Origin of the sequence: Streptomyces sp. NPDC052773, from assembly GCF_044547145.1 — a bacterium.
Lineage (GTDB): Bacteria > Actinomycetota > Actinomycetes > Streptomycetales > Streptomycetaceae > Streptomyces.
Genome location: NZ_JBITZX010000001.1, coordinates 449366 through 506525 on the forward strand (window position 1 = coordinate 449366; position 57160 = coordinate 506525).

Consider the following 57160-nt stretch of genomic DNA (forward strand, 5'->3'; position numbering starts at 1 on the left):
CAGAGCGACTTGACGACCCGGGTCGCGGGGAACGTCCGCTGGATCTCCTCGCCCAAGCTCTCACCGAGGTGCGACAGGTCGCCGTCCTCGGTGAAGCCGACGGCGACGTCCAGCAGCACCTTTCCGGCCAGCGCGTCCGCTCCCACGGAGGTGAGCAGTTCCACCGACGCCGTGCCCGGCGTCGCGTTGACCACGACCGGTGCGTCGGCGACGGCCGAGGCGAGGTCCGTCACCGGCAGGCCCTCGGCGCGCGGCCGGGCCTCCTCCGGCTTGCGTGAACCGAGGACGACGTCGTGACCGGCGCGCAGCCAGCCCTGGGCGAGGTGGCGGCCCACCGTGCCCGTTCCGAGAATGGCGATCTTCATGTCCTCGACGGTAGGCCGCCGGGGCCCGTGCGCGCGTCCCTCCGCGGAGGGGTTCGCCGTACCCCATCAGCCGTAGCCCATGAGTCCTAGACCCCAAGAGGGGGCGCCCGGCACGGCACCGGGCGCCCCCCACAAAGGGCTACTCCCAGGAGAGGGTTACTGCGCGGCGCCCGCCGCCGCGTCCGCCGCCTGGGCCTTCAGCGCGCGCTCGACGCCCGCCCGCGACTCCGAGACCAGCCGGCGCAGCGCCGCGCCCGGCTCCGCGGAGGCGAGCCACGCGTCCGTCTTGTCCAGCGTCTCCTGCGAGACCTGGACCGACGGGTACAGGCCGACGGCGATCTGCTGGGCCATCTCGTGCGAGCGGGACTCCCACACGTCCTTGACCACCTCGAAGAACTTGTCGGCGTACGGCGCCAGCAGGTCCCGCTGGTCGGTCTGGACGAAGCCGGAGATCACCGCCTCCTGCACGGCGTTCGGCAGCTTGTCCGACTCCACGACCGACGCCCAGGCCTCCGCCTTCGCCTCGGCCGTCGGGCGGGCGGCGCGGGCCGTGGCGGCGTGCCGCTCGCCCGCCGCCGTCTTGTCCCGCTCGTACTCGGCGGCGATCTCCGCCTCGTCGAAGCGGCCCACCGCGGCCAGCCGCTGCACGAACGCCCAGCGCAGCTCGGTGTCCACGACCAGGCCCTCGATCGACTGCGAGCCGTCCAGCAGGCCCTCCAGCAGGTCGAGCTGCTCCGGCGTGCGGGCCGTCGCCGCGAACGCCCGCGCCCACGCCAGCTGGTGGTCGCTGCCCGCCGCGGCGGACCGCAGGTGGGCCAGCGTGGCGTCGGTCCAGCGGGTCAGCAGCGTCTCGCGGGCGGCCGGGTCGGCGTACAGGTCGATCGCCAGCTTCACCTGGCGGTGCAGCGACTGCACCACGCCGATGTCGGACTCCTTGCCGATGCCGGACAGCACCAGGGACAGGTAGTCGCGGGTCGCCAGCTCCCCGTCGCGCGTCATGTCCCACGCGGACGCCCAGCACAGGGCGCGCGGCAGGGACTCCGCGAAGTCGCCCAGGTGCTCGGTGACGGTCCTCAGCGACGCCTCGTCGAGCCGCACCTTGGCGTACGACAGGTCGTCGTCGTTGAGCAGCACGACCGCCGGGCGGCGCTTGCCCACGAGCTGCGGTACGTCCGTCAGTTCGCCGTCGACGTCCAGCTCGACGCGCTCGGTGCGCACCAGCTTGCCGGACGCGTCGTCGAGGTCGTACAGGCCGACCGCGACGCGGTGCGGGCGCAGCGTCGGCTCGCCCTTGGCGCCGGCGGGCAGCGCGGGGGCCTCCTGGCGGATGCCGAAGGAGGTGACGACCCCGTCGGCGTCCGTGACGATCTCCGGGCGCAGGACGTTGATGCCCGCGGTCTCCAGCCACTTCTTCGACCAGGTCTTCAGGTCACGGCCGGAGGTCTCCTCCAGCGCGCCCAGCAGGTCGGACAGGCGCGTGTTGCCGAACGCGTGGCGCTTGAAGTACGCCTGCACACCGCGGAAGAACTCGTCCTCGCCGACGTACGCGACGAGCTGCTTCAGCACGCTCGCGCCCTTGGCGTACGTGATGCCGTCGAAGTTGACGAGCACGTCGTCCAGGTCGCGGATGTCCGCCATGATCGGGTGCGTGGACGGCAGCTGGTCCTGCCGGTACGCCCACGTCTTCATCGAGTTGGCGAACGTGGTCCACGAGTGCGGCCAGCGCGAGCCGGGCGCGGCGGCCTGGCAGGCGATCGACGTGTAGGTGGCGAACGACTCGTTCAGCCACAGGTCGTTCCACCACTCCATGGTGACGAGGTCGCCGAACCACATGTGGGCCAGCTCGTGCAGGATGGTCTCCGCGCGCACCTCGTACGCCGCGTCCGTCACCTTCGACCGGAACACGTACTGGTCGCGGATCGTCACCGCGCCCGCGTTCTCCATCGCGCCCGCGTTGAACTCCGGTACGAACAGCTGGTCGTACTTCTTGAACGGGTACGCGTAGTCGAACTTCTCCTGGAACCAGTCGAAGCCCTGCCGGGTCACCTCGAAGATGGCGTCCGCGTCCAGGAACTCGGCGAGCGACGGACGGCAGTAGATGCCGAGCGGCACGCTCTGCCCGTCCTTCTCGTAGACGCTGTGGACGCTGTGGTACGGGCCGACGATGAGCGCGGTGATGTACGACGAGATGCGCGGCGTCGGCTCGAACTCCCAGACGTTGTCCTTGGGCTCCGGGGTCGGCGAGTTGGAGATGACGGTCCAGCCCTCCGGCGCCTTCACGGTGAACTGGAAGGTCGCCTTCAGGTCCGGCTGCTCGAAACTCGCGAACACCCGGCGGGCGTCCGGCACCTCGAACTGGGTGTAGAGGTAGGCCTGGTCGTCGACCGGGTCGACGAAACGGTGCAGGCCCTCGCCCGTGTTGGTGTACGCGCAGTCGGCGGTCACCCGCAGGACGTTGCGGCCCTGGAGCAGGCCGGGCAGGGCGATGCGGGAGTCCTTGAAGACCTCGGCGGGGTCGAGGGCGTCCCCGTTGAGGACGACCTCGTGGACGGCCGGGGCCACCAGGTCGATGAACGACTCGGCACCGTTCTCCGCGGCGACGTCGAAGCGGACCGTGGTCACGGACCGGAAGGTGCCGCCCTCCTGCGCGCCGGAGAGGTCGAGATCGACCTCGTACGAGTCAACGGTGAGCAGCTTCGCCCGCTGCTGCGCCTCTTCGCGAGTCAGGTTTGTGCCAGGCACGCGGTCATCTCCTCGATATGTGTGGGTTGCGCCATCCTTCCACGGGACCCGCACCGAACGCGATGTCCGTTTCCCGCCGGTGAACGGGTCGCGCGCGCGTGAACCTGGGCCCATGACGACGTACACCGCACACCCCGTCCCGCCGGAGGTCCTGAAGGAGCTGCGCTCCGTCGACGACGCGGGCCGCGCGACGGTTCCCGTGACCGACGAGGAGGGCGGCGCCCCGCTGCGCTGCTGCCTGCGCCGCAGCACCCCCGGCGAGACGATCGCCCTGGTCTCCTACGCCCCGCTGCGCCGCTGGGCGGCCCGCACCGGCGCCGACCCCGGTGCCTACGACGAGCAGGGCCCCGTCTTCATCCACGCGGTCGACTGCCCCGGCCCCGACTCCGGTCCCGGCCGCGAGGGCGCCGGCCTGCCCTTCACGAACTCCCACCGCGTGCTGCGCCGCTACTCGGCCGACGGCCGCATCCTCGGCGGACACCTGGTGACCGAGCCGGAGTCCTTCGAGACCGCCGTCGCGCAGGCCTACGCCGACCCCGAGGTGGCGCTGGTGCATGTGCGGGCGGTCGAGTACGGGTGCTTCCTGTACGAGGTACGGCGGCCGTAGGCCGGCCACACCCCGGCCCGGCGCCGAGCCGGACCGGCGCATGCGAGAGGGGGCGGTCACCGGCATCCGGTGACCGCCCCCTGCCGCTCTGCCGCGGCTCTGCCTACTGCTCGCGCTTGGTGGTCAGCTCCGCCGCCACCAGCTCCGCGATCTGCACCGCGTTCAGGGCCGCGCCCTTGCGCAGGTTGTCGTTGGAGACGAAGAAGGCGAGACCGTTCTCCACCGTCTCGTCGCGGCGGATACGGCCGACGAACGACGGGTCCTGCCCGGCCGCCTGGAGCGGGGTCGGCACCTCGGTGAGGGCGACGCCGGGGGCGCCGGCCAGCAGTTCCTTGGCGCGCTCGACGCTGATCGGGCGGGCGAAGCGGGCGTTGACCTGGAGGGAGTGGCCGGTGAAGACCGGGACGCGCACACAGGTGCCGGAGACCTTCAGCTCGGGGATCTCCAGGATCTTGCGGGACTCGTTGCGGAGCTTCTGCTCCTCGTCCGTCTCGTTCAGACCGTCGTCGACGATGGAGCCGGCCAGCGGGAGGACGTTGTACGCGATCGGCGCGACGTACTTGTTCGGCGCCGGGTACTCGGCGGCCGAGCCGTCGTGGGTGAGCTGGGGGGCGTCCGCGCCGACCTTCTGGACCTGCTCGAACAGCTCGTCGACACCCGCGAGGCCGGAACCGGACACGGCCTGGTAGGTGGCCACCACCAGGGCCTCCAGGCCCGCCTCCGCGTGCAGCGGCTTCAGCACGGGCATCGCGGCCATCGTGGTGCAGTTCGGGTTGGCGATGATGCCCTTCGGGCGGTTGGCGACCGCGTGCGGGTTCACCTCGGACACCACCAGCGGGACCTCGGGGTCGCGCCGCCAGGCGGAGGAGTTGTCGATCACGACCGCGCCCTGGGCGGCGACCTTCTCGGCCAGCGCCTTGGAGGTGGCGCCGCCCGCCGAGAACAGCACGATGTCCAGACCGGTGTAGTCGGCCGTGGACGCGTCCTCCACCGTGATCCCGTCGAGGACCGTCCCCGCCGAGCGGGCCGAGGCGAACAGACGCAGCTCGTCGACCGGGAAGTCCCGCTCGGCGAGGATCCTGCGCATGACCGTGCCGACCTGGCCGGTGGCTCCGACGATTCCTACCTTCACGGGGACTCCTCTGCGTGGCGTGTCTGTGCGTGCCCGGGCGGCCGGGACCCTTCCATCATGCGGGGGACCGGGGCCGGTGTGTCCAATCCTTTGCCCGATGCGTGGACGATCAGTCCTGGTCAGCGGCACCCTGGGGGCGTATCGCGGCCCCGGTCGCGGGCCCGGAGAATTCCGCCCGGGACCGGGCGCGGGCCGCAAGCTCTGCCGACTCGGCCCGGTGGGAACAGGTTTTCGTCCGCCCCGGCGCGCCGCTGCGGGCGCCGCGCGGACGCCCCGGTCGCGTGAGCGGCGTCTCGGTTTCGGCTCCCGTGTGACGTACGACACCGCGTCTTCCTTCCCGGATCCGCCGAACGTTTCCGCCGCCCGCCGCGTCATAGGGGAAACGCGGCGAGGAGAGGGGTGGCTGTGCTGCGCAGAATGGCCCGCCGCGGCCAGGGGGCGGACCGGGGGGACCGGCCGGACCGGGGGGTCCGCAGGGACCCTGAGGTCCGCGGGGACCGGGGTGACCACGGCGCCGACGATCCGCTGGACGCGGCGCAGGAACGACGGGTGCGGGCGGTGCTCGCGCTCGGCGGGGTGCCGCAGGCGGACCTGCCGGACGGGGTGCAGCAGGTCCGCCTGCGGTTGCTGGAGCGCGCCGCGAGCGGACGCGAGGCGCCGCGGGACGTCTCCGCGTGGGCGGCCGTCGTCGCCTCCAACCTCGCGGTGGACTGGCACCGCGCCAAACGCCGCCAGGAGCGCGTCGGCGAACGTCTCGCCTCGCTGCGGCAGCTCGAGCATCCGTCCGGCGAGGACACCAGCGTGCTCTCCGTCGCCGTCGCCCAGGGCCTGGACGAGCTGCCCGACGCCCAGCGGCAGGTGGTCGTCCTGCGGTTCTACGCCGACCTGCCGGTGCGCTCCATCGCCGAGGAACTCGGCATCCCGGAAGGCACGGTCAAGAGCAGGCTGCACACGGCGGTCCGGGCCCTGCGCGCCCGGCTGCACGAGGACGAGGTGGTGTGACGTGACCGTCGAACACGACGGGCGGGGCGGCTACGACCGCGACGACCCCCTGATGGCCGTCCTCACCGGGGAGCCCCTGCCGGACACCGCCCGCACGGACCCCGCCCTCCTGGCCGAGTACCGCTCCGCCGAGGCCGACGTGGCCCTGCTGCGGGAACAGCTGGGCATCATCGCGCACGCCCTCACCGAGCCGGAGCCGGAGCCGGAGCCCGCCTCCCGTCCGGCGGCCCGCCCCGAGCCCGAGCCCGTACCCGTGCCCTCGCCGCAGCCCCGGCGGCGGGCCCTGCGGAGGGTGCGGAACGGTCTCGGGCTCGCCGCCGCCCTGGCCGTCTTCCTGGGGATGGGATGGCTGGTCGTCCAGGCGGGGCAGGGGGTCGACGACGCGGCGAGCGGCGCGGCCGACAAGGGTGCCGAGAGCGCGCAGAAGTCGCAGGGGCCGCTCGGGTCACCCGCCTATCTCGCCTGCACCCGGCTGCTGGTGGAGGGGAAGGTGACCGGCGTGGTCCCGGTCCCGGGCAGCGGCGAGGAACGCGTCACCCTGGACGTCACCCGGTCCTACCGGCCCACCGGCGGCAGCGGGGACAGGGCCACCTTCGTCAAGGGCGACGAGCCCGCCTTCGGCGCCCCCCGCCACCTCCGCGAGGGCGATCACGTCCTGGTCGCCGTCCCGCGCGGGGGCGACGCGGCCGATCTGTGGTTCGTCGGCGAGGAGGACATCGCCCCGCAGCGGCGCGTCATCGTCGAGACGCTGCCGCAGGCGCGGGCCACCACCTGCCCATGAGAACCCGCGGGAACCCATGAGAAAGGGGCGGGCGCCCGCACCGGACGCCCGCCCCGCAGTCCCGCCGCTGTTACGGCGTGACCTTCTCGATCTTCACGCTGCCCACGCCCGCGACCGTGCCGCGCGCGTTGACCAGCTGCACCTGGCCGAAGAACTCACGCCCCTCGGGCGCGGCGGCTTCGGCGGTGACCTTGCCGGAGACCGTCGCCGACGCACCCGTGCCGAGCTTCACCGGCGCGGACTCGTCGACCGTGACGGAGCCGAGCGCGCTGGAGAAGAACACGTCCAGGTAGTCGTACGCGGTGGAACCGGCGGGCACCGAGTAGCCGATGACCTCGACGGTGTACGTGCCGGCCGCCGGCTTCGGCACGGAGACCGACTCCTCCGAGTCGCCGTCGGCGGAGCTGCCGACCTCGTCGCCGGCCGCGTTCTTCACGACCAGGTCGAGGTCCGCGGCGGCGTCGGAGACGTTGCCGATGGTGACGTCCAGCGACTGCGCGCCCTCGGGCACCTGGACCGTGGTGGTCTGGGTGGCACCGTTCGCGATGGTCGGGCGGGCCGTCTTGGAGGAGCCCAGCGGGCCGCCGACCAGCTTGCCCTCGAGGGCGGCGTACTTGTTGGTCACCTTCCAGGAGGCGGCGGCCGGGGTGCCGACCTCGGCCTCGGGCACGGTCACGGTCTCCGGGTCGAAGGCCGCGCCGAGCACGGTGACGTCCAGCTTGTACGGGTTGTCCAGCAGCGGCGACGTACGGCGCGACTCGACCTCGATCTCCCAGACACCCGGCTGCGGGTTCGGGTACGAACGCACGTCCGGGCGGCAGGTGTTGGCCGGGTTGGCGTAGTTCGGGTAGCAGCTGATGGTCGACGTGGGGTCGGCCGGGACGCCGTACGGGTGGATGGCGATGAACCGGGTCTGGCTCTTGTCCTTCAGCCCGCCCAGCGCGACCTCCAGCGACGTCGCGCCCTCGGGCACGGTCACGAAGTACGACTTGTGGCTGTTGCGCTGCACCGAACCGGACGCCGCGTACGTGTACTCGAGGGGTGCGGAGACCACGACCGTGTTGAGGACCTGCTTGTCGATGCCCTCGGTGCGCGGGTCGTCGACCTCGAGGATCGCGCTCTTGATCCCGGCGGACCGCGGCGCGGCCTGCACCTTGACGGTGACGGGCTGGTTCAGCGGCAGGTTCACCTCGTCGGAGCCGACGATGCGGAAGGTGCCGCCCGCGTTGTTCTCCAGGTGCAGCTCGTGCCGGATGGCGCGGTCGGCACCGGAGGTGCGGGTCAGGGTGATCTCGTACGTCTTCTTCTGGCCGGCCTTCAGACCGCCCTCGCGGTCGTAGAGGCCGGTGCCGAAGCCCGGGGTCTTCAGGAACTGGTCGATCGCGGTGTCGACCGGCGCCTTGACGGTGTACTCGTGGGCCTTGGCGCCGTCCCGGACGGCGTCCCAGGCGTCCACGATGTTGATCAGGCCCGCGCCCTCCTCGTAGGCCTGGGTGCCCGGGATGTGGTCGGCGGTCGAGGTGAGCGCCGTGCGCAGCGTCGCGGGCGGCAGCTCGATGCCCTTGCGCTTGGCGGCGGACAGCAGCAGCGCGGCGGCGCCGGTGGCCTGCGGGGAGGCCATCGAGGTGCCCTGGAGCATGGAGTAGCCGGGCGGCAGGCTGTAGCCGGCCTCGGCGACCGGGCCGCCGGGCGACCAGGTCTGCGTGGTGTTGATCGCCGCGCCGGGCGCGGCCAGGGTCGGCGTGAAGCCGCCGTCCTCACGCGGACCGCGCGAGGAGAACGGCATCATCGCGTAGTCCTTCTCCACCGCGGAGCCGTAGTTGGCGGCCCAGGTCTCCTTGGAGATGGTCGCGCCGACCGAGATCACCTTGTCGGAGAGGGCGGGGTCGCCGATGGTGTTGGTGCCGGGGCCGGAGTTGCCCGCGGAGATCACCAGCTGGACGCCGTACTCGTCGATCAGACGGGTGTAGAGCGCCGAGCGGGCGTTGTTGCCGTCGTTCAGCGCCGGCAGGCCGCCGATCGACATGTTGACGATGTCGACGCCGCGGTTGACGACGAGGTCGATCATGCCCTCGGTGAGCGCGACGTTGGTGCAGCCGCCGGTCCAGGTGCAGGCCCGCGAGGAGACCAGCTTCGCGCCGGGCGCCGCGCCGTTCATCTCGCCGCCGAACAGGCCGTTGGCGGCGGTGATGCCGGCCACGTGGGTGCCGTGCGAGCCCTCGATGACGCCGATGCTGACGTAGTCGGCCTTGGCACCGGAGGCGTTGTAGACGACGTCCTTGCGGATCTCGACGACGAACGGGATGCGTTCGGCGATCTCGGTGGCCGGGTTGTCGGTTCCGAAGTAACCGATCTGGAAGCCGTCCTTGTACGGCTTCATGGCCTCGTCGTTCGTGAAGTCGAGGTCGTCGTTCAGGTCGACGCGGACGGTGCCGGCGGCGGCGTCGTAGAGCACGCCCCAGACGTCCGTCTTGTCGCCGTCGCGGTTCAGGTCCCCGGCCATGTCGCCGCCGGTGGTGGCGGACTCGGAGAAGTAGTTGAACCGGTAGGCGCCCTCGGGGGCCTTGAAGGTCTCCGTGCCGAGGGCGGAGGTGGTGATGGAGAAGGTGGGGCCGGCCACCGAGGTGGTCATCCGGCGCCAGGTGCCGTCACCGTCGGAGACCGGGTCGGTCGCCGTCACCCAGTCGACGATCTTGCGCTCGCCGGTCGTCGTCTTCTGCAGCGCCGGGTGACCGAGGTCGACACCGGAGTCCAGGATGCCGATGGTGATGCCGCGCCCGTCCGCCTTCGGGTGGTCCTCGACGAACTCGACGGCGCCGGTCTCGAAGGACGGGTTGTACGGGTTCTCGGCGGGCGTGTCCTTGCCGGGGGCCGGGTAGCTCCCGGTGGCGCTCGCACCCTTCGCGCCGCCCGCGTTCGGCGACGGGTCCTCCAGCGGGATCTCCTCACGCAGGTCGATGGCCTGCACGGAGGACAGCTTCACCGCGGCGGCGATCGCCGCGTCGGCCTTGCCGGTGGGGACGGTCGCGCGGACGTAGCCGAGCTTGTCGTACGTACGGCCCACGAGACCGCCGTCGACGGAGTCCAGCTGCTTCGCGACCTGCTCGGTCTGCCCGGGCGCGGTGGCGACCATCATGGTCACGCTCTTGTCGCCGTTGGCCTTGGCCTCGGCGAGCAGGTCGGCGTCGTCGGAGCCGAGCTTGTCGTGGGCGGACTTGACGTCCGGGTCGGCCGCCGCGGCCGGGGCGGCCGGGTCCGCGGCGAAGGCCAGGGGTATCGGCCCGGCCGCGGAGAGCGCGGCCACCAGACCGGCGGCCACGGCGATACGGGCCACGCGTCTGGCGCCCGGTATCGGATCGCTCTGGGGGGTGTGGGTCATCGGCATCCCTTACAGGTGAGGGAACGAGCGTGTCGCTTGTCGTCCGGAATGCGACACCGGACGACCGCTCAGCTTTACCCAAGGGACCGATGTTTGGGGAAGGTTGACCGAAACGATATGGATGTATGGGGAAAACCCGCGATGGGTTATGGGCGATACGTCCCGGATGGCGGCAACTCGCCCACCCCTCAGGCGTCCTTCGACCGCGCGTAGTGCCGGGACGCCTTGGCGCGGTTTCCGCACACGGCCATCGAGCACCAGCGGCGCGTGCCGTTGCGTGACGTGTCGAAGAAGTGCAGCACGCAGGCCTCGTGGGCGCAGCGGCGGACGCGGTCCGGGGCGGTGGCGAGCAGCGTCAGATAGTTCCGGGCGGCGAGCCAGCCCGGCCCCCAGGAGGCGTCCTCGAACTCGGCCTCCTCGCCCGGTCCCGCCTCGGTGAGCGTGGCCCGGATCCGCCCGTGCGCGAGGACCGCGTCCACGGCCGCGGCGCCGGCCGCGAGCGAGCCGTCCACGGCCGCCAGCAGGGCGTCGCGCGCCCGGAGGGTGTGGCGCAGGGTGTCCGCGTCGGCGGCGAACCGCCCGTCCAGCCCGTTCGCCGCGAGCCAGACCGTCAGCCCTTCCGTGCCGTCGAGCAGGTCCCGCGGGGCGCCGTCCTCGACCCAGCGGGTGTTGAGCAGGTCGAGCGCGAGCGGCTCGCCCGTGAGGGGGCGGGGGTCACGCGGGCCGGGGGTGGCGGCGGGCATCCGGGGCTCCTTCCGTTCTAACCCCTCAAGGGTAAATCACCGGTTGACGGCCTCGACTCTAACCACTAACGTCATCCTCACCGGTTAGAACACTTCTGGAGGAGACCGCCATGACAACCGCGACAGCCGACGCGGCAACGACAGCCACGACCCTGCGCACCGGCCACGTCGGCCTGAACGTCACCGACCTCGGCCGCTCGCTCGCCTTCTACCGGGACCTCCTGGGCTTCGAACTGCTCGTCGAGGGCAAGGAGGAGGGCCGGCGGTTCGCGCTCCTGGGCGACGGGGAGCGCCTGGCCCTCGCCCTGTGGGAGCAGGCGGAGCAGCCGTTCGCCGCCGACCGCTCCGGCCTGCACCACCTGGCCCTGGAGGTCGGCTCGATCGAGCGGGTCAGGGAGTACGAGGAGGCCCTGCGGGCGTACGGCGCCGAGTTCGCGTACGACGGTGTGGTGGCCCACCGGGAAGGCGCCGCGTCGGGCGGCATCTTCTTCCACGACCCGGACGGCATCCGCCTGGAGATCTACGCACCGACCGGCGCGGAAGCCGCCCCCGCACCCAACGAGTCCGCTCCCACCTGCGGGTTCTTCTGATGTCCGGCGTCTACCACGCGGGCTCGCTCGCTGTGCAGGAACGGGTCGGCGTGCGGGACCTCGCCGACCACGTGGGCCGCTCCATCGGGCCCGGCATCAGACCGGTGGCGGCGGCCTTCCTGGAACTCCAGCCGCTGCTGGTGGTCGGCGCGGCGGACCCGCGGACCGGCGCGGTGTGGGCCTCACCGCTGGCCGGCGCCCCCGGCTTCGTCCGCGCCACCGGCCCGCACCGGATCTCCGTCGCGGCCGGGCCGTCCCCGGCCGACCCGCTCGCCACGGCCCTCGCGACCCCCGGCACCCCCGTCGGCACCATCGCCCTCGACCCGCGCACCCGCCGCCGGATGCGCCTGAACGGCGTGGCCGAGCCGACCGCGCGGGGGTTCGCGGTGGCGGCACGGCAGGTGTTCTCGAACTGCCCGAAGTACCTGCAGAAGCGGGCGTCGTACGAGGTGGTGGCGGACCGCGTGCCGCAGCCGCCGCGCCGCGGGGACGCGCTCACCGCCGACCAGGCGGCGTTCGTCGCGGCGGCCGACACCGCGTTCGTGGCTACCGTGCACCCGGACGGCGCCGACGCCAGCCACCGCGGCGGGCACCCCGGCTTCCTCCGGGTCGACTCGCCGCACGAGGTGAGCTGGCGCGACTACGCGGGCAACGCCATGTTCCTCACCCTCGGCAACCTGGCCGCCGACCCGCGCGCGGGCCTGCTGATCCTGGACTGGGCGACGGGCACGGTCCTCCATCTGACCGGCGAGGCGCGCACCGGGTTCGAGCCCGACGGCGCCCGCGTCGTCCGCTTCCGGATCGCGGCGGCCGTCGAGACCCCGGCCGCGCTCCCCTTGCGCTGGTCCGCACCCGAATACTCCCCGGCCAATCCGCTCCCCGCGCGCTAAGTTCCCCGGATGCGGAAGAAGTTGAGGGTGGCGGCCTACGCCCTGTGCGTCCGTGACGGCCGGGTCCTGCTGGCCCGCTCCCCGGCCGAGGACGGCACACCCGAGTGGGTGCTGCCGGGCGGCGGCATGGAACACGGCGAGGATCCGCACGACACGGTCCGCAGGGAACTGCTGGAGGAGACCGGCTACCGCATCGAGGTGACCGGTCTCCTCGGCGTGCACTCCTTCCGCCGCCCGTTCCCGCGCCGGGGCCTGCGCCGCCCCGTCGACCATCACTCCGTACGGCTGCTGTACGCGGGGCGGGTCACCGGCGGCGAGCTGACGTTCGAGGTCGGGGGGTCGACGGACATGGCCGCCTGGCACGACCTGGACGCGGTGGCCGGGCTGGTCAGGGTGCCGCTCGTGGACATCGGGCTGCGGATGTGGCGGGAGCGGGGACCCGGCGGAGGTGCATGATCATGCGCGGGCTTGCATGACAATGCGAGTTGTTGCATAGTTTTGCCATGTCCAAGGTCCTCACCTCCCTCCCTGTCGGCGAGCGCGTCGGCATCGCCTTCTCCGGCGGGCTCGACACCTCGGTCGCCGTCGCCTGGATGCGCGACAAGGGCGCCATCCCGTGCACGTACACCGCCGACATCGGCCAGTACGACGAGCCCGACATCGCCTCGGTGCCCGGCCGCGCCAAGACCTACGGCGCCGAGGTCGCGCGCCTGGTCGACTGCCGCGCGGCGCTGGTCGAGGAGGGCCTGGCCGCGTTGACCTGCGGCGCGTTCCACATCCGATCGGGCGGGCGCGCCTACTTCAACACCACGCCGCTCGGCCGCGCCGTCACCGGCACCCTGCTGGTCCGGGCGATGCTCGAGGACGACGTCCAGATCTGGGGCGACGGCTCGACCTTCAAGGGCAACGACATCGAGCGGTTCTACCGCTACGGACTGCTCGCCAACCCGAACCTGCGGATCTACAAGCCCTGGCTCGACGCGAACTTCGTCACCGAGCTGGGCGGCCGCAAGGAGATGTCGGAGTGGCTGGTCGCCCACAACCTGCCCTACCGGGACTCCGCGGAGAAGGCGTACTCCACCGACGCCAACATCTGGGGCGCCACCCACGAGGCCAAGACCCTGGAGCACCTGGACACCGGCATCGAGACCGTCGAGCCCATCATGGGCGTGCGGTTCTGGGACCCCGAGGTCGAGATCGCCACCGAGGACGTGACGATCGGCTTCGAGCAGGGCCGCCCGGTGACGATCAACGGCAAGGAGTTCGCCTCCGCCGTCGACCTGGTGATGGAGGCCAACGCCGTCGGCGGCCGTCACGGCCTGGGCATGTCCGACCAGATCGAGAACCGGATCATCGAGGCCAAGAGCCGCGGCATCTACGAGGCCCCGGGCATGGCCCTGCTGCACGCCGCCTACGAGCGCCTGGTCAACGCCATCCACAACGAGGACACCCTCGCCCAGTACCACAACGAGGGCCGCCGCCTCGGCCGGCTGATGTACGAGGGCCGCTGGCTGGACCCGCAGGCGCTGATGATCCGCGAGTCGCTCCAGCGCTGGGTCGGCGCGGCCGTCACCGGCGAGGTCACCCTCCGGCTGCGGCGCGGCGAGGACTACTCGATCCTCGACACCACGGGCCCGGCGTTCAGCTACCACCCGGACAAGCTGTCCATGGAGCGCACCGAGGACTCCGCGTTCGGCCCGGTGGACCGGATCGGCCAGCTCACCATGCGCAACCTCGACATCGCCGACTCCCGCGCCAAGCTGGAGCAGTACGCGGGCCTCGGCCTGATCGGCACCGGCAGCCCCACCATCGGCGCCTCCCAGGCCGCCGCCACCGGCCTGATCGGCACCATGCCGGAGCTGTCCGAGGGCGGCGCCGAGGCCATCGCCTCCCGCGGCGAGGTCTCCGAGGAGGACGCGCTGCTGGACCGTGCCGCGATGGAGTCCGGCACGGACTGACCCACCGGCCTTGGGCGCCACGGGCCCCGGCGGAACACCTCCGCCGGGGCCCGTCGTCGTACTCCGCCTGCGCGCCCCCTGTGCGTCCCCCCTGTGCGTCCCCCCCCGTGCTCGTCCCCCCTGCTCGTCCCCCGACTGTTCCACCCCCGCGTACCCCGTGAGATGAACGCGGAGTGACCCGTTCCCGGCCTGCGAAGGAGCGGTCGCGGACGCGCCGGGTGGTGCGAGATCCACGTACGGTGATCGGTGCTGCCCGTTGCCGCCGCGTTCACACGCAGGTCATCCCCGCTGCCAACCATCCAGAGCGAGCGGGGGGTTCGCGTCAGCGGCCGTCCGCGTCCACTGCCGACGCGTTCGCACTCGGGGAGACCGCGCCATGTCGCGCACACGCTCTGTCGCCAGCTCCGCCGTCCACGAGCCGGCGGTCCACCGCCGTGCCGTCCTCGCCACCGCCGCGGCCGTGTCGCTGTCCGCGGGAGTCGGCTACGCCCTGCGCCCCACCGACAGCACCGCGGCCACCGCGGGGCAGGCCCCGGCCGCCGTGGGGGAGGCCCCGGTCGCCGTCTCCCGCAGGGCGCCGCTCGCCCCCCTCGCCCCCTACACCCGCGGCACCACCCTCGCCGGCGTCGCCGCACCCGTGGGCGGCACCGGCGGATACCGCCGGCTCGGCGACGGCAAGGGCTGGCCGCGCGTCGTCCGCGACGACCTGGCCGCGCCCAAGTCCGGCCGCGAGGACCGGCGTACGGCGCTCGCGGCCTTCGTCCAGCTCACCGACCTGCACCTGATCGACGCCCAGCACCCGCTGCGGCTGGAGTTCCTGCGCTCGGCCGACGTGCACGCCTGGCGCCCGCAGGAACTGCTGACCGTGCACGGCGCGGTGTCGCTGGTCGAGCGGGTCAACGCGCTGCGCGGCGCGCCCGTCACCGGCGCCCCGCTGCACTTCGCGATGACCACCGGCGACAACACCGACAACAACGCCATGACCGAGCTGGAGTGGTTCCTCACCGTGCTCAGCGGGGGCCGGATCCGCCCCGACTCCGGTGACCCGCGCCGCTACGAGGGCGTCCAGAACAGTGGCCTCGTCCAGTACTGGCAGCCGGACTCCGCCGTCCGCGACGCCGACAAGCAGCGCGGCTTCCCGCGGCTGGAGGGGTTCCTCGCCGCCGCCACCCGCGAGGTGCACAGCCCCGGCCTCAACCTGCCCTGGTACTCGACGGTCGGCAACCACGACTCCCTCCCGCTGGGCTGCTACGGCCACGGCGACCCCTACCTCAGGGACTTCGCGGTGGGCGGCAAAAAGCTCATGGCCCTCTCCGCGACCGAGGCGAAGAAGCTCCAGGACGCCATCAAGAACGCCACGGACCCGCTGGGCGTCCGCTTCCGCGACCTGCTCAAGGCCCACGCCCGCGATCTGCGCCCCGTCACCCCGGACGAGCGGCGGGCGCCGTACACCGCCGCCGAGTACGTCAAGGCCCACCTCGACCCGGCGTACACGGGCATGGGCCCGGTCGGGCACGGCTACTCCACGGCGAACCTGGAGGCGGGCACCCAGTACTACAGCTTCCGCATCGCCGACGACGTGATCGGCATCAGCCTGGACACCACCGACCCCGGCGGCCACTACGCGGGTTCCATCGGCGCGGGGCAGCTGCGCTGGCTGGAGCGCACCCTGCGGCAGAACGAGGACTCCCACGCCGTCGTCTTCAGCCACCACACCAGCAAGACCATGAACAACACCCGCCCCGACCCGGCACGCCCGAACGAACGCCGGTACGGCGGCGCCGACGTGCTCGCCGTGCTGGGCCGCCACCGCAATGTGCTCGCCTGGATCAACGGCCACATCCACCGCAACGCGATCACCCCGCACCCCGGTCCGGGCGGCCGGTCCTTCTGGGAGGTCTCCACCGCCTCCCACGTGGACTTCCCGCAGCTCGCCCGTGTCGTCGAACTCACCGACAACAAGGACGGCACCCTGTCGGTGTTCACCACCATGGTCGAGTCCGCCGCCCCCCACCGCACCGACTTCACCGACCTCTCCCAGACCGGCCTGGCCGCCCTCTACCGCGAGCTGTCCTTCAACGCCCCGGGCGCCCGCACCGACCTCGCGGGGACCACTCGGGACCGCAACACCGAACTCCTCCTGAAGAAGGGCTGAACCCGGACGACACCGCCGGCACAGGAGGAGGGGCCGCCGGACGCACGGGCCCGGCGGCCCCCTCCTCTCCCCTCCTGGTGCGTAAGTCCTGGCGCGTAAGTCCTGGCGCGTAAGCGGTCCGTCACTACCGCGGCAGCACCACGACATACGCGGCCGGGTCCCGGTCCACCGACGCCATCAGCGCCGTACGCACGATCGTGGCCTGCTGTTCCAGGGACTCGCGGAGCTTGCGGGACGTGATGTACACGACCGTGATGCCGAGGCGCTCCAGCGTCTCCCGCTTGCGGGCGTACTCCGACCACATGGCGTCCTCGTCCTGGCGCGGGGCGCGGGTGTCGAGTTCGACGGCGACCGCGTGTTCCGGCCAGTAGGCGTCCAGGCCGCCGAGGCGGGGGCCGCCGGGCAGCCGCAGGTCGACGTTCCACACCGGGTCCGGCAGGCCGTACTCCCGCACCATCCGGTACAGCCGGTCCTCGGCGACGGCCCGTCCCTCGGCCAGCAGCGAGTCGACCGCGTCCATCAGGTGCGGGCGGGTGAGCAGCTTGGCCTGGGTCAGTTCGCGCACCACCGACGCCGGGTCGCAGTGGCCGCCGCGGACGGCCTCGGTGAGCAGCCGGCTCACCGCGCCCGGGTCGGACAGTTCCGCCACCGCGTCGGCGAGGGCGCGCGGGACCGGGGCGACGGGCAGGCCGGTCACCTGCTCGGGGGCGGGCAGCGCGGCGGTGCGCAGGACGCGGACGAAGCCCGTGGTGCGCAGGCGGCGCAGCCGGGGGACCAGGACGCAGATCTTCGCCAGGGCGGGCAGCGGCGGCGAGGAGGTGAAGCCGTGCAGGGTGAGGGCCGCCAGACCCGTGATCACCGCGTCCTTGTAGGCGGGGCGGTGCGGATGGGGCTCCGCGGCGCCCGGCTGGGACGGCACCGCCGGGGCCGCGGTCTCCCGGGCCGCGTACGTCAGCGCCGCGTGCAGCCGCTCCTCGCTGGTCGGGGGGCCCGGGTGCAGGACGTAGACACCGGGGAGCAGCTGCTGCCAGGGGCCGCCGGGGCGGCACTGCTCGGCCAGTTCGGCGGGGGAGATGCCGTGGGCGCGCAGCTGAGCGGTCGTCAGGACCCGGCGGGTGCCCTCGGCGGTGTGACGCGGGAGGCGGGGGGAGAGCGGGGTGTTGTGGGTCATGTCCCGGGGATTCCCGAGGTCGATCGGTCCTTTAACCGCTGTTACACGCTCGTCGACAAATCCGGACAAGACCGCGCTAAAGGACGGATGTTCGGATGCCGATCAGGCACCGAAAACCCCTGGTCCGAACGAGGGTGGACCAGGGGTTACGGCTGTGCTTGCCCGAATTTCGTAACGGTCACCTACGGCCCAGGCTCAGGCCAAAGGTGAGGGGGTGCGGGCTCAGCCCGCCGCCGCGTCGCACTCCTGCCCGCGCAGCGCCCGCGCCAGGTCGTCCCGCGCCTCCAGCACCAGCCGCCGCAGCGCCGGCGGCGCGTCCTCGTGGGCCGCGAGCCACGCGTCCGTCGCCGCCAGCGTCGCGGGGGAGTCCTGCAGCGCCGGGAACAGGCCCCGCACCACGTCCATGCCGATCTGGATGGACCGCTCCGCCCACACCCGCTCGATCGCCGCGAAGTACTTCTCCGCGTACGGCGCGAGCAGCGCCCGCTGCGACGGCTGTGCGAAGCCGTTGATGGTCGCCTCCACCAGCGCGTTCGACAGCGCGTCCGACTCCACGACCTGCGCCCACGCCTGCGCCTTCACCACCGCCGACGGACGGGCCGCCAGGCACCGCACCTGGTGGCGCTTGCCGGACGCGGTGTCGTCGCGGGCCAGTTCGGCCAGGAGCACCGACCCGTCGATCGCCCCGTGCGCGGCCAGCGGCTCCAGGAACGCCCAGCGCAGCTCCTGGTCCACGTCCAGCCCGTCGACCTTCTCGGTGCCGTCCAGCAGCGCCTTCAGCAGCTCCAGATCCGCGCTGCCGGACGCCGTCGTGGCGAAGAACCGCGCCCATGCCAGCTGGTTCTCGCTGCCCGGCTCGGCCGCCCGCAGCTCGCGCAGGGCGCCGTCCGCCAGCAGCCGCTCGCCCCGCTCGCGCCAGGCCGGGGCCGCGTAGTGGACCAGCGCCGACCTCGCCCACGCGTGCAGCATCTGCAGCACACCGATGTCCGACTCGCGGCCCGCGAACCGCAGCACCAGGTCCACGAAGTCCCGGGCGGGCAGCAGCGCGTCCCTTGTCATGTTCCACAGCGCCGACCAGCACAGGGCACGCGCGAGCGGGTCGGTCACCGCGCCCAGGTGCGCGCGCAGCGTCGCCAGGGACGTCTCGTCGAACCGCGTCTTGCAGTACGTCAGGTCGTCGTCGTTGACCAGCACCAGCTCCGGCGCCTCCGCGCCCGCCAGCTCCGCCACGACCGTACGCGGACCGTCGACGTCCGTCTCGACCTGCGTGTACCGCTCCAGCGCCCCGTCGTCGTTACGCCGGTACAGGCCCACCGCGACCCGGTGCGGGCGCAGCTCGGGGTGGGACTCCGCGGCCTCCTGCACGACCGCCAGTTCCGCGATGCGCCCCTCGCCGTCCAGCACCACCTGCGGGGTCAGCGAGTTCACGCCCGCCGTCTGGAGCCAGGAGCGCGCCCACGCGCCCATGTCCCGGCCGGACGTCTCCTCCAGCACCGACAGCAGGTCACCGAGGCGCGTGTTGCCGTAGGCGTGCCGCTTGAAGTAGCGCCGCGCGCCCTCCAGGAAGGCGTCCTGGCCGACGTACGCCACGAGCTGCTTGAGCACCGAGGCGCCCTTGGCGTAGGTGATGCCGTCGAAGTTGAGCTTCGCGTCCTGGAGGTCGCGGATGTCGGCGGTGATGGGGTGCGTGGAGGGCAGCTGGTCGGCCCGGTACGCCCACGCCTTGCGGCGGTTGGCGAAGGTGATCCAGCCGTCCTTGAAACGGGTCGCGCCGACCAGCGAGAACGCGCCCATGAAGTCGGCGAAGGACTCCTTCAGCCACAGGTCGTCCCACCACTCCATGGTGACCAGGTCGCCGAACCACATGTGCGCCATCTCGTGCAGGATCACGTTGGCGCGGCCCTCGTAGGACGCCTGCGTCACCTTGCCGCGGAAGATGAACTCCTCGCGGAAGGTCACCAGTCCCGGGTTCTCCATCGCGCCCAGGTTGTACTCGGGCACGAACGCCTGGTCGTACTTGCCGAACGGGTACGGGTAGTCGAAGTGGTCGTGGAAGAAGTCCAGGCCCTGCTTGGTGACCAGGAAGACGTCGTCCGCGTCGAAGTAGGGGGCGAGCCCCTTGCGGCACATCGCGCCCAGCGGGATCTCCAGCCGCGTCCCGTCCTTCAGGAGCCGCTCGTAGGAGTCCGTGACGTAGTGGTACGGGCCCGCCACCACGCACGTGATGTACGTCGAGATCGGCTTGGTCTCCGCGAACCGCCACACGCCGTCGGTGCGTTCGCCGGCGCCGTTGCTCCACACCGTCCACTCCTCGGGCGCCCGCACCTCGAAGCGGAACGGGGCCTTGAGGTCGGGCTGCTCGAAGTTGGCGAAGACGCGGCGCGCGTCGGCCGGCTCGTACTGCGTGTACAGGTAGACCTCGCCGTCCTCCGGGTCGACGAAGCGGTGCAGGCCCTCGCCGGTGCGGGAGTAGGCGCACTGGGCGTCCACGATCAGCTCGTTGTCGGCGGCCAGGTCCTCCAGCAGGATCCGGGAGCCGTCGAAGACCTCGCTGGGGTCGAGGTCGCGGCCGTTGAGGCAGACCGCCGTCACGCTCGGCGCGATCAGGTCCGCGAAGCTCGACGCGCCCGGCTCCGCGCAGCGGAAGCGGATCGTGGTGACCGAGCGGAAGGTGCGCGGGCCGTCGCCGGCGTGGTCCCCGACGGCGGAGCGCACGTCGAGGGAGACCTCGTAGCCGTCGACGGACAGCAGCGCGGCCCGCTCCCGGGCCTCGTCGCGGGACAGATTCTCACCGGGCACGGGCGGCACTCCCTCGTACTCGTACGTCATGGCTGCGGCTGAACAGGACCGATCCTGCCATGTGCCCCTGACGCGGGGCAGCAGGGAATGAGCGGGGACGGCGGCGGCGTTGTACCGGTGTTGCCCCGGGAAACCACCGCTTCATGAGGAGAGACATGTCGCAGAAGACCCCCGTCGACTTCTGGTTCGACCCGCTGTGCCCCTGGGCCTGGATGACCTCCCGGTGGGTGCTGGAGGTCGAGAAGGTCCGGGACATCGAGGTCCGCTGGCATGTGATGAGCCTCGCCGTGCTGAACGAGGACAAGCTCGACGAGGTGGACGAGGAGTACCGGGAGCTGATGAGGACCACCGCCTGGGGTCCCGTCCGCGTCGCCATCGCCGCCCAGGAGGAGCACGGCGCCCACGTGCTCGGCGACCTCTACACCGCCCTCGGCACCCGCATCCACAACGAGGGCATGGGCGCGGAGAAGGAGGCGGTCGCCGCCGCCCTGCGCGACACCGGACTGCCCGAGTCGCTGATGGACCACTGGGACGACACCCCGTACGAGGAGCAGCTGCGCGCCTCTCACAAGGAGGGCATCGAGAAGGTCGGCCAGGAGGTCGGCACCCCGATCATCGCGGTGCCCGGCGCCGACGGCGAGCAGATCGCCTTCTTCGGCCCGGTCGTCACCCCCACGCCGAAGGGCGAGGAGGCCGCCCGCCTGTGGGACGGCACCCTCGCCGTGGCCTCGGTCCCCGGCTTCTACGAGATCAAGCGCACCCGCACCAAGGGCCCGGACTTCAGCAACCTCTGATCCGTCAGTCCGCGTCGCGGGCGATGCGCGCCAGGTCCGGGAAGTCCGTCACCACCGCGTCCACGCCCAGCGCGTAGTGCAGCGCGTACTCCGCGAACGCGTCACCGAAGTCGGTCGCCGTCGCCGAGCGGCGCAGGGCGGCCGGCAGGTACTGGTTCTCCGCGCGGAAGGTGTACGGGCCGATCCGCAGGCCCGCCGCACGGGCGTCCGCCACCAGCGGGGTGGGGGCGCCCGTGCCGTCCGGGTTCACCGCCAGCACCGAGGACTTGTCCGGCCCGATCCAGTCCGCGTAGCGGGCGATGCGGGCCAGCCCGGCCGGCGTCATCATGTCCTTGTACGTCGTCGGATCCCCGGCCGAGACCAGGTCGTACGGCCCGCCCGTGGTGCCCAGCGCCTGCCACAGCGGCACCCCGAGCCCCTCGTCGGCGATCCGGCGCAGGCTGGTCGGCTCGAAGGACTGCACGACGCACTCGTGCGGCCCCAGCCGGTTGCGCCGGACGGCCTGGGCCAGCTTCGGCTCCAGGGGCAGGCCGAGGGAGCGGAAGTACGTCGGGTGCTTGGTCTCCGGGAACACGGCGATCGTCCGGCCGTACGCCTTCGACAGTCGTCGGGCGAGGTCCACGACCTCCTGGAAGGTCAGCACCCGCTCCCGGCCGTCGAAGACGGTGTTGCGGTTGCGGACCTGGGGCAGGCGTTCCACCGCCCGTAACGTCCTCAGCTCCGCGAGGGTGAAGTCCTCGGTGAACCAGCCGGTCACCGACCGCCCGTCCACCGTCTTCGTGGTGCGGCGGTCCGCGAACTCCGGGTGCGCGGCCACGTCGGTGGTCTGCGAGATCTCGTTCTCGTGCCGCACCACCAGCACGTGGTCCTTGGTCGGCACGAGGTCCGGTTCGATCCAGTCGGCGCCGGTCTGCACGGCGTACGTGTAGGAGGCGGCCGTGTGCTCGGGCCGCCACCCGGCCGCGCCCCGGTGCCCGATGACCAGCGGGCGGCGCGGCCTCCCGGCCGCGTGCGCGGCCCGGGCCCCCGGGAGGGCGGTGGTGGCCGCCGCCGCGAGCAGCAGCGACCGTCTTCTCATCGGCAGTCGTCTCGTCGGCATCCGACTCCCTTTCCGTGTACGGCGATTGGGTTCACGGCGGTTGGGTTCACGGCGGTTCCGTTCACATGGGTTCCGTTCACATGCGTGCGCGGGCCCGCGCCTCGGTCAGCCGGGCCAGGTGCTCCTCGTAACCCTTCGCGTAGTACGCCGCCCGGTCCGGGTCCGGCTCGACGACCGCCGCCGGCCGGGACCACCCGGCGGCGTCCAGGCGCACCCCGTGCCGCTCCGCCGCCGCGAGCACCGCGCCGCGCGCGCCCACCTCTCCCTCGACGACCCGCAGCGGCCGGCCGAGCACGTCGGCCAGCAGTCGTGTCCACGCGGCGCTGCGGGTGCCGCCGCCGCACACCGCGAGCGAACCGGTCAGCCCCGCCGCCTCCAGACAGTGCCGGGCCGCGTACCCGATGCCCTCGCAGGTCGCGCGGACCAGGTCGCCGCGGGTCGACTCCAGGCTGACCCCGGTGAGTTCGGCGCGCAGCCGGGGCTCCACGAAGGGAGCGCGCTCACCGGACGGGGCGAAGTACGGCAGGACGCGGACCCCGTGCGCGCCGGGCGGGGTCGCGTCGAGCAGTCCGTCCACCTCCGCGTGCCTGACGCCGGTGGTCGACAGCACCCAGTCCAGCGCCGCCGTGCCGACCATGGCGGGCATCGCGCGCAGCCAGTGGCCGGGCCGGTCGGTGGAGATGTACAGGCCGGCCGGTTCGCCGCTCAGATCCAGGTCGGTGGTGGCCACCAGCGCCGCCAGACAGGTGCCCACGATCAGCAGCCCGTCCCCCGGCGCGGTGACCCCCGCGCCCAGCGCGCTCGCCGGCAGGTCGTACGGCCCGTTCGCGATCGGCGTCCCCGCCGGCAGGCCCTCGCGGGCGGTCGCCGTGGCCGCCGGATCGCTGACCGGGGCGAGCAGCCGGCGGCGGTGGGTGAGGCCCAGCAGTTCCACGACCCGGTTGTCGTAGGCGCGCGTGCGCGGGTCGAGGAACGGCATCGACGCGTCCGAGACATCGGTGGCCGCCGGAGCCCCCGTCAGCCGCCGGAACACCATGTCCTTGCAGTACAGGGCGGTCGCGGCGGCGTCCAGGGCGGCCGGCTCACGGCGGTCGAACCAGGCCAGCAGCGGGCCCGGGCAGCCCGGGAACATGGCGCTGCCGGTGCGCCGGAACACCGCCTCGAAGGTGCCGTCGGCCAGCCACCGGTCGAGCAGTTCGTGCGCCCGCCCGTCCATCCAGGAGGCCGCCGCGCGCACCGGGCGGCCCTCCGCGTCCACCAGCCACACCCCGTCGCCCTGCCCGGTCAGCCCCGCCAACGTCACCGGCTCGTCCACCCGCGCGGTCAGCGCGTCCAGCACCTCGACGACCGCCGCGTACACCTCCTCCATGTCCTGCTCGACGAACCCGCCGCGCAGCGCCAGACGCACCGGACGGGACTCGACGGCCAGCTCCCGCCCCGCCTCGTCGAAGGCGGCGGCCTTCACCACGGACGTGCCCACATCGATACCGACGTACATGTGGCCTCCTGGAAATCCCGTCAGGTCAGACAGTGCGCCAGCGGCTCCCCGCGCGCCCAGCGCCCCACCTCGGCCGCCGCGATCCGCGCGGCCTTCTCGGCGACCGCCCGGCTCGCGCCGCCCAGATGCGGGGTCAGCACCAGCCGGTCCGCGAACCCGTACAGCGGGGAATCCGGCGGCAGCGGCTCGCGCCCGTAGGTGTCCAGCGCCGCCGCCGACACCCGCCCGCTCGCCAGCGCCGCGCACAGCGCGTCCTCGTCCAGCAGCGGGCCGCGCGCCGCGTTCACCACCACCGCGCCCTCGGGCAGCAGCGCCAGCTCGCGTGCGCCGAGCAGACCGCGGGTCTCGTCGGTGAGCCGGGCGTGCAGACTGACCACCCGGGAGCGGCGCAGCAGCTCGTCGAGGGAGGCGACCCGCAGACCGTGGATCTCGCCGCGCACATACGGGTCGTACACCATCACCTGCGCGCCGAACGCGCACAGCACCCGCGCCACCCGGCTGCCCACCGCCCCGTAGCCGACCAGCCCGACCGGCAGGTCCTCCAGCTCCAGGCCCGCGCGGTCGTACGTGTAGTAGGCGGCGCCCTCCCAACTGCCCCGCCCGGCCAGCGGGATGTGCGCCTGCGGGATGCGGCGCAGGGCCGCCAGCATCAGGCCGACGGTGAACTCGGCGGTGGCGGCGGCGTTGCGGCCGGGCGCGTAACACACCCGCACCTCACGGGACTTCGCGGCGTCGAGGTTGACGTTCACCGGGCCGCCCCGGCACACCACGACCAGCCGCAGCTGCGGTGCGGCGGCCAGGACCCGTTCGGTGACCGGGCCCATCTGCGTGACCAGCACCTCGCGGCCGTCGCCCAGGGCTTCGATCAGCTCGTCCTCCGCGTCGCTGGCCTCCCGCACCTCCGCCACCGCGCCGAACGGCTCCAGCGGCCAGCCGAGCCGCACCTCCCGCACATCCGCCGGATGCTCGTGCCGCACCGCGTCGGCGATCAGCGACGGCAGCACGAAGTGGTCACCGGCGGCGAGCACACGGACCGGGTCTGAGGTCATCGCTGGGACTCTCCTGTCTCGGCGTCGAAGACATGGGTGAGGCGGGGGTCGGCGGTCAGCCGTACCCGTTCGTCGTGGGCGAGCCGTACGTCCGGGCCGGTCAGGACGGTGACGGGCCGGTCGACGCCCGCGAGGGTGAGGGTGGCGAGGCCCGACTCCAGCAGCGGCTCGTGGGCCAGCACGCGGGCGGGCAGCCCGTCGGCACCGGTCAGCGACAGGTCCTCCGGACGAACGCCGACGACCAGCTCACGGCCGCCCTCCACCCGCACCGGCAGCGGCAGCTCCAGCGCGTCGGCGAGGCGGGCGGCGCGGCCGTCGGCGGTGGCCGTGGCGGGCAGCAGGTTGATCGCGGGCTCGCCGACGAAGTCCGCGACGAAGACGGTGGCCGGGTGGTCGTAGATCTCGTACGGGGTGCCGAGCTGCTGGATCACCCCGTCCTTCATCACGGCGATCCGGTCGGCGAGCGACAGCGCCTCCTCCTGGTCGTGCGTGACCAGGATCGTGGTGTGCCCCAGATCGCGCTGGATGCGCTTGAGTTCGCGGCGGGTGGTGTCGCGCTGGGCCGCGTCCAGGTGGGAGAGGGGCTCGTCGAGGAGGAGGACGTCGGGCTCGCGGATCAGGGCGCGGGCCAGGGCGACGCGCTGCTTCTGCCCGCTGGACAGGCCGGCCGGGCGGGCGTCCAGGATGTCCGTCAGCCCGATGCGCTCCGCCATCTCGCGGACCCTGCGGTCCACGTCCCCCCGGCGGCCCCGCGCCCGCAGCCCGAACGCCAGGTTCTCCGCGACGGTCAGCGGCGGATACAGCGCGTAGTTCTCGAACGCGACGCCGATGTTGCGCCGCTGCGCGGGCCGGTCCGTCACCGACGCCCCGCCGACCAGGATGTCCCCGCCGGTCACCGCCTCCAGACCGGCGATCATCCGCAGGGTGGTGGACTTGCCGCAGCCCGACGGGCCGAGCAGCCCCAGCAGTTCCCCGGAGCGCAGGGCCAGGTCGAGGCCGCGCACCGCGTCGACCGGGGGCCGGCCGCGCGAGCGGTAGGTCTTGCGCAGGTCACGTAACTCCAGCTCGGTCATCCGCGGCGCCCTTCGTCGTGCAGACCTCGTAGCGGACCTGGTGTTCGTCCAGGTCGCGCAGCGCCCCGGCCGAGGCCCCGTCGTCGACCAGCAGCAGGTCGAAACGGGACAGCGGCGCGACGCGGTGCAGGGCGACCCGGCCCAGCTTGGTGTGGTCGATCAGCAGGACGTTGCGGGCGGCGGAGTCGAGCATCGCCCGCTTCACGGACACGATGTGCTGCTCCTGGTGCCACACGTGCCCGGCGTGCACGCCCGAGGTGGAGGCGAAGCAGACGTCCACCCGCAGCTGCTGCACCGCCTCGACGCAGGAGACCCCGAGGAAGGACGAGTGCAGCGGGTCGTAGTCGCCGCCGAGCGCCATCAGATGGACGCCCCGCCGGCCCGCCAGCAGGTTGATCGCCTCCAGGAAGTTGGTGACGACCGTCAGCGGGGTGATCTCGCCGAGGCGTAGCCGCCGGGCTATCTCCAGGGTGGTGGTGGAGTCGTCCAGCAGGATCGCCATGCCGGGCTCGATCAGCCGCATCGCCCGGTCGGCGACGGCCGCCTTCTCGGCCCGCATGGTCTTCAGCCGGTACTGCACGTTCGACTCGAACACCCCGGACGGCTGCGCGGTCACCCCGCCCCGGAACTTGCGGACGATGCCCTGCCGGGCCAGCTCGTCCAGGTCCCGGTGGATGGTCATCAGGCTCACCCCGAACCGCTCCGCCAGCTCCGCCGCGGTCGCCGACCCCTCGGCGAGGACGTGCTCGGCCAGGGCGGCCTGCCGGGCCGCCGGTCCCTGAAACGCGTGGTTGCCGCTCATCGTGTCCCGATCCGTCGTCCTGGGCGTCCGGGCCGGTCGGCCTCGAACAGCAGCAGGCTCTCAGGCCGGACGGACAGCCGTACCGGATCGTCGGGGCGCAGCCCCGCGGCCTCGGCGCGCGAGGCGACCAGGGACACCTGCGCCGCCCCCACCCGGACCGTCACCTCCACCGAGCGGCCGAGGACTTCGGTGACGTAGACACTGCCGGACAGCTCGAGGCCCGGGCCGCCGCCCAGCCGCAGGTCCCGGGGCCGCACCCCGATCTGCGCCGCGCCGCGCGCGTGAGCCGCCACGGGCAGCCGCACGGCACCGTCCGGCGAGCGGAACACCCCGTCCTCGACCGTCCCGGACAGCAGATTGATCCGCGGCCGGCCGAACGCCCGCGCCACCTCCGTGTCCTGGGGCCGGTACCAGATGTCCTCCCGCGTCCCCGTCTGCACGATCCGCCCGTTACGGATCACCCCGATCCGGTCGCCGAGCGCCAGCGCCTCCACCGCGTCGTGGGTGACGTACAGCGTGGTGGTGCGCCGCACCGCCCCGATCGCCTTCAGCTCGGCCCGCATCTGCTGGCGCAGCTTGGCGTCGAGGTGGGACAGCGGCTCGTCGAGCAGGAAGGCACGGGCCGGCCGGACCAGCACCCGCCCCAGGGCGACCCGCTGCCGCTGCCCGTTGGACAACTGGCCCACGGGCCGGTCCAGCAGGCCGCCGATGCCGAGGAGTTCCGCCACCTCGCCGATCCGCCGACGCGCCTCGGCGGGCGGGAGGCGGTGGCGGGGGGAGCGCAGCGGGGAGGCGAGGTTGTCGTAGGCCGACTTGTGCGGGTAGAGGGCGTAGCTCTCGAAGCACATCGCCACGCCCCGGTCGTAGGGCTCGACGCCCCGCATGTCCTCGCCGCCGATCTCGACCGTGCCCGCGTCGGGCTGTTCGAGCCCGGCGACGGTCTTCAGCGTGGTCGTCTTGCCCGCGCCGGAGGGGCCGAGGAGGCAGAAGAACTCGCCTTCCGCGACCTCCAGATCGAGCCCGTCGAGGGCGGTGGTCTTCCCGTACGTCTTGCGGACCGCGGCCAGTCTGATCATGGTCATGACTTCACCGCCCCGAAGGACAGCCCCCGCACCAGGTAGCGCTGGATCAGCAGCGCCAGCAGCAGCGGCGGTACGACGGAGATCAGCGCGGCGGCGGCCGTCAGGTTGTACTTGGGGCGGTCGCCGCCGAGGAAGGACAGCGCGCCCACGGTCACGGTCTGCGCCTCGTTGGAGGTGAGGATGAGCGGGAAGACGAAGTTGTTCCAGGCGAAGATGAACGCCAGCAGGGACACGGCCGCGATCCCCGGTCTGACCAGCGGGAGCGCCACCCGGAAGAAGGCCTGCTTGCGGGTGTAGCCGTCGAGGAGCGCCGCCTGCTCCAGCTCGGGCGTGAGGTCGGCGAAGTACGACCGCATGATCCACACGATCAGCGGGAGGGTGACCAGCTGGAGCACCCACACCATGCCGACGTACGTGTCGAACAGCCCCAGCTCCTGGTACAGCACGAACAGCGGGATGATCACGGTGAGTTCGGGCGCGAACCGGAACGACAGCAGCGTGAACATCAGGTTGTCGGAGCCCTTGAACCGCCACCGCGCCGAGGCGTACGCGGCCGGCAGCCCCACCAGCAGCGACAGCGCGACCGCGCCCAGCGACACCACCAGGCTGTTGACGAAGAACCGGGTGAACGGGATGCCCTCGCTGTCGCCGAGGACCGTCCGGTAGGAGTCGAGGGTGGGGGAGAAGGAGAAGTAGGTGGAGAACAGCTGGTCGGCGGGTTTCAGCGAGAGGATCACCATCCAGGCGATCGGGAACAGCGCGAAGACGAAGTAGAGGACGAGGGCGGCGTCCGCGAGCAGGCCCGGCCACCGGCGTTTCACTTGGTCACCTCCGCGGCCCGGCGCTGGATCCGCCCCAGATGCCGTACGAGCAGCATCGCGGCGAGATAGACCACGGCCCACAGCACGACCGTGTAGCTGATGCCGAACGAGTAGCGCTGGAAGCGGATCGCCTCCAGGTACGCCCGGATCTGGATCACCACCGTGGAGTCGCCGGGGCCGCCTTCGGTGAGGGCGTAGATGATGTCGAACACCTTCAGCGAGTCCATGAACCGGAAGATCAGCGCCACCAGGACGTACGGCCACAGCATGGGCAGCGTCAGCCGCCGGAACGTGTACCACCAGCCCGCCCCGTCCACGGCCGCCGCCTCGAACGGGGAGGCGGGCAGGGACCGCAGCCCGGCCAGCGCGAGGATCGCGACGAACGGGGTGTAGACCCACACGTCCACGGCGATCGACGACAGCAGCGCGCCCGTCGGGGTGTCCGTCCACTGCACATCGCCCAGCCCGAACGGTTTCAGCAGGTGGTTCACCACCCCCACCGACGGCTGGAGCATCAGCTTCCAGATGATCGCGGCGATCACCGGGGCGATCATCAGCGGCAGGATCAGGATCTTCTCCAGCACCCGCCCGACCAGCGAGGACCGGTTCAGCAGCAGGGCCACCGCGACACCGAGCACGGTCTCGAACCCGGCCGCCCCGACCGCGTACAGCACCGTCACCCACGCCGAGTTCCAGAACGACTCCTCGGTGAAGACGGTCCGGTAGTTGTCGAGGCCGACCATGTCCGGCTGCGGTTTGCTCGCCGCGAAGTCGAAGACCGTGTAGTACAGGCCGAGCCCGAACGGGTAGAGGATGCCGCAGGTCAGCAGCAGTGCCGGGACGATCAGGAGATAGGGGCGCAGCGCCTGCCGCATGGTCAGCCGACCTTGCGGGCGAGGTCGTCCGCGAGGCCGTCCAGCACCGACCGCGCGCTCTGGCCGCCGTAGATCTCCTGGAGCGCCGACGCCCAGCTGGTCGTCGCGTCGAAGAACTGCGCCTGCGGGGTGAACTGGATCTTCGTCTGGTCGACGACCGCCTCGAAGGTCTCGATGAAGCCGGGCAGGTCCTTCATCTTGTCCCGGTAGGCGCCGTCCTGCGCGATCGACCGGCGCACCGGGTCGATGTGGTTGTGGGTGATCGCGCTCTCCCGCAGGTGTTCCTTCCCGGTCGCCCACTGGAGGAACAGCCAACTGGCGCTCTTGCGCTTGCTCTTGGCGTTCATGCCGAGCGACCAGATCCACATGTTGGTGGCGAGCGAGCCGTCCGGGCCCTTCGGCCCCGGATGGAAGGCGATCTTCCCGGACGCGGGGCTCGCGCCCTTCACCGCCTGGAAATACGCGGCCGTGTCCGCGTCGAACAGCATCCCGGCCTTGCGCGCGCCGAGGTCGCTGGAGCACTGGTACCAGGTGTACGACGTCCAGGACGGCGGCCCGCCCCGCTTCACCATCCGCGCCCAGTCCTCGGTGAAGCGCACGGCCTCGGGGCTGTTCATGGCGGGGGTGAGCTTCCCGCCCTCGACGGTGAAGTCCTTCAGCCCGTTGCGGGCGTACATCGTCATGAAGCCGGGGTGGATGGTGGCCCAGCTGCGCGACCCGCGTACGGCGATCCCGTACATGCCGTCGAAGCCGGCGCCCGGCGCCTTCCGCTTGATGGTCCCGGCGAGTTCCACCAGCTCGTCGAAGGTCTCCGCGGGCTTCAGGCCCAGCGTGCGGAACACCTCGGTGTTGTAGGCGACGACGTTGGTCTCCCAGCCCCACGGCAGCGCGTACTGCCCGCCCTGCCCCAGCGGCGCGCCCGCCTTCAGGTTCCACTGGCCGGCCTGGAGGAGGTTGGGGAAGAAGTCGTCCTGGTCCCATTCGTCGCCGGTGGCGGAGGAGTTGCGCATCCAGGGACCGAGATCCTCCAGCCACCCGGGCGGCCCGTACTGCCACACCATGTACGCGCCGAGCATGAACACGTCGTAAGAGGCGCGCCCGCTGGACAGGTCGACGGTGAGCTTGTCGAAGTAGTTGTCCTCCGGGAAGACGTCGTACTCGACCTTGATCCCGGTCTTGTCGGTGAACGACTTCAGATCGGCGAGGAGCGCGTCCGTGTAGGGATGCTTGTTCAGCAGCGCCTTGACGGTGGTGCCCCGCTCCCGTCTCCAGTCGAAGGAGCCGGTGATGTCGTCGGCGGCGGAGCCGTCGCTCTTGTTCTCGTTCCCGCCGCCGAACCCGGCACCGCAGGCGGTGAGCAGGGGCGTCGCCGCGGCGGCGGCACCGAGGGCGAGGAAGCGGCGGCGGTCGTGCACGGGCGTGTCCATCCGTGACCTCCACGAGGATCGGTCCGGTGCGGGGTTAACACGTCGAGTCGGCTCGCTAACAGAGAGTGGAACCACGGAAGTTGGCCGTCAATCCCTCGCGCAGCGGGAAATCTCAGGGCATGGTGAGAAGTTCACACGGCCGGGCGCGAAACGTGGGAGGTCCCGATGGCGGATGAGGTGTGGATCGGCGTCGACCTCGGCACCCAGAGCGTGCGCGCCCTGGCCGTCACGGGCGACGGCACGGTCCTCGGCTCCGGCGCCGTGCCGGTCACCGGCCGGCGGGACGGCGTACGGCACGAGCAGGACCCGGAGCAGTGGTGGACGGCCGTCCGCGCGGCCACCGGGGAGGCCGTGCGGACCGTCGCCGGGCGGCGCGTCGGCGGGGTCGCGGTGTGCGGCACGTCCGGGACCGTGCTGCTCACGGACCGCGCGGGACGGCCCCTCGGTCCGGCGTTGATGTACGACGACGGGCGCGCGGCGGCCGAGGCGGCCCGGTTGCGCGCGGCGGGGATCGGCGTGCAGGACACCTGGGCGCTGCCGAAGGCGCTGTGGCTGGCGTCCGCCCACGGGCCGGGCCGCATCACCCACCAGCCCGACGTGATCACCGCCCGGCTCACCGGCCGCCCGGTCCCGACCGATTCCAGCCACGCGCTGAAGACGGCGTACGACGTGAAGGCCGAGGCCTGGCCCGACGTGCCCGACGTCCCGGCACAGGCCCTGCCGGAAGTGGTCCGCCCCGGCACGGTGCTCGGGGAGGTCTGCCCGGCCGCCGCCGAGGCCACCGGCCTCCCCGCCGGCACCCCGGTCGTCGCCGGGATGACCGACGGCTGCGCGGCCCAAATCGCCTCCGGCGCGCTGGGCGAGGGTGCGTGGAACTCGGTGCTGGGGACGACGCTGGTGCTGAAGGGCGCGGCCCGCCGGCCGGTGCGGGACGGCACCGGCGTGGTCTACAACCACCGGGCCCCGGACGGAAGCTGGCTGCCCGGCGGGGCGTCCAGCGTGGGGGCCGGGGTGCTCACCGCCCGCTTCCCGGACGCGGACCCCGCCGCGATGGACCGCCGGGCGGCGGCCTTCGAACCCTCCGGCGCCGTGGCCTACCCCCTGGTCTCCCCGGGCGAACGCTTCCCCTTCCGGGCCCCCGAGGCGACCGCCCTCCTCCTCGGCGAACCCGCCTCCGACGCCGACCTGTGGGCGGCCCTGCTCCAAGGGGTCGGCCTGGTGGAACGCCTCTGCCTGGACTACCTCCACCACCTGGGCGCCCCCCTCGACGGGCCCCTCACCTTCACCGGCGGCGCCACCCGCAGCCCCTACTGGACCCAGCTCCGCACCGACATCCTGGGCCGCCCGGTCCGCCTTCCCGAACACCCCGAGCCCGCCCTGGGCATGGCGGCACTGGCCTGCCACGCGGCGACCGGAACCCCCCTGACGGAGGTCACCGACCGCATGGTCCGCATCCGTACCACCGTCCATCCGCGGCACACGGACCGCTACACCGCCCCCTACCTGCGGCTCCTGGACGCCCTGGAATCCCGCGGCTGGCTGCCGGGCCCCGTGGCGGCACATGCGCGCGGCCGGGCGGAACGGAATACTGGCGGCTCATGACCGCGACCCTCCTCCTCGCCCGCCACGGCCAGACCGTCTGGCACGCCGAGAACCGCTACGCCGGCGTCAGCGACATCGCCCTCACCGACACCGGCCGCGCCCAGGCCGAGGCCCTGGGCCGCTGGATCGGGGAGCACCCGGTCGACGCGGTGTGGACCTCGCCGTTGTCCCGCGCGGTGGCCACCGCCGAGCCCGCCTGCCGGACCCTCGGGCTCACCCCGCGCCGCGAACCGGACCTGCGCGAATGCGACTTCGGGGTCGTGGAGGGCCGTACGCTCGCGGAGTTCGCCGAGGAGAACCCGGCCCACGCGGATGCCTACCGGGCCGACCCGGTGGCCCACCCCTTCCCCGGCGCCGAGGACCCGGCCGCCGCCGCCGAGCGCGGTGCCGCAGCGCTGCACCGCATCGCGGCCGCCCACCCCGGCGAGCGGGTCCTGGTCGTCGCCCACAACACGCTGCTGCGCCTCGTGCTGTGCCGCCTGCTCGGCATCCCGCTCGCCGACTACCGCCGCGTCTTCCCGAAGCTGCGCAACGCCGCCGTCACCGAGCTGCGCCTCGACCCGGAGACCGGCACCGCGGGCCTGCTCTCGCTCAACCTCCCCACCGCGCCGGCGCCGTAAGGGGGGCTACGGCCGCCGCAGCAGCCCCCGTTCCAGCGCCACCACCACTGCCCGCGTACGGTCGTTGACGTCGAGCTTGGCGAACAGCCGCAGCAGATGCGTCTTCACGGTGGCCTCCGAGATGACCAGGCGCCGGCCGATCTCGGCGTTGGTCAGGCCGTCGGCCACCGCGTTGAGGACGTCCGTCTCGCGGGCGGTCAGCGGGTCCTGGACGGGGCGGCGCATCCGGGCGACCAGCTTCTCCGCGACCCGCGGCGCGAGGACCGTCTCGCCGCGCGCCGCCGCCTGGATCGCCTCGACGAGCTGCTCCCGGGTCGTGTCCTTGAGCAGATAGCCGATGGCACCCGCCTCCACGCCCCGCTCGATGTCCGTGTCGGTGTCGTAGGTGGTCAGGATCAGGACCCGGGTGCGCGGGTGCCGGGCGGTGATCTCGGTGGTCGTCGCGACCCCGTCCAGCACCGGCATCCGCAGGTCCACCAGGGCCACGTCCGGGTCGTGCCGGGCGATCAGCTCCAGGGCCGCGCGGCCGTCCCCCGCCTCGCCGACGATCTCGATGCCGTCCTCGCCGCCGAGCAGGGCGATCACCCCGGCCCGCATCACGGTGTGGTCGTCCACGACCACGACTCGCAGCGCTTCCCCACTCATCGCGTCCCCTCGCCGTCCGCCCGGCCGGCGACCGGAATCGTCGCCAGCACCCTCGTCCCGTCCCCGACCGAGCTGGTGACGGTGAGCCGTCCGCCCAGTTCCGCCAGCCGCTTGCGCATTCCGTCGAGCCCGAAGCCCGCCGAGTCCTCCGCCGCGAACCCGATCCCGTCGTCGGTGATCTCCAGCTCCACCCCGTACGGCCGCCGCGCCAGCACCACCCCGACCGTGGAGGCACGGGCGTGCTTGCGGACATTGGCCAGCGACTCCTGGGTGCAGCGCAGCAGCGCGATCCGGGTCTGCTGGTCGCAGTCCAGTTCCGTCAGCTCCGCTTCCACGGTGAGCCCGGTGTCCTCCGCGAAGCGGTCCAGGATCCGCCGCAGGGTCAGGGCCACCGGCCCGGCCACCGCGCCGCCCCGCCGCTGCGCGGATCCGACCAGCTCCCGTGCCTCGGCGAGGTTCTCCCGGGCGGTCGACTCGATGGAGCGCAGCTGCTGGGCGCTGCGGGCGGGGTCCGTGGCCAGCCCGGCCCGAGCCGCCTCGGCGAGTACGACGATCGACGCGAACCCCTGCGCCAGGGTGTCGTGGATGTCCCGCGCCATGCGCTCCCGCTCGTCCGCCGCCCCCTGCCGCTGGTGCGCCTCGGACAGCTGGACCTGGGTCCGCTCCAGCTCGCCGATGAGCCGGGCCCGCTCGGCGCTCTGCGCGACCACCGCGTGCGCCCACAGCCCGATCAGCACACCCACGGCGACGACGATCAGCGTGGACACCGCCGTCTCGCCGAAGAACTCCGCCGACGGTCCCTGCCGCACCCAGCCGCCGGCCAGGGTCGCGCCGGTGGCCAGGCCCAGGAACGTCATCGAGGCGCGGGGGGTCCGTCCGAACATCCAGTAGTGCGGCAGCGTCACCATGAACAGGGCCGCGTAGCTGGTGCGCAGGAAGGCGAGCCCGCCGAGGCCGAGCACCAGCACGGTGAGATAGCCGTGCGGCCGTACGACGGGGTTGTCCGGGAAGCGCACCAGGACCGCGAAGCTCAGCGCCACGGACGCGAGGAACGCGAGCGCCGCGTAGGTCGCGCCGCCGGGCCGTCCCATGAGGACGATCCCGGCGGCCATCGCCGCGAACAGCACCCAGCACACCGCGTTCCAACGGCGCAGCGAGGCGGCCCAGAAGGCGTCGGCCGAGGTTCCGGCGAGCGTGGTCATGACGATCAACGTACGCCGGCCAGCGGCGGCTCGGCGGGCTGTCGCACGGACCGGTTCGGCCGCACCGGCCACCAGGTGCGCTCGCCCAGCAGCAGCAGTGCCGCCGGCAGCAGCAGAATCCGCACCACGAACGCGTCGATCAGCACGGCCGCCGCGAGCACGAACCCGATCTGCTTCATCTCGATGATGTGCAGGAAGACGAAGCTCACGAAGACGGTCGTCATGACCACCGCGGCGCTGGTCACCACGCTCGCGGAGCGGCGGATCCCGTCGAGGACCGCCTGCCGGGTCGGTACCCCGGCCAGCACCTCCTCGCGGATCCGGCTGACCACGAACACCTGGTAGTCCATGGACAGTCCGAAGAGGATCACGAACAGGAAGAGCGGCACCCGCGACCCGATCGAGCCGGTGGAGTCGAAGGCCAGCAGGTCCTCGGCCCATGTGCCCTGGAAGACGAGCACGAGCAGCCCGAGCGCCGCCGCCGCGGACAGCAGGTTGAGGACGACCCCGAGCAGGGCGAGCACCGCCGAGCGGAACGCCCACAGCGTCATCGCGAAGGTCACCAGCAGCAACGCGCCCAGCACCAGCGGGAGTTTGGCGTTCTGGTGGGCCGGATAGTCGGTGTAGCGGGCCACGTCGCCGGTCACGCCGTACGCGGCGCCGTCGATCCGGCCGACGGCGGCGGGCAGGTACGTCCCGCGCAGCCGCTCCAGCGAGTCGTACGCCTGCTCCGAGTTCCCGAGGTGGGGCACCTTCAGCTCCAGGGCGCTGACCCGGCCGTCGGCGGAGACGCGCACCGGGGACGAGCCGCTGAACAGCGGGTCCTGGGCGGCGCGCGCGGCGAGCCGGCGCAGTGCCTCGCCGACCTCCGCGGTGCGGCCGGCGTCGGCGCGGACGACGACCTGGTGGGTGACCCGCCGGTCCGGGAACTCGTCGTTGAGCCGGTCGTAGACCTGCATGGCGGGGATCTCGCGGGAGTGCGTGTCCCGGCTCATCTCCGTGATGTGCAGCCCGGTCAGCGGCAGGGCCAGGGCGAGCAGGGCGAGGACCGCGCCGCAGAGCGTGCCGATCGGATGCCGGGCGGCGGGCCGCAGCAGCGCGGCCCAGACCCGGCCGCCGCTCTCGCCGCGCGTCCGCCTGGGCGGCCTGCCGCGTTCCGCGCGCCGCCGGGCCCGGCGTTCGGCCCGCTTGCCGAGCACGGTCAGCAGGGCGGGGAGCGCGGTCAGCGAACTGGCGACGGCGACCAGCACCACCACGACGGTGCCGGTGGCGAGCGAGGAGAAGATCACGTCGGAGGCCAGGTAGAGGGTGGCCGTGGAGGCGACGACGGCGAGTCCCGAGACCACCACGGCCCGGCCGGAGGTGGCCGCCGCCAGCTCGACCAGCGCCTCGGAGCCGAGCCGGCCTCCGTGCCGGGCGCGTTCCTCACGCTCCCGCTTCAGGTAGAAGAGGGTGTAGTCGACGCCGACCGCGAGGCCGATCATCAGGATGACGTTCGTGCCCACGCCGGTGTCGGGGGAGAGGTGCGAGGCCGTCATCGACAGTCCGATGGCGGCGGCGATCGACGACAGCGCCAGCAGCAGCGGCACGGCGGCCATGGTGAGCGAGCCGAAGACGACGAGCAGGGTGACGAGGGTGACCGGCAGCGTGATCTTCTCCGAGAGCGCCAGGTCCTCGCCGCGCTGCCGGTCGACTCCCTTGCTGATGGAGGGACTTCCGGTCTCCTCCAGCAGCAGTCGCGGATGGTCCCGCTGGACGGCCCGGGTCTGCGCGAGCAGCGCGTCGACCTTGTCCTTGGCGTCGCGTTCCTCGCCCTTCAGGGCCACCTCGACCAGCAGGGTCCGGCCGTCGGCGGAGCGTACCGGGCCGGTGACGGCCGCCACCTCGGGCAGCCGCTCCATCCGCGCGGTCAGCTCCCGGGCCGCCGTCCGGGCGGCCTGCTCGTCGAGGGCGCCGGAACGGGCGGAGATCAGCACCTGCTCGGTGGCCCGGCGCTCCAGGCCGCCTCGCGCCGCCATCGCCTCCGCCCGGCCGGCCTCGCCGACCCGGTAGTCCGCGGTGGTCGCGCTGTTCAGGCCGACGGCGCTGCCGGCCGCCAGACACAGCACCACGAACACCAGCCATCCGGCGAGCGCCCGCCAGGGGTGCCGGGCGCTGGCCCGTGCCATGCGCACAGTGAGTGAGTTCATGCCCTGAACCCTTGTCGACCAGGGCAGTCGGGGGACAGAGGTGCCCGGTGGAACCTCGTCTCCACCGATCGGTTGACCCGGAGGGTACGGAAAACCCCCGTGAGTCACGTCCTCACGGGGGTTTCCCTCCTACCGCCCGCCCGCGTGAAGGGTGAGAAGACGATCACGAGGCGGGACGACCGGTCAGGCGCTCACGGCGCCAGCAGCAGCACGTCCGCGCGGGACTTGGCGGCCTCGTAACGGCGGGCGACGTCCTGCCAGTTGACGACCTGCCACATCGCCTCGATGAAGTCGACCTTCTGGTTCCTGTACTGGAGGTAGAAGGCGTGCTCCCAGGCGTCGAAGACGAGGATCGGCGTCGAGCCCTGCCCGACGTTGCCCTGGTGGTCGTAGACCTGCTCGACGATCAGCCGGCCGCTCAGCGGCTCGTACGCCAGCACGCCCCAGCCCGAACCCTGGGTGGTGGCCGCGGCCTTCGACAGCTGCGTCTTGAAGTTCGCGAAGGAGCCGAACGACTCGGCGATGGCGTCCGCCAGCTCGCCCACGCCGTCCTTCTCCAGCGGCTCGCCACCACCGTCACCGGTCATGTTGTGCCAGTAGATGGAGTGCAGGATGTGCCCGGACAGGTGGAAGGCCAGGTTCTTCTCCAGGCCGTTGATCGAGCCCCACTGCTCCTTGTCCCGCGCCTCGGCCAGCTGCTCCAGCGTGTCGTTGGCGCCCTTCACATAGGCCGCGTGGTGCTTGTCGTGATGCAGCTCGATGATCTCCGGGCTGATCACGGGGGCGAGCGCGGAGTAGTCGTACGGCAGTTCAGGCAGCGTGTAGACGGGCATGGCGGGTCCCCTCCGACCTCTTATTGCAAGTAGCTTGCAACTACACGCTACCAACAACAAGACCGGCGGAGGTGCCGGGGCAGCAAGAAGGCCCCCGCGTGTCGCCACGTGGGGGCCTTTGCGAAAACGGGGAACCGAGGGGCCGTCAGTCGTTCTTCGCGCCCCTGCGCTGCCAGAGGTATCCGACGAGCGCCAGGAACACCGTCATACCGCCCGTCGAGTACAGCTGCACCCGGGTGCCGGGCTCCCGCGCCATCAGGACGAAGATCGCCGCCATGCCGGCCAGCGCGACCCAGGTCAGCACCGGGAACGCCCACATCCGCACGACCAGCCTCTCCGGCGCCTCGCGCTCCACCCGGCGGCGCAGCCGCAACTGCGAGACCGCGATGAAGATCCAGACGACCAGGATCACCGCGCCGATCATGTTCAGCAGCCAGGGGAAGACGTCGTCCGGCCGCCAGTAGCTGAGCAGCACGCACACGAACCCGAAGACGGAGGAGGCGAGAACGGCGATCCGCGGCACCCCGCCCGACACCCGGCCCAGCGCCTTCGGGCCCTGCCCGCGCTGCACCAGCGAGTAGGCGATGCGCGAGGAGCCGTAGATGTTGGCGTTCATCGCGGACAGCAGGGCGACCAGCACGACCACGTTCATCAGCTGGCCCGCGCCGGGGATGCCCAGGTGGTCGAGGGTCGCCACGTACGGGCCCTTCTCGACGATCTCCTTCGAGTCCCACGGCACCAGCGTCACCACGACCGCCATCGAGCCGATGTAGAAGAGGGCGATACGCCACATCGCGGTGCGGACCGCGCGCGCCACACCGCGCACCGGGTCCTCGGACTCGGCCGCCGCGATGGTGACCGTCTCCAGGCCGCCGTACGCGAACACCGAGGCGAGCAAGCCGATGACCAGGCCCTCACCGCCGCCCGGCAGGAAGCCTCCCTCGCCGGTGAGGTTCGCGGTGCCCGGCGCGTCGGTGCCCGGCAGCACGCCCAGGATGGCGAGCACGCCCAGCACCAGGAACAGCGAGATCGCGAGGACCTTCAGCGCCGCGAACCAGAACTCGAACTCGCCGAAGTTCTTCACCGCGGCCAGGTTCGCCCCGCAGAAGACGACCATGAACAGCGCCACCCACGCCCACTCGGGCGTCCCCGGCAGCCAGCCGCTGACGATCTTCGCGGCGCCGATGCCCTCCAGGCCGACCGCCGTGCACAGCAGCACCCAGAACGACCAGCCGGCCGTGAAGCCCGCCCAGGGCCCGATGGCCCGCTCGGCGTGCGCGGAGAAGGAGCCCGACGACGGATACGCGGCCGACATCTCGCCCAGCATCCGCATCACCAGCATCACCAGGAGGCCGGAGAGGGCGTAGGCGACGACGATCGAGGGGCCGGCGGCGGCGATACCGGCGCCGGAGCCGACGAACAGGCCCGCGCCGATCACGCCGCCGAGGGCGATCATCGACAGGTGGCGCTGTTTCAGGCCATGGGAGAGGGAGGCGTCCGCCTGCGGCGGCGTCTCCTGAGCGGTGCTGCTGGGCATGGGCGCGGCTCGTCCATCCAGTCGGGGGACAGGTAAAACGCCCACAGTCTGGGCGGCGGTCCCGGTCAGGGGACGTCACCGTTCACTATGCGGACGCATGGAACACGGAGTGTACGGCTCCACTCACTCGCCCCGCACCGGTTTGACAGGACACGGATTGGCGAAAACCTACAGCCTGTCCTGCCCCGCCCCACGTGACACACACGTCCCCACCTCAGTGACCGTAATCACGCTCCGGGGGGTGTCATCGGCACTCTTTGTACGCACCCCACCACAGCCGCGCTCCAGCCTTTGTCGAGCGGTAACGGTGATCGGCTTAAGGGCCCTGGGTTAGCGTCACGGTGTCCCGTACCGCCGTCACCCGCGGAGTCCCCATGAGCACCGCCACCGCCACCTCCCTCGCCCGCCCGGGCCAGGTCCTCGCCGACCTGCTCCCGGCCTCCCGCGTCCGCGACATCGCCCTCGTCGCCGGCGGTGCCGCGCTCACCGGTCTCGCGGCCCAGATCGCCGTGCCCGTGCCCGGCTCCCCGGTCCCCGTGACCGGCCAGACCTTCGCCGCGCTGCTCGTCGGCACCGCCCTCGGCGCCGGCCGCGGCTTCCTATCCCTCGCGCTGTACGCGCTGGCCGGCATCGCGGGCGTGCCGTGGTTCGCGGAGGGCGGCTCGGGCGCGGGCATGCCGTCCCTCGGCTACGTCTTCGGCATGCTGCTCGCCGCCACCGTCGTGGGCGCCCTGGCCCGCCGCGGCGCCGACCGCTCCCCGTGGCGCATGGCGGGCGCGATGCTGCTCGGCGAGGCGATCATCTACGCGGTCGGCGTGCCCTACCTGGCCCTCTCCCTCGACATGTCCGCCTCCGCGGCCATCGCGGCCGGCCTCACCCCGTTCCTGATCGGCGACGCCCTGAAGGCGGCCCTGGCGATGGGCCTGCTGCCCGCCGCCTGGAAGTTCGCGAACAAGCGCTGACAAGCGCCGACAAGCGGCTGGCAAGCGCTGACACCGCCGGGCATCCAGGCCCTGGCCGGTACGAGAGAGGTTCGCCGGGTCGTACGACGACCGCCCGGCGAACCTCTCTCGCGTCCCGGGGTCTCACATCCCTTCGCCCCCAGCCGTCAGCTCTCCCCGCGCCGCCGCGCCCCCACACTCCGGCCGCGCCCACCGCGACCAGGACCGCGCCGGCCGCCGGCCTGGTCGCCGCGCTGCGCGAGGTGCACGCCCGGGGCGTCCTGCACCACGACATCAAACCCGGCAACGTGCTGGCCGGGCCGGACGGCCGGCGGATCGTCCTCACCGACTTCGGCATCGCCGCCATCCAGGACGCCAAGGCGCTCACCATGGTCGGCATGCTGGTCGGCTCGCCCGACTACATGGCCCCCGAGCGCGTCCCCGGCCGCCCCCAGGGCCCGCCGTCCGACCTGTGGTCCCTCGGCGCGACCCTGTGCGCGGCCCTCGCCGGGCACTCCCCGTTCGCCCGCGACACCACCCTGGCGACCCTGCACGCCGTCCTCCACGAGGAACCCCGGCTCCCCGCCGCCGCGGGCCCGCTGTACGACCTGCCGGCCGCCCCTGGAGGAGACCGAGTTCCGCGGCCATCAGGCGGTGGTCTGGGAGTACACGTTCACGCTCGACGGCGTCCCCTGGCACGCGCGGCTCCTCGGGTTCACCGCGCGGGGGACGTCGTACCAGATGAACACGTGGTAACCAGCCCCGGACGGAGGCGGAGGCACAGCGCGTCCACGAGGACGTGAAACGGGGCTTCACCGTGCTGTGAGACGCGCTCCGAGCCGGGCTGGAAGAGGAAAGGGCCCCGCGGCGCGACGCCGCGAGGCCCTGGAGGTGTCGTACGACCGGGATCAGCCGGCCGCGACCTCGTCCCGCTCCCGCTCGCGGTCCCGGCCGGACCCGAGCTTCTGCCGGACCACGGCGATGGCCAGCACCACCGCCGCCACCAGCAGCGACAGCAGTACGGTCCGGCGGCCGTCGTGCTCGGTGTCGGTCAGCATGTAGCCGAGGACGAAGACGATCAGCGCGGCGGTCGCCCACGTCAGGTACGGGTACAGCCACATCCTCACGACCAGCTTCTCCGGCGCCTCCGCCTGGATGATCTTCCGCATGCGCAGCTGCGAGAAGCAGATCACCAGCCACACGAACAGCGCGACGGCACCGCTGGAGTTCACCAGGAACAGGAAGACGGAGTCCGGGAACTTGTAGTTGAAGAACACGGCCACGAACCCGAAGACCACCGACACCAGGATCGCGGTGCGCGGCACACCCTTCTCGGTCGTCCGCGCGAAGGACTTCGGCGCGTCCCCGCGCTCACCGAGCGAGAAGGCCATCCGGGAGGCCGTGTACAGGCCGGAGTTGAGGCAGGACAGCACCGAGGTCAGCACGATGAAGTTCATGATCTGACCGGCGTGCGCGATGCCGAGCGAGTCCAGCGCGGCGACGTAGGAGCCCTTGTCCTGGATGGACTTGGAGTCCCACGGCAGCAGCGAGACGACGACGAGGATCGAGCCCAGGTAGAAGACGGCGATACGCCAGATGATGCTGTTGGTCGACTTGGTGACGGCCCGCTGCGGGTCCTCGGACTCGCCGGCGGCCAGGGTCGCGATCTCGCTGCCCATGAAGGAGAAGACCACCAGCAGCACACCGGTGAGGATCGCCCCCGGCCCGTTGGGCAGGAAGCCGCCGTGCTCGGTGAGGTTGGACAGGCCCGCCTGCTCGCTGTCGACGCCGGGGAGCACGCCGAACACGGCGAGGCCGCCGATGACGATGAAGGCGCCGATGGCGACGACCTTGATGCCGGCGAACCAGAACTCGAACTCGCCGTAGGAGCCGACGGACACGAGGTTGGTGCCGGTGAGCACCACCATCACGATGAGCGCCCAGGCCCACTGCGGTACGGCGGGCACCCAGCCCTCGAGGATCACGGCACCGGCGGTCGCCTCGACCGCGAGGACCACGACCCAGAAGAACCAGTAGAGCCAGCCGATGGAGAAGCCCGCCCATGGGCCGAGCGCGCGGTCGGCGTGCGCGGAGAAGGAGCCGGAGGTCGGGTTGGCGGCCGACATCTCACCGAGCATGCGCATCACCAGCACCACGAGCGTGCCGACGAGCGCGTACGACAGGAGGATGCCGGGACCGGCGGTGGCGATACCGGAGGAGGACCCCACGAAGAGTCCGGCACCGATGACACCGCCGATGGCGATCATCGACAGATGGCGGTTCTTGAGCCCTGCCTGGAGTCCGTTGCCGGAACCGGGATCGCCGGTTCCTCCGGGGCCTCCGTGGCCGTTGTCGGCCTTCGTCAGGGTCGGCTGCGAAGTCATGGGACGGATTCCTTTGCGCCGGAATGATCGATTCCCGTACGAGCGGCGTACGAGTCGGACCAGTGAATCCAAGGTGGACGAATTCGTGAACCTTTGAAACCGGATTGTTACTTGAGGTTTTCCTGAGGTTCAGTGGTCCGGCTCACACTTTTTCGCGCCGACACCCCGCCCTGCTGCCCCGCGACGCGCATGTCACACTCATCCCATGCGCGTGTATCTCGGCTCGGACCATGCCGGCTTCGAACTCAAGAACCACCTCGTCGAATGGCTCAAGGCGGCGGGTCACGACCCCGTCGACTGCGGCCCGCACATCTACGACGCCCAGGACGACTACCCGCCCTTCTGCCTCCGCGCCGCGGAGAAGACCGCCGCGGACCCCGACTCCCTCGGCATCGTGATCGGCGGCTCCGGCAACGGCGAGCAGATCGCCGCCAACAAGGTCAAGGGCGTCCGTGCCGCCCTCGCCTGGAGCGAGGAGACGGCGGCGCTGGGCCGCCAGCACAACAACGCCAACGTCGTCGCCGTCGGCGCGCGCATGCACACCCAGGAGGAGGCGACCAAGTTCGTCGAGGTCTTCCTGGGCACCCCCTTCTCCGGTGACGAGCGTCACATCCGCCGCATCGACATGCTGGCCGGGTACGAGACCACGGGCGAGCTGCCGCCGATCCCGGCTCACCACCCGCAGCAGGACTGACGCGACGCCCCGCGGGGCCGGAAGGCCACGCCCCGCCGGGGCTGGAAGGAAACGGAAAACCGTGCCAGAGGGGCACACGATTCACCGGCTGGCGCTCGACTACGCCGCCCGCTTCTCCGGCACGGCCCCCCGGGTCACCAGCCCCCAGGGCAAGTTCTCCGACGCCGCCGACCTGCTCGACGGCGCCGTCCTCACCGCCACCGAGGCCCACGGCAAGCACCTCTTCCTGCGCTTCCGCGACGCCGACTGGGTCCACATCCACCTGGGCCTGTTCGGCAAGGTCGCCTTCGGCGACGCCCCGGCGCCCCCGCCCACCGACACCGTCCGGCTGCGCCTGGCGAACGCCACGTCGTACGTCGACCTGCGCGGCCCGACGACCTGCGCCCTGATCACGGACACCGAGAAGCAGGCGATACACGACCGCCTCGGCCCCGACCCGCTGCGCGACGACGCCGACCCGGACGCGGCCTACCGCCGCGTCTCCCGCAGCCGTACGACCATCGCCGCCCTGCTGATGGACCAGAAGGTCATCGCGGGCGTCGGCAACGTCTACCGCGCGGAGGTCCTCTTCCGGCACGGCATCGACCCCTATCGCGCGGGCCGCGACATCACCCCCGCCGAGTGGGACGCGATCTGGACCGACCTCGTGGCGCTGATGCGCGAGGGCGTCCGCAACAACCGCATCGACACCGTCCGCCCCGAGCACACCCCCGAGGCCATGGGCCGTCCGCCGCGCGTCGACGACCACGGCGGCGAGGTGTACGTCTACCGCAGGGCCACCCTGCCCTGCCACATCTGTGGCGGCGAGATCCGCACCGCCGACCTCGCCGCCCGCAACCTCTTCTGGTGCCCCACCTGCCAGCGCGCCTGAGGCGCCCGCCTCAGAACCCGTGCGGCAGCCAGGGCGCCGGCCCGGCCGGCCCGAACGCCACCGCCGCCTCCGCCAGCGCCCCCGGCCGCAGTTCGCGGACGCGCCCGGCCGCGGCCAGCGCGGTGAGGCTCACCGCGCCGAGATACGCCGACCCCAACTCGCGCACCGACAGGGCGAGATCCGCCGCGTCGGTCGTACGCTCGCACGACGCGCCCTTGGCGTCCCCGCTGAGCCGCCAACGCCCCGTGTTCCACGGGCAGAAGGCGTCCTCGACGTCCAGCACCACGTCCACCGGCGCGGCATACGTCCGCGCCTCCAGCGCGGCGCCCACCTCCACCGGGCGCAGATACAGCGAGTCCCGCAGCCGGGGCCGGCACCGGCGGACGTCCGACACCAGGTACTGCCAGGCGTCGTCGACCGGACGCCCCCGCACGACCAGCGTGGAGGTCAGGTCGATCCCGAACAGGAACCGCCACAGCGCCGCGTCCACCGCGGGATCCAACGCCGCCAGCTCCTCCAGGAGCACCGTGCCGTCGTGGCCGCTCTCGCCCCAGCCCAGCTTCACCCGGAACCGGGCGTATCCGGCGATCCGGCCGTCCCGCTCGGCGACCACGCACTGGAGCGGCGACGCGCCCTCCCGCTCGCTCTCCGGGTCCAGGAGCCCCACCCGCTCCCACTTCGGCCGCCGCGCCAGCATGCCGGGCCGCCCGGGCACCAGCCGGGCGTAGACCGCCTCGCAGTCGTCGAGCACGTCGGCGGGCGCCGCGTAGCGCAGCCGTACGTCGTCGGTCCCGGCCGGCACCGACAGCCGCACCCGGGCGGTGTCGATCTCGGCGCTCAGCGCGTACGTCGCCACCCCGTACCCGAACCGGCCGTAGATGTCCGGCTCGGAGGCGGTCAGCACCGCCAGCGGCTCGCCCCACGAGCGGACGTCGTCCAGCTGCCGCCGCATCATCGACGTCAGCACCCCGCGCCGCCGGTGCGTGCCGGCCACGCCGACCATGGTGACGCCGGCCGCGGGCACCGACGCCCCGCCGGGCACCGTCAGCCGGAACGTGAACGCCCCCGCCGTCCCCACGACCGCGTCCCCGTCCCAGACGGCCAGGGAACGGTCGAACTCGGTGATTTCCCGCCACAGTTCCCGTTCCTCGGGTGCCTCCGGCACACCGCCGAAGGCGCGCAGCAGGGTGTCGTACCACACGTCCCAGTCGTCCGGCCGCAGGACGCGCATTCCGTCCGACCAGTCACTCGCCATCGCCATGGTCCATGCCTATCAGGGCGATGAGGGGCGAGCGAGGGAATTTCCGGCGGGCGGCGGCAGGGCGGCTTTCCGTGAAGTTCACCGCGAAGTCCGGCCTCGGACGGGGGACAAGTGGGACCTCCCGTGCCAAGCGGCGGGTCCGCTGGATAGGGTCCCGAACTAATGGCAGCAGGAGGAGAACGGCGCGCGGCGGCCGAGACGTTCCCGGCCCGGTGGAAGATGCAGTGGCACCGGGTCCGCGTCGGCCTGCGCAGAAGCGCCGTCGACTACTTCCGCGGCGACGGCTCCGACTGGGTCGCCCTCGCCGGACTGCTCCTCACCGTCCCGCTCATCGCCGTCACCACCCTCGCCAACCCGGTGTGGTGCTCCCCGGCCGCGCTCGTCCTGCCGATCGTCGCGGGCGGGCTGCTGCTGCGCCCGGCGAGCCTGCTCGGCCTCTACGCGGCGGCGGCGACCGCCCTGATCGTGGAGTCGATCCAGCTCGGCCCCTACACGGAGGGCCCGTCCCGGGTGACTCCGGGCGTGGTCCTCGTGGTCGCCGCCTGCGGCTTCTTCGGCCTGCTCATCGCCCAGTTCCGCAGCCGGGTCGGCGTGCCGTGGCGGCGCGGCGGCACCATGCTGTTCGACCTGCGTGAACGCATCCGCACCCAGAGCCGGCTGCCCAAGCTGCCGGCCGGCTGGCACCGCGAGATGGCGCTGCGCCCGGCCGGCGGCCAGTCCTTCTCCGGCGACTTCGTGGTCGCGGCCCGCACCAACGGCGGCCGGACCCTGGAGGTCGTCCTCACCGACGTCTCCGGCAAGGGCATGGACGCCGCCTCCCGCGCCCTCCTCCTGGCCGGCGCCTTCAGCGGCCTGCTCGGCTCGCTGCCCCCGCACGCCTTCCTCCCGGCCGCCAACGGCTATCTGCTCCGCCAGGACTGGGACGAGGGCTTCGCCACCTCCATCCACCTGGTCCTGGACCTCGACTCCGGCGACTACGAGCTGTACTCCGCGGGCCATCCGCCGGGCCTCCAGCTCAGCGCGGGCAGCGGCCGCTGGGAGGAGAAGGCCGCCGAGGGCCCGCTGCTCGGCGTCTACGAGGGTGCCCAGTTCGACCCGGTCAAGGGCACTCTGCGCCCCGGCGACGTCCTCATGCTCTTCACCGACGGCCTGGTCGAGACCTCCGACCGCGACATCGTCGAGGGCATCGACCGCCTCACCGGCGAGGCCGACCGCTACGTCGCCGGCGGCTTCCACGGCGCCGCCTGGCACCTCATCGAGGCCGTCGCCAAGGACGTCAACGACGACCGAGCCCTCCTCCTCATCTGCCGCGAGGGCCCCACAGCCCAGTCCCAGCCGCGCCCGTGAGGCCCCGCGCGGCGAGGCGCGGTCGGCGGCGTCCTCGGCTTCGGGGAAGCCACCGAGGCGTCGAGGCGTGGGCCGTGCCGCACCGGACGCGGACCTGGGCGCGCGAGGGCCGACCCCATCCGGCGCGGCCCGGCGACCACGGCCTGTGAGGCGCTTGGCCGGCCCGGCGGGAACCCCGCCCAGGGGGCAGGCGCGGGGCGGCACGTGCGCCGCGCCGTCGGTGCGAGCGGGCGGGCGGACGCCCGGCCGCGGCCGGCCTCGCCACCCGAACGGGAAGTCCTCGGTGCGCGGTGCGGGGGGCGCTGGGACACTGGCGGGGTGACCGAGACACCGCGCACCCTGCCGCTCGCCGAGGTCGAGGCGCTGGCCCGGGCGGCTCATGAGGGGCAGACCGACAAGGCCGGGCGGCCGTACGCCGAGCATCTCCAGGCCGTCGCGGAGGGCGTCCGCGCCCGCGGCGGCGATGCCGAGCAGATCGCCGCCGCCTGGCTGCACGACGCCGTCGAGGACGATGCGCTGCCCGAGCGATGGCTGCACCAGGCGCCGCTGAGCCGCCGTACGAAGGACATCGTGCTGGCGGTCAGCAAGCGGGCGGGGGAGTCCCCGGAGGCGTACGCCGCGCGGATCCTCGCCACGCCCGGCGCGCTGCTGGTGAAGGAGGCCGATCTGGCCCACAACGCGGACCCGGCCCGCCTCGCCGCCCTCGATGAGCCGACCCGCACACGACTGACCGAGAAGTACGCACGGATGCGCGCACTTCTCGGTCTCGAAGGGTGACGCCGGAGGCGAAGCCACGGGCGACGCCGAGGACGCCGCCCGCGCCAACCGGCCTCAGACGCGGGCGGTTTCCCGCTTGTTGTCGCTGTTGTCGCCGCTGTCGCCCTTGTCGGCGGATGCCCCGCCCTCGCCCGGTTCGTTCTTCCGGCGGTCCCGGGCGGCCTGCGCCGCGTCCTGCTTGAACGCCCACTCCATCTTCGGCTCCATCGCGAAGCGGAACACCCGCTGCACCGGCTTGGTGCACAGCAGCGTCACCCCGATCGCGGCGAGCACGGTCACGAAGATCTCACCGAGCGGCCGGTGCAGCCACGCGTGGTCGAACCAACCCTGGTACATACCGGCCTTGACCACGAACCCGTGCAGCAGATAGCCGTACAGCGTGCCCGCGCCCAGCGCGGTGAACCACAGGTGGCGCCGCGGCACCCAGGCGAAGAAGCAGGCGGTCAGCAGCAGCGAGCAGCCGAACATCGCCAGCACCATCACCGGCCCGACCCACCACGGCACGCCCAGCTCCTGCGCGGCGTCCCGGTGGTAGAACCAGGCGGTGTTCATCCGCGGCACGGCCCACCAGCCCACGGCCAGCGCGACCGCGAAGACCGGCACCGACAGGATCCGCACCGAACGGCGCCGCACCATCTGGAAGTGCTCGGGCTTCATGCACAGCCCCAGCACGAAGTACGGCAGGAACTGCAACACCCGCTGCAGATCCAGGTCGTCACCGATCTCCGGGCTGACCGACGCGGCCATCGCCAGCCCCAGCGCCACCGGCAGCGGCCAGCGGATCATCTTCCAGATCGGCGTGGTGAGCCGCCACAGGAACAGCGCGCACAGGAACCAGGTCAGGTACCAGGGGTCCAGCAGGCTGATCTCCTGGTCCGGCGCGTCGTCGATCACCCGCTTGAAGAGCGGATAGGCAGTCTCGAAGACGATGTACGGCACGGCGACACCGGTGATCAGCCGCTTCAGCCGGCTGGGGCGCATGTCGAAACTGCGCGAGAAGAAGCCGGAGATGATGATGAACGCCGGCATGTGGAAGGTGTACACGACGGTGTACACACCCTCCAGGATGCGGCTGTCACCCTTCAACGGCTCCCAGGCGTGACCGATGGCCACCAGCACGATCGCCAGGTATTTGGCGTTGTCGAAGAACGCGTCGCGCTGCTTGCCGGACTGCGGGCTCTGCGGGGACCGCGGGCTCGGCACTCCCGGTGCCGGCGACTGTGCCGGGGGAAGCGGCGCCCTGCGGCGGGAGGAGGCGGCGTGGAACATCTGAGGCACCCTAGCGTCGTCTGCGGGGTCGCGTAAAACCCCCCACGTCATTCCTGGTTCAGCGCTCGGTTACCCCCGATTTATGCAGGCAAAATGTCCAGTTGGAGGTAATTCGATTTATCTGTGCGCATGTTGTGTGGGCATGGAAACCAACCTGTCGAATTCCTGTCACGGACATGCCCTCGAATTACTGTGCGGCCCCGCGCGGCAGGCCCGTTGGCGGGGCGGAGGCCCACCCGCCGGTCACTGCCGTGACGGACGTTGCGTCACGGGCCGCATAGGGGCGGCCGGTTGGTGGCACGATGGTTCTGGCGGGGGTGTGCGGTGCCGGCATCCCCCGGCCGGTAGAGCGGACCGACCGAGGGTGTGATCTGTTGTGGCCATTTCACTGTCAGTGGTGCTGCTGTTGGCGATCATCCTGGTCGTGATGATGCGCGGCGGTTCGATCAAGGCCGGGCCCGCCATCGTGGCGATCCTCTTCGGCTTCTTCCTCGCCTCGACGGGCATGGCCCCGTCGATCAATCGTTTCCTCAACTCGATAGCGGAAACGATCAACTCCATCAGCTTCTGACGCCCCCACCGCGGGCCGCCGAAACACCTCAGGGCCGGCCGGAGAGACGATCTCCGGCCGGCCCTGAGCCGTAGAGAGCGGGCGACGGGAATCGAACCCGCGTAGCCAGTTTGGAAGACTGGGGCTCTACCATTGAGCTACGCCCGCACACGCGCGCCGCTGGTCGGGTGACCGCGGCACTGCAGGCATCGTAGCGGGTCGTCCCCCTTCACCGCACACCCCTTCACCCCACCCCCGGTCCGGCGCCGCGTCGACGCCCCCGCGCCCGCGCGTGGAATACGGCGGCCGGGCCGTCGCCGGGCATGTACCCTACGTGTCGCACACCAGACGGGGTGTGGCGCAGCTTGGTAGCGCGTCCGCTTTGGGAGCGGAAGGCCGTGGGTTCAAATCCCGCCACCCCGACCAGTCACTGATCACCTTGAGCGACCGTCCGCGCCCTCGCGCATGATCGCCTTTTGGGCGGTGTACCCGCTGCCGTTACTATGCAAGCTGCACGCCCGTGTGTCCGGCCTAGCGGCCTGCGAACTCCTCCGGGCGGCGAAATCCGCCGGGCCGGTCTGGCCCCGGCAGAACCCGAGCAGTCAGCCACAAGGAGACCGAACCGTGAAGAGCGCCGTGGAGAACCTGAACCCGACCCGGGTTCGGCTCACTGTCGAGGTGCCCTTCGAGGAGCTCAAGGACAGCCTCGACGCGGCGTACAAGAAGATCAACCAGCAGGTCACGGTGAAGGGCTTCCGCAAGGGCAAGATCCCGGCCCGGGTCATCGACCAGCGGTTCGGCCGCGGCGCCGTGCTGGAGGAGGCCGTCAACGACGCGCTTCCGAAGTTCTACACGGAGGCGGTCAACGAGGCCGAGCTCAACGTCCTCGGCCAGCCCGAGGTCGACATCACGGAGCTGAAGGACGGCGAGACGCTGAACTTCACCGCCGAGGTCGACGTCCGCCCGACGATCGAGATCCCGGACTACTCCGGCATCGAGGTCGAGGTCGACGCCGTCGAGGTCACCGACGAGGACGTCGAGAAGTCGGTCGAGCAACTCCGCGAGCGCTTCGCCTCCACCACCCCGGTGGAGCGCGCCGCCGAGGACGGCGACGTGGTCACCGTCGACCTGGAGGCCAAGGTCGAGGGCAAGGTCCTCGAGGACGGCATCGCCAAGGGCGTCTCCTACGCCATCGGCTCCGGCGAGCTGCTGGACGGCATCGACGACGCCGTGAAGGGCCTGGAGGCCGGTGGCGAGGCCACCTTCACCTCCGAGCTCAAGGGCGGCTCCGCCGCCGGCAAGGAGGCCGAGGTCACCGTCAAGGTCACCCAGGTCGCCAAGCGCGAGCTGCCCGAGCTGGACGACGACTTCGCGCAGCTCGCCTCCGAGTTCGACACCCTCGAGGAGCTGAAGGCCGACAGCCGCAAGCGCCTGGAGAACATGAAGCAGTTCGACCAGGCCACCCAGGCGCAGGAGCGCGTCCTGGAGAAGCTGCTCGAGCTGGTCGAGGTCCCGGTCCCCGAGAAGCTGCTCGAGGACGAGATCAACACCCGCAAGCACAACCTCGAGCACCACCAGCTCGCCCAGATGGGTCTCACCCTCGACAAGTACCTGGAGCTCCAGGGCAAGACCGCCGAGGAGTTCGAGAACGAGACCCGCGAGGCCGCGATCAAGGGCATCAAGACCCAGTTCGTGCTCGACGAGCTCGTCAAGCAGGAGAAGCTCAACGTCAACCAGGAGGAGCTCACCGAGCACCTCATGCGGCGTGCCGCCTCCTCCGGCATGTCCCCCGACCAGTTCGCGCAGGCCGTCGTCGAGCAGGGCCAGGTCCCGCTGCTCGTCGGCGAGGTCGCCCGCGGCAAGGCGCTGGCCGTCGTGGTCGAGAAGGCCACGGTGAAGGACACCAACGGCGAGATCATCGACCTCTCCGACGAGGACGAGGACGAGACCGAGGCCGCGGAGGGCTCCGCCGAGAACACCGCGGGCGAGGCCGCCGCCGAGGAGAAGTCCGAGGGCTGATCCGCACGGCACCTCCGATGACGCAGGACGGGCCCTGGGTACTCACGCACCCGGGGCCCGTCGGCGTATCCGGGCCGCGGTGCGTCACACGACGCTACGCCCCCGGCGAACACTCCCGTTACCGGGATTCCCCCGGAGGGCCCCCGCGTTAGGGTCCATGAATACGTAGTACACGTGAGACGGCCCGGCGCCGTCGTAAGACGAGCAGGTGGATACGTGACGAATCTGATGCCCTCCGCCGCCGGCGAGCCTTCCATCGGTGGTGGCCTCGGCGACCAGGTCTACAACCGGCTGCTCAACGAGCGGATCATCTTCCTCGGCCAGCCGGTGGACGACGACATCGCCAACAAGATCACCGCGCAGCTGCTGCTCCTTGCCGCTGACCCGGACAAGGACATTTTCCTCTACATCAACAGCCCCGGCGGCTCGATCACGGCCGGCATGGCGATCTACGACACCATGCAGTACATCAAGAACGACGTGGTGACGATCGCCATGGGCCTCGCGGCCTCCATGGGCCAGTTCCTGCTCAGCGCGGGCACCCCGGGCAAGCGCTTCGCCCTGCCGAACGCCGAGATCCTGATCCACCAGCCCTCCGCCGGCCTGGCCGGCTCGGCCTCGGACATCAAGATCCACGCCGAGCGGCTGCTGCACACCAAGAAGCGCATGGCCGAGCTCACGGCCCAGCACACCGGCCAGTCGGTCGAGCAGATCACCCGCGACTCGGACCGCGACCGCTGGTTCGACGCGTACGAGGCCAAGGAGTACGGCCTCATCGACGACGTCATCGCCACGGCCGCCGGCATGCCGGGCGGCGGAGGCACCGGGGCGGGCTCCTGAGGGCCGTACGGCCCTCAAAGGCCCCCGTACACCCTGTGCGACCCCTGAACGCCCCCAGCCACCGCCCCAGCCCCTTTCAGGAGACACCGTGAACGACTTCCCCGGCAGCGGCATCTACGACCGTGCGCGTGCCGAGTACACCGGCCCCACGGCCGAGTCCCGCTATGTCATCCCGCGTTTCGTCGAGCGCACCTCCCAGGGCATCCGCGAGTACGACCCGTACGCGAAGCTCTTCGAGGAGCGTGTGATCTTCCTCGGCGTCCAGATCGACGACGCCTCCGCCAACGACGTCATGGCGCAGCTGCTGTGCCTGGAGTCGATGGACCCCGACCGGGACATCTCGGTCTACATCAACAGCCCCGGCGGTTCCTTCACCGCGCTGACGGCGATCTACGACACGATGCAGTTCGTCAAGCCGGACATCCAGACGGTCTGCATGGGCCAGGCGGCCTCCGCCGCGGCCGTGCTGCTGGCCGCCGGCACGCCCGGCAAGCGGATGGCGCTGCCGAACGCGCGCGTGCTGATCCACCAGCCGTACAGTGAGACCGGCCGCGGTCAGGTCTCCGACCTGGAGATCGCCGCCAACGAGATCCTGCGGATGCGCTCGCAGCTGGAGGAGATGCTGGCCAAGCACTCCACCCAGCCGGTGGAGAAGATCCGCGAGGACATCGAGCGCGACAAGATCCTCACGGCCGAGGACGCGCTGCAGTACGGCCTGATCGACCAGATCATCTCCACCCGCAAGATGAACAACGCCGCGGTCCGCTGACGCGGACACCGTAGGATGTGCCGCCCCTTGGCACAGTGCACGTGGAAGTGAACCGCGCCAAGGGGGGCCCGAACGGGGGGCTCGGCAAGGTACCGTCGGACATAAGGCAGCACCAGGAGCCGCTGGACGTTTCCGTCCAGTCGTCTCCCAGGCGAAGGGGAAGCACACCGTGGCACGCATCGGTGACGGCGGCGATCTGCTCAAGTGCTCGTTCTGCGGCAAGAGCCAGAAGCAGGTCAAGAAGCTCATCGCAGGCCCCGGTGTGTACATCTGCGACGAGTGCATCGACCTCTGCAACGAGATCATCGAGGAAGAGCTCGCGGAGACCAGTGAGGTCCGCTGGGAGGAACTGCCCAAGCCGCGCGAGATCTACGAGTTCCTCGAGGGGTACGTCGTCGGCCAGGAGGCCGCGAAGAAGGCCCTCTCGGTGGCGGTCTACAACCACTACAAGCGCGTTCAGGCGGGCGAGAACGGCGGCGGCAGCCGCGAGGACGCCATCGAGCTGGCGAAGTCCAACATCCTGCTGCTGGGCCCCACGGGCTCGGGCAAGACGCTGCTGGCCCAGACCCTGGCCCGGATGCTGAACGTCCCGTTCGCCATCGCCGACGCGACGGCGCTGACGGAGGCGGGGTACGTCGGCGAGGACGTCGAGAACATCCTGCTGAAGCTGATCCAGGCGGCCGACTACGACGTCAAGAAGGCCGAGACCGGGATCATCTACATCGACGAGATCGACAAGGTCGCACGTAAGAGCGAAAACCCGTCGATCACCCGTGACGTCTCGGGCGAGGGCGTCCAGCAGGCCCTGCTGAAGATCCTGGAAGGCACCACGGCCTCGGTCCCGCCGCAGGGCGGACGCAAGCACCCGCACCAGGAGTTCATCCAGATCGACACGACGAACGTGCTGTTCATCGTGGGCGGTGCCTTCGCCGGTCTGGAGAAAATCATCGAGTCCCGGGCCGGCGCCAAGGGCATCGGCTTCGGCGCGACGATCCGCTCCAAGCGCGAACTCGAGTCCAAGGATCAGTTCGAGGACGTCATGCCCGAGGACCTGGTCAAGTTCGGCATGATCCCCGAGTTCATCGGCCGCCTCCCGGTGATCACGAGCGTCCACAACCTGGACCGCGAAGCGCTCCTGAAGATCCTGGTGGAGCCCCGCAACGCCCTGGTGAAGCAGTACCAGCGCCTCTTCGAACTCGACGGCGTGGAACTCGACTTCGAACGCGAGGCCCTGGAAGCCATCGCCGACCAGGCCATCCTCCGCCAGACCGGCGCGCGCGGCCTGCGCGCCATCATGGAGGAAGTCCTCATGTCGGTGATGTACGAAGTCCCGTCCCGCAAGGACGTGGCCCGAGTCGTCATCACCGCCGACGTCGTCCACTCCAACGTCAACCCGACCCTGATCCCGCGGGACGCGCGGGGGCGGGGGCCGGGGGAGCAGAAGACGGCCTGAGCATCCCGGCAGCGAAGGGCGGCACCCCACGAGGGGTGCCGCCCTTCGGCGTGTCGGACCAGGGTGGAGGGATCAAGCCATTGTCCCGGCCAGACCTTGAGCCGACCTCATGTTCATGATCGAATCGAGCCGACCGAGTCGGACATGTACTCGAATGTCTGGCTGCTATGAAACGGGAGAACCACGCATGACTTTCCAGAGGGCCCAGCGCCTGGTGGCCGCGGCCGGTGTGATGGTGGCGGCAGGCGCACTGCCGATCCTGGCGGCCTCGCCGGCGAGTGCCACGCAGAGCGCCTGCACCAACTATGTGGCGACGCATGGGTACTTCGCCGGCCCGAAGGTGAAGGCCGCCTGCAGTCACGGCGCGATAGACGTGGGTGTGGGTAAGTTCGCCAACCCTGCCTGCATCGAGGCCCTGGCGAGGATCGACGTGCCTGCCTCGGTTTCGGGGCCGGCGTGTAAGCGAGCCTGATCACAGGGAAGGCGGCTCGGTGGACCACCGAGCCGCCTTCATTTGTGCGAAGCGGGAGGAGACGTCAGGCCTTGACGCGGACTTCCTCGCGGAACTTGGCCGTGAGGTCGGCTGCGGCCGCCTGGTCGGTCGGCTTCTCCGCGGCGATGTTCGCGAAGTCCAGCGGCATCACGAGAGCGAGGGTGCTGTAGTCGCCCCACACGCAGTAGGTCACGTTCATCTCGCTCGGGCCGCCGCCGGAGCTGGACGAGGGGTCCTTGGGCTCCATCTTGGCGTCCTGGCACTTGAGAACGGCGCCTTCGGCGTTGTCGTAGGACTTCGCCTCACCGACGAAAGTGACCTTCATTTCGTCGTCGTCCTTGTTGGAGTCCTCCCGCATGAAGGTGAGGAAGGCATCGACGACCTTCTCGGGATCCTCGATCTCGCCGTAGACGCCACCGTACGTGAGCATCTTCCTCGCCAGCGGGTTGTCCTCACTGCCCGCGCCGTAACTGGCTTCGACCTCCTTGGGGTTCTTCACCCCCCACTTCTCGGCGTCCTTGATGTCGTCGCTCGACAGGGAATCGCCGTCGCTCTCACTCTTCTTGTACTCGCCGAGCACCGTCGCGGGCGTGTCCAGCTTGTGCGGCCCGTCGTCCGCGACGTCCGAGTTGCCGCCGCTGCCCCCCGCCAGGAGGAAGTACGCGCCGACCGCGATGGCCGCGACGACCGCGACCGCGCCGATGACGAGGCCGGTCTTCTTCTTGCCGCCGGCCGGGACGGGGGGCTGGGGCGTGCCGTAGGGGGCCTGGCCATAGGGCGGCTGCTGGCCGTAGGGGGGCTGCTGCGGCGGGACGCCCTGCGGGGCCTGCTGCGGGTAGCCGTAGCCGGGCTGCGGCTGGGCGGGCTGCTGGGGGTAGCCATAGCCGGGCTGGGGTGCCTGCGGCTGCTGGCCGTAGGGGCCCGGCTGACCGTACGGTCCGGGCTGCTGGGGCTGCCCGCCGTACGGGCCCGGCTGGTTGTAGCTCATTACTGGGTTCCCCTCCAGATGCTTATGCGTACCTGACATCCTGGCGCAGGCGGCCGGAACCCACCGCATCGGGGTGCGCACTGTTACGAAGGAATCGAGTTTCGGGACGGCGCCGTGACACCCCTAAACTGAGCCCGTGACCGAGAACACTCAGCAGCAGCCGCCAGCGACCACCACCGAACTGCCGACCCAGTACACGCCGGCCGAGGTAGAGGGGAAGCTGTACGAGCGCTGGGTAGAGCGGGGGTACTTCGAGGCGGACGCGAAGAGCGACAAGCCGCCGTACACCATCGTCATCCCGCCGCCGAACGTCACCGGCTCCCTGCACCTCGGGCACGCGTTCGAGCACACGCTCATCGACGCGCTGACCCGCCGCAAGCGGATGCAGGGCTACGAGACGCTGTGGCAGCCGGGCATGGACCACGCAGGCATCGCCACCCAGAACGTCGTCGAGCGCGAGCTGGGCAAGGAGGGCAAGTCCCGCCACGACCTCGGCCGTGAGGCGTTCGTCGAGCGCGTTTGGCAGTGGAAGGCCGAGTCCGGCGGGCAGATCTCCGGCCAGATGAAGCGCCTCGGCGACGGCGTCGCCTGGACGCGCGAGCGCTTCACCATGGACGAGGGCCTGTCCAAGGCCGTCCAGACCATCTTCAAGCGGCTCTACGACGACGAGCTGATCTACCGCGCCGAGCGCATCATCAACTGGTGCCCCCGGTGCCTGACGGCCATCTCGGACATCGAGGTCGAGTACCAGGACGACGACGGCGAGCTGGTCTCCATCCGGTACGGGGAGGGGGACGACGCCATCGTCGTCGCCACCACCCGCGCCGAGACGATGCTCGGCGACACCGCCGTCGCGGTCCACCCCGAGGACGAGCGCTACAAGCACCTCGTCGGCCGCGAGATCGAACTGCCGCTCACCGGCCGCCGTATCCCGGTCGTCGCCGACGAGCACGTCGACCCCGAGTTCGGCACCGGCGCCGTCAAGGTGACCCCGGCGCACGACCCGAACGACTTCGAGATCGGCCAGCGCCACGAGCTGCCG

Annotated in this window: 48 protein-coding genes, 2 tRNA genes and 1 pseudogene (2 of these 51 cut by a window edge); 25 read left to right on the forward strand and 26 right to left on the reverse strand. The window is 71.7% G+C overall.

The window, feature by feature from the left end; translation table 11 throughout:
• A protein-coding gene (locus ACIG0D_RS02160; RefSeq protein ID WP_399795711.1) for an NADPH-dependent F420 reductase crosses the window boundary here: on the reverse strand, window positions 1-365 show its 5' portion. It extends 262 nt beyond the left edge of the window; only the first 365 of its 627 coding nucleotides appear in the window; the start codon lies at window positions 363-365; its stop codon lies beyond the left edge, outside the window.
• 156 nt (window positions 366-521) lie between these two features.
• A complete protein-coding gene (gene pepN / locus ACIG0D_RS02165) occupies window positions 522-3107 on the reverse strand; it encodes an aminopeptidase N (protein WP_399795712.1) in 2586 nt (861 codons plus the stop codon).
• Window positions 3108-3219: 112 nt separating this feature from the next.
• Here pepN (ACIG0D_RS02165) and ACIG0D_RS02170 point away from each other — a divergent pair, with 112 nt between their 5' ends.
• A complete protein-coding gene (locus tag ACIG0D_RS02170) occupies window positions 3220-3714 on the forward strand; it encodes a DUF1203 domain-containing protein (RefSeq protein WP_399795713.1) in 495 nt (164 codons plus the stop codon).
• A gap of 103 nt (window positions 3715-3817) precedes the next feature.
• Here the strand turns inward: ACIG0D_RS02170 and ACIG0D_RS02175 are convergent, their stop codons facing one another.
• Window positions 3818-4846, reverse strand: coding sequence for an aspartate-semialdehyde dehydrogenase (locus tag ACIG0D_RS02175; protein WP_399795714.1), 1029 nt, complete (start codon window positions 4844-4846; stop codon window positions 3818-3820).
• Between the two features lie 399 nt (window positions 4847-5245).
• Here ACIG0D_RS02175 and ACIG0D_RS02180 point away from each other — a divergent pair, with 399 nt between their 5' ends.
• Both ACIG0D_RS02180 and ACIG0D_RS02185 read left to right on the forward strand, forming a co-directional pair.
• Entirely contained in the window at window positions 5246-5848 is a 603-nt protein-coding gene (locus ACIG0D_RS02180; protein WP_399795715.1) for an RNA polymerase sigma factor, read from the forward strand.
• Between the two features lies 1 nt (window position 5849).
• Complete coding sequence (locus tag ACIG0D_RS02185) at window positions 5850-6629, forward strand: hypothetical protein (RefSeq protein WP_399795716.1); 780 nt, start codon at window positions 5850-5852, stop codon at window positions 6627-6629.
• A gap of 70 nt (window positions 6630-6699) precedes the next feature.
• On the opposite strand, the gene ACIG0D_RS02190 is transcribed toward ACIG0D_RS02185, so the two are convergent.
• Together ACIG0D_RS02190 and ACIG0D_RS02195 are read right to left on the reverse strand one after the other, a co-directional pair.
• Window positions 6700-10008 carry a S8 family serine peptidase gene (locus ACIG0D_RS02190; protein WP_399795717.1) on the reverse strand — a complete coding sequence of 1103 codons (3309 nt, stop codon included), beginning with the start codon at window positions 10006-10008 and terminating at the stop codon, window positions 6700-6702.
• A gap of 188 nt (window positions 10009-10196) precedes the next feature.
• Window positions 10197-10751 (reverse strand): CGNR zinc finger domain-containing protein, encoded by a 555-nt coding sequence (locus ACIG0D_RS02195; protein WP_399795719.1) that lies wholly within the window; start codon window positions 10749-10751, stop codon window positions 10197-10199.
• 110 nt (window positions 10752-10861) lie between these two features.
• Between ACIG0D_RS02195 and ACIG0D_RS02200 the strand changes: the two genes are divergently transcribed.
• The 5 genes from ACIG0D_RS02200 to ACIG0D_RS02220 all read left to right on the forward strand — a co-directional run bounded on the left by ACIG0D_RS02200 (window position 10862) and on the right by ACIG0D_RS02220 (window position 16344).
• Window positions 10862-11341, forward strand: coding sequence for a VOC family protein (locus ACIG0D_RS02200; protein ID WP_399795721.1), 480 nt, complete (start codon window positions 10862-10864; stop codon window positions 11339-11341).
• Complete coding sequence (locus ACIG0D_RS02205) at window positions 11341-12231, forward strand: pyridoxamine 5'-phosphate oxidase family protein (RefSeq protein ID WP_399795723.1); 891 nt, start codon at window positions 11341-11343, stop codon at window positions 12229-12231. The genes ACIG0D_RS02200 and ACIG0D_RS02205 overlap by 1 nt, the downstream gene beginning before the upstream one ends.
• Before the next feature lie 9 nt (window positions 12232-12240).
• Window positions 12241-12687, forward strand: coding sequence for an NUDIX hydrolase (locus tag ACIG0D_RS02210; protein ID WP_399795724.1), 447 nt, complete (start codon window positions 12241-12243; stop codon window positions 12685-12687).
• Between the two features lie 47 nt (window positions 12688-12734).
• Window positions 12735-14189 (forward strand): argininosuccinate synthase, encoded by a 1455-nt coding sequence (gene argG / locus ACIG0D_RS02215; RefSeq protein ID WP_399795726.1) that lies wholly within the window; start codon window positions 12735-12737, stop codon window positions 14187-14189.
• Window positions 14190-14565: 376 nt separating this feature from the next.
• Window positions 14566-16344, forward strand: a complete 1779-nt coding sequence (locus ACIG0D_RS02220; protein ID WP_399795727.1) for a TIGR03767 family metallophosphoesterase — start codon at window positions 14566-14568, stop codon at window positions 16342-16344.
• Between the two features lie 124 nt (window positions 16345-16468).
• Here ACIG0D_RS02220 and ACIG0D_RS02225 read toward each other — a convergent pair whose 3' ends face one another.
• Together ACIG0D_RS02225 and pepN (ACIG0D_RS02230) are read right to left on the reverse strand one after the other, a co-directional pair.
• Entirely contained in the window at window positions 16469-17515 is a 1047-nt protein-coding gene (locus ACIG0D_RS02225) for a hypothetical protein (protein ID WP_399795728.1), read from the reverse strand.
• Window positions 17516-17737: 222 nt separating this feature from the next.
• Window positions 17738-20314, reverse strand: a complete 2577-nt coding sequence (pepN, locus tag ACIG0D_RS02230; RefSeq protein WP_399796340.1) for an aminopeptidase N — start codon at window positions 20312-20314, stop codon at window positions 17738-17740.
• Between the two features lie 155 nt (window positions 20315-20469).
• Here pepN (ACIG0D_RS02230) and ACIG0D_RS02235 point away from each other — a divergent pair, with 155 nt between their 5' ends.
• Entirely contained in the window at window positions 20470-21108 is a 639-nt protein-coding gene (locus ACIG0D_RS02235; RefSeq protein WP_399795729.1) for a DsbA family protein, read from the forward strand.
• A gap of 4 nt (window positions 21109-21112) precedes the next feature.
• Here ACIG0D_RS02235 and ACIG0D_RS02240 read toward each other — a convergent pair whose 3' ends face one another.
• The 9 genes from ACIG0D_RS02240 to ACIG0D_RS02280 form a co-directional block, all read right to left on the reverse strand.
• Window positions 21113-22207 (reverse strand): glycerophosphodiester phosphodiesterase family protein, encoded by a 1095-nt coding sequence (locus ACIG0D_RS02240; RefSeq protein ID WP_399795732.1) that lies wholly within the window; start codon window positions 22205-22207, stop codon window positions 21113-21115.
• Window positions 22208-22283: 76 nt separating this feature from the next.
• Window positions 22284-23705: an FGGY family carbohydrate kinase gene (locus ACIG0D_RS02245; protein WP_399795734.1), complete on the reverse strand. Its 1422-nt coding sequence runs from the start codon at window positions 23703-23705 to the stop codon at window positions 22284-22286.
• A 20-nt stretch (window positions 23706-23725) separates the two neighbouring features.
• Complete coding sequence (locus tag ACIG0D_RS02250; protein WP_399795736.1) at window positions 23726-24754, reverse strand: 2-hydroxyacid dehydrogenase; 1029 nt, start codon at window positions 24752-24754, stop codon at window positions 23726-23728.
• On the reverse strand, window positions 24751-25827 hold the full coding sequence (locus ACIG0D_RS02255; protein WP_399795738.1) for an ABC transporter ATP-binding protein: 1077 nt from the start codon (window positions 25825-25827) through the stop codon (window positions 24751-24753). Before ACIG0D_RS02255 ends, ACIG0D_RS02250 begins: the two co-directional genes overlap by 4 nt.
• Complete coding sequence (locus ACIG0D_RS02260) at window positions 25805-26629, reverse strand: DeoR/GlpR family DNA-binding transcription regulator (RefSeq protein WP_399795740.1); 825 nt, start codon at window positions 26627-26629, stop codon at window positions 25805-25807. The genes ACIG0D_RS02255 and ACIG0D_RS02260 overlap by 23 nt, the downstream gene beginning before the upstream one ends.
• Window positions 26626-27711: an ABC transporter ATP-binding protein gene (locus ACIG0D_RS02265; protein WP_399795741.1), complete on the reverse strand. Its 1086-nt coding sequence runs from the start codon at window positions 27709-27711 to the stop codon at window positions 26626-26628. The genes ACIG0D_RS02260 and ACIG0D_RS02265 overlap by 4 nt, the downstream gene beginning before the upstream one ends.
• Window positions 27708-28532, reverse strand: a complete 825-nt coding sequence (locus ACIG0D_RS02270) for a carbohydrate ABC transporter permease (RefSeq protein ID WP_399795743.1) — start codon at window positions 28530-28532, stop codon at window positions 27708-27710. Before ACIG0D_RS02270 ends, ACIG0D_RS02265 begins: the two co-directional genes overlap by 4 nt.
• Window positions 28529-29407, reverse strand: coding sequence for a carbohydrate ABC transporter permease (locus ACIG0D_RS02275; protein ID WP_399795745.1), 879 nt, complete (start codon window positions 29405-29407; stop codon window positions 28529-28531). The genes ACIG0D_RS02270 and ACIG0D_RS02275 overlap by 4 nt, the downstream gene beginning before the upstream one ends.
• 2 nt (window positions 29408-29409) lie before the next feature.
• A complete protein-coding gene (locus tag ACIG0D_RS02280) occupies window positions 29410-30834 on the reverse strand; it encodes an ABC transporter substrate-binding protein (protein ID WP_399795747.1) in 1425 nt (474 codons plus the stop codon).
• A 165-nt stretch (window positions 30835-30999) separates the two neighbouring features.
• Between ACIG0D_RS02280 and ACIG0D_RS02285 the strand changes: the two genes are divergently transcribed.
• Window positions 31000-32436 (forward strand): FGGY-family carbohydrate kinase, encoded by a 1437-nt coding sequence (locus ACIG0D_RS02285; protein ID WP_399795748.1) that lies wholly within the window; start codon window positions 31000-31002, stop codon window positions 32434-32436.
• Entirely contained in the window at window positions 32433-33056 is a 624-nt protein-coding gene (locus ACIG0D_RS02290; protein WP_399795749.1) for a histidine phosphatase family protein, read from the forward strand. Before ACIG0D_RS02285 ends, ACIG0D_RS02290 begins: the two co-directional genes overlap by 4 nt.
• A 6-nt stretch (window positions 33057-33062) precedes the next feature.
• Here ACIG0D_RS02290 and ACIG0D_RS02295 read toward each other — a convergent pair whose 3' ends face one another.
• The 5 genes from ACIG0D_RS02295 to ACIG0D_RS02315 form a co-directional block, all read right to left on the reverse strand.
• Window positions 33063-33701, reverse strand: a complete 639-nt coding sequence (locus ACIG0D_RS02295; RefSeq protein ID WP_399795751.1) for a response regulator — start codon at window positions 33699-33701, stop codon at window positions 33063-33065.
• Window positions 33698-34903 (reverse strand): sensor histidine kinase, encoded by a 1206-nt coding sequence (locus ACIG0D_RS02300; protein WP_399795753.1) that lies wholly within the window; start codon window positions 34901-34903, stop codon window positions 33698-33700. Before ACIG0D_RS02300 ends, ACIG0D_RS02295 begins: the two co-directional genes overlap by 4 nt.
• A gap of 5 nt (window positions 34904-34908) precedes the next feature.
• Window positions 34909-37092, reverse strand: a complete 2184-nt coding sequence (locus tag ACIG0D_RS02305) for an MMPL family transporter (protein WP_399795755.1) — start codon at window positions 37090-37092, stop codon at window positions 34909-34911.
• Window positions 37093-37283: 191 nt separating this feature from the next.
• Window positions 37284-37925 (reverse strand): superoxide dismutase, encoded by a 642-nt coding sequence (locus ACIG0D_RS02310; RefSeq protein WP_399795757.1) that lies wholly within the window; start codon window positions 37923-37925, stop codon window positions 37284-37286.
• 145 nt (window positions 37926-38070) lie between these two features.
• Entirely contained in the window at window positions 38071-39462 is a 1392-nt protein-coding gene (locus tag ACIG0D_RS02315; protein WP_399795759.1) for an amino acid permease, read from the reverse strand.
• A gap of 374 nt (window positions 39463-39836) precedes the next feature.
• Between ACIG0D_RS02315 and ACIG0D_RS02320 the strand changes: the two genes are divergently transcribed.
• Both ACIG0D_RS02320 and ACIG0D_RS02325 read left to right on the forward strand, forming a co-directional pair.
• Complete coding sequence (locus tag ACIG0D_RS02320; protein WP_399795760.1) at window positions 39837-40424, forward strand: biotin transporter BioY; 588 nt, start codon at window positions 39837-39839, stop codon at window positions 40422-40424.
• A gap of 218 nt (window positions 40425-40642) precedes the next feature.
• Window positions 40643-41014: pseudogene (locus tag ACIG0D_RS02325) on the forward strand (protein kinase); the annotation flags it as partial.
• A gap of 297 nt (window positions 41015-41311) precedes the next feature.
• Here the strand turns inward: ACIG0D_RS02325 and ACIG0D_RS02330 are convergent.
• The gene (locus ACIG0D_RS02330; RefSeq protein ID WP_399795761.1) at window positions 41312-42787 is read right to left on the reverse strand and encodes an amino acid permease; all 1476 of its coding nucleotides are present in this window, start codon (window positions 42785-42787) and stop codon (window positions 41312-41314) included.
• A gap of 205 nt (window positions 42788-42992) precedes the next feature.
• Here ACIG0D_RS02330 and ACIG0D_RS02335 point away from each other — a divergent pair, with 205 nt between their 5' ends.
• The gene (locus tag ACIG0D_RS02335) at window positions 42993-43481 is read left to right on the forward strand and encodes a ribose-5-phosphate isomerase (protein WP_165998562.1); all 489 of its coding nucleotides are present in this window, start codon (window positions 42993-42995) and stop codon (window positions 43479-43481) included.
• Window positions 43482-43542: 61 nt separating this feature from the next.
• Window positions 43543-44352 carry an Fpg/Nei family DNA glycosylase gene (locus ACIG0D_RS02340; RefSeq protein WP_399795763.1) on the forward strand — a complete coding sequence of 270 codons (810 nt, stop codon included), beginning with the start codon at window positions 43543-43545 and terminating at the stop codon, window positions 44350-44352.
• A gap of 10 nt (window positions 44353-44362) precedes the next feature.
• On the opposite strand, the gene ACIG0D_RS02345 is transcribed toward ACIG0D_RS02340, so the two are convergent.
• Window positions 44363-45613 (reverse strand): GNAT family N-acetyltransferase, encoded by a 1251-nt coding sequence (locus ACIG0D_RS02345; RefSeq protein ID WP_399795764.1) that lies wholly within the window; start codon window positions 45611-45613, stop codon window positions 44363-44365.
• A gap of 162 nt (window positions 45614-45775) precedes the next feature.
• Between ACIG0D_RS02345 and ACIG0D_RS02350 the strand changes: the two genes are divergently transcribed.
• Complete coding sequence (locus ACIG0D_RS02350; RefSeq protein WP_365757335.1) at window positions 45776-46960, forward strand: PP2C family protein-serine/threonine phosphatase; 1185 nt, start codon at window positions 45776-45778, stop codon at window positions 46958-46960.
• A 318-nt stretch (window positions 46961-47278) separates the two neighbouring features.
• Window positions 47279-47737: an HD domain-containing protein gene (locus ACIG0D_RS02355; protein ID WP_365757333.1), complete on the forward strand. Its 459-nt coding sequence runs from the start codon at window positions 47279-47281 to the stop codon at window positions 47735-47737.
• A 54-nt stretch (window positions 47738-47791) separates the two neighbouring features.
• Here ACIG0D_RS02355 and ACIG0D_RS02360 read toward each other — a convergent pair whose 3' ends face one another.
• Window positions 47792-48940, reverse strand: coding sequence for an acyltransferase family protein (locus ACIG0D_RS02360; RefSeq protein ID WP_399795765.1), 1149 nt, complete (start codon window positions 48938-48940; stop codon window positions 47792-47794).
• A gap of 442 nt (window positions 48941-49382) precedes the next feature.
• Here ACIG0D_RS02360 and ACIG0D_RS02365 point away from each other — a divergent pair, with 442 nt between their 5' ends.
• Window positions 49383-49577 (forward strand): hypothetical protein, encoded by a 195-nt coding sequence (locus ACIG0D_RS02365; protein ID WP_365757329.1) that lies wholly within the window; start codon window positions 49383-49385, stop codon window positions 49575-49577.
• A 76-nt stretch (window positions 49578-49653) separates the two neighbouring features.
• Here ACIG0D_RS02365 and ACIG0D_RS02370 read toward each other — a convergent pair.
• Window positions 49654-49724, reverse strand: a tRNA-Gly gene (locus ACIG0D_RS02370).
• A gap of 181 nt (window positions 49725-49905) precedes the next feature.
• On the opposite strand from ACIG0D_RS02370, the gene ACIG0D_RS02375 reads away from it, so the two are divergent.
• The 6 genes from ACIG0D_RS02375 to ACIG0D_RS02400 all read left to right on the forward strand — a co-directional run bounded on the left by ACIG0D_RS02375 (window position 49906) and on the right by ACIG0D_RS02400 (window position 55109).
• A tRNA-Pro gene (locus ACIG0D_RS02375) sits at window positions 49906-49982 on the forward strand.
• A 198-nt stretch (window positions 49983-50180) separates the two neighbouring features.
• Window positions 50181-51575 carry a trigger factor gene (tig, locus tag ACIG0D_RS02380; RefSeq protein ID WP_399795767.1) on the forward strand — a complete coding sequence of 465 codons (1395 nt, stop codon included), beginning with the start codon at window positions 50181-50183 and terminating at the stop codon, window positions 51573-51575.
• A 228-nt stretch (window positions 51576-51803) separates the two neighbouring features.
• Window positions 51804-52415 carry an ATP-dependent Clp protease proteolytic subunit gene (locus ACIG0D_RS02385; RefSeq protein WP_365757729.1) on the forward strand — a complete coding sequence of 204 codons (612 nt, stop codon included), beginning with the start codon at window positions 51804-51806 and terminating at the stop codon, window positions 52413-52415.
• An 88-nt stretch (window positions 52416-52503) separates the two neighbouring features.
• Window positions 52504-53184, forward strand: a complete 681-nt coding sequence (locus ACIG0D_RS02390; protein WP_365757325.1) for an ATP-dependent Clp protease proteolytic subunit — start codon at window positions 52504-52506, stop codon at window positions 53182-53184.
• 169 nt (window positions 53185-53353) lie between these two features.
• On the forward strand, window positions 53354-54637 hold the full coding sequence (clpX, locus tag ACIG0D_RS02395; RefSeq protein WP_399795769.1) for an ATP-dependent Clp protease ATP-binding subunit ClpX: 1284 nt from the start codon (window positions 53354-53356) through the stop codon (window positions 54635-54637).
• Between the two features lie 187 nt (window positions 54638-54824).
• Window positions 54825-55109: a hypothetical protein gene (locus ACIG0D_RS02400; protein WP_399795770.1), complete on the forward strand. Its 285-nt coding sequence runs from the start codon at window positions 54825-54827 to the stop codon at window positions 55107-55109.
• Between the two features lie 64 nt (window positions 55110-55173).
• Here ACIG0D_RS02400 and ACIG0D_RS02405 read toward each other — a convergent pair whose 3' ends face one another.
• Window positions 55174-56118: a hypothetical protein gene (locus ACIG0D_RS02405; protein ID WP_399795771.1), complete on the reverse strand. Its 945-nt coding sequence runs from the start codon at window positions 56116-56118 to the stop codon at window positions 55174-55176.
• Window positions 56119-56254: 136 nt separating this feature from the next.
• On the opposite strand from ACIG0D_RS02405, the gene ACIG0D_RS02410 reads away from it, so the two are divergent.
• A protein-coding gene (locus ACIG0D_RS02410) for a valine--tRNA ligase (RefSeq protein WP_399795772.1) crosses the window boundary here: on the forward strand, window positions 56255-57160 show its beginning. Its footprint extends 1719 nt past the window's final position; 906 of the gene's 2625 nt are visible here — the first part of the coding sequence; it begins with the start codon at window positions 56255-56257; its stop codon lies beyond the right edge, outside the window.

Coding starts and splice junctions, on each gene's coding strand:
- ACIG0D_RS02220 (WP_399795727.1), top strand. CDS start 14,566: ATGTCGCGCACACGCTCTGTCGCCAGCTCCGCCGTCCACGAGCCGGCG.
- ACIG0D_RS02170 (WP_399795713.1), top strand. CDS start 3,220: ATGACGACGTACACCGCACACCCCGTCCCGCCGGAGGTCCTGAAGGAG.
- ACIG0D_RS02350 (WP_365757335.1), top strand. CDS start 45,776: ATGGCAGCAGGAGGAGAACGGCGCGCGGCGGCCGAGACGTTCCCGGCC.
- ACIG0D_RS02200 (WP_399795721.1), top strand. CDS start 10,862: ATGACAACCGCGACAGCCGACGCGGCAACGACAGCCACGACCCTGCGC.
- ACIG0D_RS02300 (WP_399795753.1), bottom strand. CDS start 34,903: ATGACCACGCTCGCCGGAACCTCGGCCGACGCCTTCTGGGCCGCCTCG.
- ACIG0D_RS02385 (WP_365757729.1), top strand. CDS start 51,804: ATGCCCTCCGCCGCCGGCGAGCCTTCCATCGGTGGTGGCCTCGGCGAC.
- ACIG0D_RS02205 (WP_399795723.1), top strand. CDS start 11,341: ATGTCCGGCGTCTACCACGCGGGCTCGCTCGCTGTGCAGGAACGGGTC.
- ACIG0D_RS02345 (WP_399795764.1), bottom strand. CDS start 45,613: ATGGCGATGGCGAGTGACTGGTCGGACGGAATGCGCGTCCTGCGGCCG.
- ACIG0D_RS02405 (WP_399795771.1), bottom strand. CDS start 56,118: ATGAGCTACAACCAGCCGGGCCCGTACGGCGGGCAGCCCCAGCAGCCC.
- ACIG0D_RS02280 (WP_399795747.1), bottom strand. CDS start 30,834: ATGGACACGCCCGTGCACGACCGCCGCCGCTTCCTCGCCCTCGGTGCC.
- ACIG0D_RS02335 (WP_165998562.1), top strand. CDS start 42,993: ATGCGCGTGTATCTCGGCTCGGACCATGCCGGCTTCGAACTCAAGAAC.
- ACIG0D_RS02210 (WP_399795724.1), top strand. CDS start 12,241: ATGCGGAAGAAGTTGAGGGTGGCGGCCTACGCCCTGTGCGTCCGTGAC.
- ACIG0D_RS02235 (WP_399795729.1), top strand. CDS start 20,470: ATGTCGCAGAAGACCCCCGTCGACTTCTGGTTCGACCCGCTGTGCCCC.
- ACIG0D_RS02295 (WP_399795751.1), bottom strand. CDS start 33,701: ATGAGTGGGGAAGCGCTGCGAGTCGTGGTCGTGGACGACCACACCGTG.
- ACIG0D_RS02195 (WP_399795719.1), bottom strand. CDS start 10,751: ATGCCCGCCGCCACCCCCGGCCCGCGTGACCCCCGCCCCCTCACGGGC.
- ACIG0D_RS02290 (WP_399795749.1), top strand. CDS start 32,433: ATGACCGCGACCCTCCTCCTCGCCCGCCACGGCCAGACCGTCTGGCAC.
- ACIG0D_RS02260 (WP_399795740.1), bottom strand. CDS start 26,629: ATGAGCGGCAACCACGCGTTTCAGGGACCGGCGGCCCGGCAGGCCGCC.
- ACIG0D_RS02320 (WP_399795760.1), top strand. CDS start 39,837: ATGAGCACCGCCACCGCCACCTCCCTCGCCCGCCCGGGCCAGGTCCTC.
- ACIG0D_RS02255 (WP_399795738.1), bottom strand. CDS start 25,827: ATGACCGAGCTGGAGTTACGTGACCTGCGCAAGACCTACCGCTCGCGC.
- ACIG0D_RS02265 (WP_399795741.1), bottom strand. CDS start 27,711: ATGACCATGATCAGACTGGCCGCGGTCCGCAAGACGTACGGGAAGACC.
- ACIG0D_RS02330 (WP_399795761.1), bottom strand. CDS start 42,787: ATGACTTCGCAGCCGACCCTGACGAAGGCCGACAACGGCCACGGAGGC.
- ACIG0D_RS02275 (WP_399795745.1), bottom strand. CDS start 29,407: ATGCGGCAGGCGCTGCGCCCCTATCTCCTGATCGTCCCGGCACTGCTG.
- ACIG0D_RS02190 (WP_399795717.1), bottom strand. CDS start 10,008: ATGACCCACACCCCCCAGAGCGATCCGATACCGGGCGCCAGACGCGTG.
- ACIG0D_RS02225 (WP_399795728.1), bottom strand. CDS start 17,515: ATGACCCACAACACCCCGCTCTCCCCCCGCCTCCCGCGTCACACCGCC.
- ACIG0D_RS02400 (WP_399795770.1), top strand. CDS start 54,825: ATGACTTTCCAGAGGGCCCAGCGCCTGGTGGCCGCGGCCGGTGTGATG.
- ACIG0D_RS02240 (WP_399795732.1), bottom strand. CDS start 22,207: ATGCCGACGAGACGACTGCCGATGAGAAGACGGTCGCTGCTGCTCGCG.
- ACIG0D_RS02285 (WP_399795748.1), top strand. CDS start 31,000: ATGGCGGATGAGGTGTGGATCGGCGTCGACCTCGGCACCCAGAGCGTG.
- ACIG0D_RS02245 (WP_399795734.1), bottom strand. CDS start 23,705: ATGTACGTCGGTATCGATGTGGGCACGTCCGTGGTGAAGGCCGCCGCC.
- ACIG0D_RS02310 (WP_399795757.1), bottom strand. CDS start 37,925: ATGCCCGTCTACACGCTGCCTGAACTGCCGTACGACTACTCCGCGCTC.
- argG (WP_399795726.1), top strand. CDS start 12,735: ATGTCCAAGGTCCTCACCTCCCTCCCTGTCGGCGAGCGCGTCGGCATC.
- ACIG0D_RS02305 (WP_399795755.1), bottom strand. CDS start 37,092: ATGAACTCACTCACTGTGCGCATGGCACGGGCCAGCGCCCGGCACCCC.
- ACIG0D_RS02250 (WP_399795736.1), bottom strand. CDS start 24,754: ATGACCTCAGACCCGGTCCGTGTGCTCGCCGCCGGTGACCACTTCGTG.
- ACIG0D_RS02315 (WP_399795759.1), bottom strand. CDS start 39,462: ATGCCCAGCAGCACCGCTCAGGAGACGCCGCCGCAGGCGGACGCCTCC.